Source organism: Bacillus sp. AK25 (assembly GCF_048270685.1).
GTDB classification, from domain to species: domain Bacteria; phylum Bacillota; class Bacilli; order Bacillales; family Bacillaceae; genus Bacillus; species Bacillus altitudinis.
Window position 1 is genome coordinate 3,572,678 of sequence record NZ_JBLUWC010000001.1, and the last position, 57,671, is coordinate 3,630,348.

Sequence of the window (57,671 nt, forward strand, 5' to 3'; positions counted from 1 at the left end):
TTGCAGATCCCGAGTTTTGAGGAAAAGCTTCCATTAAAGCCGGATACGTCCCTGCATCCATCGCCGAATTCGCCACCCCTGCCAAAATCGCAAACGCAAATGCGATTTGATAATTCGGAGACAATGGGATTCCAATGAGGAACACCGCCATCAGCACCCCCGAAACCAAAATGACCGGCTTTCGTCCAAAACGATCTGACAGTACGCCCGATAAACCATACGTGAGCACCCTGCCAATACCGAGTGCAGATATCATATAACTAATCCCTGCACTATTTGTATCTAATTGTTTGATCAAAAATGGCATATTTGAAGCCAAAATAATATTGACCATACCTAATAAAAAATAATTGATATAAAGACTAGAAGCCGTTCTCAAATACGGATTCCTCATGCTGACACACCCCTCAACACATTGCAATGAAGTGACAAATAATGGTTACGCTTACAAGATTCATGCGTGAGGAGAAACAGCTTTGCAACCTTCACGTACTTGAAACATCTCATCATTTCATACAGCTTACATGCCCTTCATTTATCAAGCATCTCTTCAAATTTTCACTAGCTCTTATTTTATATGAATGTGAAAGGTAATGATAGTGAATTGCTTAAATTTGAGGGAAATGGTGATAGAAAAAAATTCCTCTAAACTCATATTCCCCAAAGACTAAACTCATAAAAATATGCTGTACGCTCTATGCATCATCCAAAATGAAAAATCTCTGCTATTAAAATGAAATCACCATATCCACTTGAGAATTTGATATGCTCAAGAAGTTTTTAAATAATGAAACACTTCATCTACATTCATCAAGAGCGATTCAATTTCATGATCTCAGAAAAACAGCAAGCGGGTTTTGTTTAGGAGTCGCAATCACCCTTAAGGCCATTTCCGTTAACAGTTGTGTAGGCTTTTCTATATGCTCTAGTTAGTTGTCTCCATGTATTTGACTTTTATGTTCTCTTGATTGCAGGAAAGTAAATCCCTTCTGACAAAACAAATGATTTTCTTTGATCTCTAAAAAAGGGGAAATGAAACAAACAGGCACCGAAAGAGTTTCGACAACTGGCTGTTTCATACGGTGTTTTGCTCCCAGTCTCACAAAAACGAGAGAGCAAGTCCCAAATGTGGGGGTTGTTCTCTTTTAGAGATACTATGAATGGCTTTGTATTCGCTCCTGTATTTTCTGGGTATGATCTTGATTTAAAATCATTGCCAATTCGGCCTCATTTAGAACAGATCCCCATCTAAAGATAATTTCACCATTCAAACCATACTTCAAAAAAAGCGCTTGATAATCTACTTCATGACTATTCTGATCCAATCCTGTGTAAAACAAACCTTTTATAGATTCCTCTGAGAGCATAGAATCCCTTCTACTGGCAATCATGAAACTAGATTGATACTGATCCATTATTCGCATTGCCTTATCTAAATCAGGTTGAGGTACTTTGGCCATACTGACATAAAATTGATTTTCTTGTTCATCTAAAAGTAATTCTGGCCCCTTTTCAAAACCTGAAGTATTTATTTTTGAATCAATTGCTTTCCATACTTCGGAATCTCTCTATTCGCGAATGTACATCATTTACTTTATTACTCAGAAAGATATAAAAATGGTAATTAGTTAATTGACCGCTAAAAATTTCGATTAGTTCATTTTGACAATAACTTTGAAAAGCCTCTATTCCACCATCATTTAAAAAGTGATATCCGTTTATACTATATACACTTAACTGTTTAAATTCATTTATTTTCTGATCTAACCACTTATAGTAGTTTGTCACACCTTGTTCGAATTCAAGTTTTATTTTCATTAGTCACCTTTAATCAGTAATTAAAATTGCTCGAATTGGACAACTGCTTTTTCTTTTTGTAAAAACTCATCAAAAAAAGATACTAATCTATTTATATTCTCTTCTTTTGAATATAGTAACGGATTATAACCATCTGAAGGAGGCATATAATGAATAAATGGTTCCATATCCTCAGGGTAACCAAAATCAGCGTATACTTCACACAATTCATCCAATAACTCTTCAGGTGACTTCTTATTTTTTTCTTTTAAGTGAGACGTTATACTATATCTCCATTTCCTTTTTTCAATGTCCCATGGGCTAGATTCTTCTTCTACCAAATCATTGTATAATTCTACTAATATCATTTGGAGTTTTCTATAATCCTCATCTGGATCACCAGCACCCCAAGCTAATTCTAGGATTAAAGAATTTTCACATTCAGTATGATTAGATAAGTATTCCAATGCATACTTGCTTATTTCTTTGTATGAGATCAAATCTAGCCTAATTCCTACATATATAGTTTTCCAATCAACTTTTATTTTGTGATGTTTTAAATGCTCTAATGAAAAATACATAATTTAATACATTCCTTTTGTGATTAGACAAACTAATAAATTAGATATTTTAAAAGATTTTTATCTCTGCCCTACACTTCGAAATAGTAAACATCAAATACCCTTTCTGCTAGTGAATGTTAAACCCCCTAACTTCCTGTGTTTCTGGTAAATGTCAAAGGTTTCATATACTTTATCTTATATACTGATCTACTTCTTCTACTGTTGAAATATCTTGTATAAAGAATAATTATTTATTCTGGTAGTATTATTGCTCCTTAAATACATTTGAATACCTCATATAAGTTAATCAACCTTCGTATTAAAGGTTTACTCAGTTAGGTTTAATTTTCACAAATTTAAAGTAGTCTTTACCTTGTCCAAAAGTAAATAAACTTGTGCCTTCTGTTCTGGAGTTTCAGCAACATACTCCATACAAATTTCTTCCAAGCAACTATAGAAATCTAGATTATCCATCACAATTTCATGATAAGATGCTGTGTCCATAAATATCATTACTCCATTATTAAATTCAACGTCCTCTGAATGCTCAGGAAGTTCGTATCCCATCATATGATCTTGCCAAGGTTCTCTATGGGACAAACACTCTAACACCTCAACTAAATCATTCTTCAAAAAAGAAAAAAAGTCTTGAACTATTGGCTGCATATTATTTAACATCAAGATCCTCCTAATTACTATATTTTTTCCATTCTAATACTGGATACAAACTTTCAATTTCCCCTGTTTTTGGATTTTTCCATCCTTCAAATTTTAAACCATTTGATTTACCTTGTATTACATGTTGACCGCCTCTAGTTACATACTCAGTACCATTTTCCATTGCCTCTTGGCCATATTTGTAAATTTGTTCATCAGTAAATACATTATCATCATATACAGTCTTCTTATGAGTAGAGGCTTTAAATTCTTTTGTATACATACCACGCTCTTGTTTTGCTATTTTATAGTACACATCATTTATTCCATGTACCGAAGGATGGCGTTCCTTTCTCTCCAATTTATAGGGAATTTCTTTTTCATTTAAATAATTGAAAAATTCCTTTTCATTATGACCACCACTTACACCTGTTTTACTAACACCTTCTGGTCGTATTAGATGATTTTTGCTATTGTCAGAATACTTATGTTTAAATCCATCTTTACCAGTACTATCCTTCATCCCCAGAGCCGCATTCATACTCGCTTCCTGCTGTTCTTTCGAGACTTTATTTCCAAACATATCTCGACCCGTAATCGCTTCGCTGAAGCCGTTTGTTGCGGTGAGGCCATATAAGCCTTTTTGTGATGTTTTCAACGCATCGAAAGACTTCTGTGATGTCTTGTAAATGTCGACCGCTCTTACTGCGGCTGAGGTGGCTTGAGTCGTTTTATAGACGGCTTTTCCGCCTTTGAAAATACGGCCCGCCCATCCGACGATCGGGATGTAGCCTGCTGCTGCCATGCCGCCTGCGGCGACTCGCTGGCCTGCGGTGAGTTCTTCACCTGTGATCGGATCGACGCCTGTTGCGGCACGTTTTGCATCGTTCACGCCTGTCAGTTCATTGACGATATTTCCTCCGTAATCAAGAGCTTTTTCATACCACGGACGGTTGGCTAGCGCTTCTTGTTCCTTTGCGATCTTGCGGGCTTCTTCTTGATCTTTTTTGATTTTTAGATATTCAGAAGTGTGCTTCTCAATAGTGCTCAATGCGTTCGTTTTGCTTGTCTCTATCATACGATGATCCACTCAGGAAAAAAATCCCCATTTTATCGTTTTTTCTAGGTATGAAGGCCAATAAACACAAAAACCTTGAAAGGCATATAGCCAGTCAAGGTATGATAACAATAACATTATATTTAGAAGTAACAACTACTTCACCTACTGATTTATCTGAGAGAATATCATAATTGTTTTATATTTCTTTCTAATACAATAAGGCTATTTTAAAGTAACTCCACTCCAACTTGTTTATAAAATTTAACTTTTAACCTCTCTTCTTCGTCCACGTTCATTACCATAGCTTTTTCATCTTTTTTTATACTTGTTACATTATTAAAATCACCTGTAAATACTATAGAATCATTAAATGTAATACTTAGACTACTCGTTTGCTTATATACATCTAAAGTTAAAATCACCTTGAAATTTTGGTCATCTTTGTAAGTATAAATTAATTCTCCATCATCTATATTGCCTGTTATACTCACCGGCTCACTTTGGAAAAGTTCTAATAGATCATATTCATCATACTTAATAAACATTCGTATTCATCCTTTTATTAATTATTTCGGTATAACTGTGATAACATCGCCTGCTTCATTTATAATAACTTTAACATCCAGTGTTTCATGAACAAACGTTCCACTTCTATTACCAGGTATCTTTTTCGTATTCATTATAGCGTCTTCAATAACTGAAGGTGGAATATTTCTTGGATCAACATATTTTTTGATGAAATCACTAAATTCTTTTGTTTGTGGTTTAAACCCTAATTCTTCAGCTTTTTTAATTGCTCTACTTGTTAAAGTAGCTTTTACTTCAGGACTATCAGGTGCCATTCTTTCCAAAGCATGCTGAGAATAACTTCTTCCATTTATTTCTCCTCCGCCTTTTGACATATTCCAACCAATTTCACCCGTACCCTTAATCCCCATTTTAGCCCAGATTAAGCCACTCCCTCCATTATTGATCATAAAGTCTATTTTACCTTGACCTCCAAAACGGAAAAATAGGCTAAATGACATAAAAAATGGAATGGACTCTCTATTCAATTTACCCTCTAAATTGGATAAACGAGTTTATTAATTGTAGGGATATAGAAAAGGCCAGACAGTTCATTATACTCTGTCTGGCCACATGTTCACGTTACTTATAGTCATTGATTGGTCCTTTATCCATCAAAACATCAATTTCATTTGAAGACTTCATTTTTAATTTAGGTCTGCGCTCGGAATTCGGCTTGCTGTAAAGCTCTAAAGGACGGATGATCACACCATCATTCGTGTTTTGAAGAATACCTGGAACACAAGAATAAATTCGATCATTGTCATTTGCATGTTTCGCGTGAATCGTGACAGACGTTCCTTGATGATTATCGATACTCATAGACACTCTATATCTATAGAAAGAACCTGTTCCATTTGATTGAGCAGAGTAAACAACGGGTACCACCGCAAGGATATCATCATTTAACCTTAGTTTAATGACTTCTGTTTTCATTGATTCACGATCTCTACCGACATCTCCCATATGCTCAACAGCCCCGTTACCGTAACTTTTGAGAGCGGGAACACCTTTTGCGCCAAACATGGCCACATCTATTTGTTTTCCTGACTTCGTATAGACCAATGCGTAGATATCATAATCGGTTCCAGACTCCCAAGATACTGTAGCCGTAATCTCTGGTGTTTTTTCAATGATGATCGGTTTATGACCTTTGTCTAGACTAATTTTACCTTGAACTTTCTCTAAGCTAATAGGTGCAGCGACTTTCTGTTTAGCGGCTGTTTTCATTGGAGCAGGCTCATTAATTTGTTTTTCAGAAACCATTGGAGGAGGTGTAGAAACATCCTGTTCATCAGGTTCAACCTCAACCCCATAAAGCTTGCATAGCCCTTCCAATCCAGAATCGAAGCCACGCCAGATGGATCGTGCTTTCGTTTCACTATTTCTTATGTATAGCTCTACTACGACAATACCCTTTTCATTTGTAAAGCTTACTGGTGTTAGGTATAGCACCTCATCACCTGTTCGAATTTCTGCTTGCAGATTCTTCACATGAGAAAAGCCGATTCCTCGATCCTCTGTTAGTGTAATAGCCATCTTTGTGATTCCGACAGGCACTTTGCTCATATCAAAATTCAATTGATGTCTTTTCAACTGATCTGATATCTCTGCTGGTAAAAGTGTCGCGACACCCGTAGCACTCTCCGGCTGATTGTAAAAAATAATGCCATTATCTCCTTGAACTAGATCTGAATCTGTTAAGAGAAACGCCGTTAAAGAAATATCAATTGCAGATGACACTTCATAACTGATGGATAATTGCCCCTTTGGAGAGTTTAGTACGGTATTGGCACCCATTTGCAGAGTTTGATTCATTTCAACAACTCCTATTCTTTATCTACCATTTATCGTTTTTATAGACCAATTATACCAAATAGTGCAATAGAACCTATTAATATCTTTCTCTCTTTTCATCTCTGCAATGATATGAGACAATGCTACCTAAAAACAAACTACTCTCGAAAGGAAAATCAATGTGTATAAAAAAATCATCCCAGCTGTTACAGTGATATTCGGTTTTTGGATTCTTCTTCAATTAACATTTAGTATTAATGTCTTTCACAATCCAATGAATTATTTTATTGTGATCACTCTCTTTTTTCTTTGTATTCAGGCTACATTGAAGCATAGGAAATAAAAAAACCCGAACAAGCGAATCCCACGCTCATCCGGGCCAGTCATTTCTTTATTACACTTCTTCACCATTTGTTGTGATGACGTTTTGATACCAAGTAAACGAATCTTTTTTAAGACGCTTCATTGAACCATTACCTTCGTTATCGCGGTCAACATAAATCATGCCGTAGCGTTTTTTCATTTCACCGGTTGTGAATGACACGATATCAATGATGCCCCAAGGTGTGTAGCCGATGAGGTCCACACCGTCATATTCAATCGCTTTTTTCAGTGCCTGAATATGAGAAGCGAGATATTGAATTCGCTCTGGGTCATGAATAGAACCGTCTTCTTCCACTTGATCAATGGCACCAAAGCCATTTTCCACAATGAATAGCGGGATTTGATAGCGATCGTAAAAACGATTCAATGTATACCTTAAACCTGTCGGATCAATGGACCAGCCCCAGTCACTTGATTTGATATACGGATTTTCTACACCATGTGGCAGTGCTCCATTAACAATGTCTCCGTTGTGATCAGATACTGCATCGCTTTTGACCGTTGTTGACATGTAGTAGCTAAAGCCAAGGTAATCTACTTTTCCTTTTCTTAAACTTTCTTCATCGCCTTCTTCAAATGGAATGTGATAGCCTTCGCGCTCAAATTCTTTTAACGCGTAGCTTGGATAGTAGCCACGCACTTGGACATCTGGGAAGAAATAGCGCTGTCTCATATATTCTTCTGCCAGCATGACATCCTCTGGGTTTGAGGAATATGGATAAATTGGCACGTGGGACACCATCGCTCCAATTTGAAAGGACGGATTGATCTCTTTTCCTTTTGCCACTGCCCATGCACTTGCAAGCAATTCATGATGGCCCGCTTGATACATGACTTCTTTGGCATTTTCGCCTTCTTTGATAGATACCCCTGAATTTGTCCAAAGGAACAACGGGTTGTTCACGTCCATTTTGTTATTGATTTCATTAAATGTCATCCAGTACGTGACCTTGTCCTTGTAACGATTGAAGCAAACTTCCGCGAATTTCGCGAAATATTCAGCGACTTTTCTGCTTCGGAATCCGCCGTATTCTCTTGCCAAATGAAGGGGCATTTCAAAGTGAGACAACGTAATGACAGGCTCGATTCCATGTTTAATCAGTTCATCAAACACATCATCATAAAACTGTAAGCCTGCTTCATTCGGCTCTTCTTCATCCCCTTTAGGGAAAATTCGGCTCCAGCCGATCGATGTTCGCAAGCATTTTAATCCCATTTCAGCAAACATGGCGATATCTTCTTTGTAACGATGGTAGAAATCAATGGCTTCATGGTTTGGATAAAAAGTTCCTTCTTCTATCGTTTCCGTGATCTGTCTTGGTACACCATGAGCACCTGCTGTCATCACATCTACAACACTCGGCCCTTTGCCAGCTGCATTCCATCCACCTTCGAATTGATGAGCGGCTAATGCCCCGCCCCATAAGAAATCTTTTGGTAAAGTCATTATCTATTCCTCCTATTTCACAATTGTCATCATGACGTCAGTTGGCTGACATGTCGAACGTTTCTCTACAATCACATCTTCGTATGCTTGGGTATTGGTAATGATAACAGGTGTAATTGTTTGTAATCCTTTGCTCTCAATTGCTTCCTGATCAAATGTCATCAACAAGTCACCTTTTTTCACCTTGTCGCCTTCTTTGATATTGAGTGTAAATGCCGATCCATCTAGAGAAACCGTATCAATTCCTACATGAACAAGTAACTCTACACCAAATTCAGAACGCAGACCAATCGCATGTTTTGTTGGTGCAAGCATGACGATACTGCCGTCAAACGGTGCAAACAGTTTGTTATCGGTCGGATGAATGGCAAAACCTTTCCCCATCGCCCCAGAGCTAAATACGGCATCTGGCACTTCAGATAACGAAAGCACCTTTCCTGTAAGTGGAGCCGTGATCATTTCTTCATTGTTCATAGAAGCTTGTGTCGTTTCTTCGTCTTGATCTTTAACAGGTGTTTCACCAGCTGACTGTTCTACTGTATCTTCTCCATATCCGAACATTTGAATAAGCACAACTGGTAAAATCAGCGCAATGGCCACACCAATCAAAATACCAATGATAGACGTTGGATAATCTGCACTGATTCCGTTCACAATGGTCAGCGGGCCAGGCAGCCCTGCATATGCAAAGTAATAAGGCGTAAAGAAGCTGGCCACAACCGCACCGACCGCTCCAGAAATACACCCAAAAATAAATGGCTTTTTAAAACGTAAGGTGACACCGTAAATCGCAGGCTCCGTAATACCGAAGAGTCCTGTGATTCCAGCTGAAACCCCAACTTTCCGTGTTTCCCGATTTCTTGCTTTTAAAATAACTCCCAGCACCGCACCGACTTGAGCGATAACAGCGATGGTTTGATATGCCTGAAAAGAGTCACGTCCATATTGTTCAAAGTTCGCAAGTACCATTGGCGTGATGCCCCAGTGAACACCGAAAATCACGAGTACTTGCCAGAAACCGCCGATAATGGCCCCTGCCAGAGCTGGTACATTTTCAGCTAAGACATTGTATCCGTTTGCAATTCCATTTGCACCTGCTGTCGAAAGAGGACCGATTAATAGAATAGTTAACGGAACCATGACGACCATACATAAAAATGGGACAAATAGCGGTTTGACGACTTCATGAATTCGTTTGTTTAAGAATTTTTCTACATAGGAAAGAATCCATACTAAGAAAAGCGGTGGCAAGACGGATGATGTATAAACCGTTTCAGATAAAGCAATCCCTAAAAAGGTCACACCTTCCCCTGATGCTACACGTCCAGCAATCTCTGTCCAAGAAGGACTGACAAGCGCAGCTGTACAAGCAACCGCGATATACATATTCGTTTTGAAATGCTTGGCTGCAGTGATCGCAATAAAAATAGGCAGGAACGTAAACGGTGCCCAAGAAATAAAGCTAAACACTTCATAAGTGCCTGTTTTCGAGAAGCTTGGAAATATCAAATTTATTAAGATAAGTGCACCTTGCAAAATACCAGCTGCGGCTAAAATATACACAAATGGCGCAAACACAGCGGACATGGTCGCAATGACCCGATTCAGTATCGTTCCTTTGTTTTCATTCGGCTGATCATCATCCGACGTTTGGAGCTGAACAAGGTTGGAAAAATGCTCATATACCTCACCTACATGCTGACCGATCACAACCTGAAACTGACCACCGTTTTCCACCACTGTAATGACACCAGGCATGGCGTTGACTGCTTCTTTTGCCTTTGGATTAGAACGCTTCAGCACCAAACGCAGCCTCGTGGCGCATCTTGCAGCACTCACCACATTTTCTTCTCCGCCAACTGCTTCTAAGATGTCTTCTGCAAGCTTTTGATAATCCCTCACTTTTGACATATAAAACCCCCCTTTATCACTACTAGTATATGTACATTATAATTATACCGGTACAATTTATCAATACATATATAATTTGAGTTTGCATATCAAAGAGAAATCGGGATGTGCTATAATACAAAGACAATAAATCGTGAAAACAAAGAGGAATGGCTATGTTAAAGTATCAACAAATTGCGAGCGATATTGAAAAATATATTGTCACACATGAGCTACAGCAAGGAGACAAACTTCCTGTGCTTGAGACGCTCATGAATCAATTTGCTGTGAGCAAAAGTACAATTATCAAATCATTAGATTTACTCGAAAGAAAAGGGATTGTCTATCAGGTGAGGGGCAGCGGCATCTTTGTGAGAAGGCATAGGCGCAAAGGCTATATTAGCCTATTATCCAACCAAGGGTTTAAAAAAGATTTAGAGGAATTTCAACTGACATCAGAAGTTCTCACGTTAGATACCGTCAAACCGTCAGAAGAAGCTGCGCTGAATTTAAACATTGAACCAGATGAGGATGTTTTCTATCTTAAACGCATTCGTTACATCAATGGACAAACTTTATGTTTAGAAGAGTCCTATTACCGGAAAACCATTATTCCTTACCTCAACACAGAAATTGCAGCCGATTCTGTATTTAAATTCATTAGTGAAGGCCTTGGTCTTAAAGTGGGCTTTTCTGACATGTACCTGCAAGTTGGCAAACTAAACGAAACTGAAGCGAAGCACCTCGGACTTAAACAAGACGATCCTGCCCTCCGCGTCGAGACCGTTTTCCATCTCACAAACGGACAGCCCTTCGACTTCTCGAAAATCACATATAACTACATGCAATCCCAATTTTTTATTCAGGCGAATAATTATTATGGGTGATGAAAGGAAAAAGCCCCTCACTTTTGAGGAGCTTTTTTTAATGCTGGCATCATTTGTAGTAGTTATAGTCATTGAATGTTGCGATCATATCTTCTTGTGTCCCTTTTTTCCCACGATTCGTATTAAAATATAACGTTCCGTCATCGAAATCAACAGCTTCTATCTCAAAAAGAGTAAATGCACTGCTCGTTATTCGGAAAGATAGGTCATTTCTAGTAAACAAATCTTTTGAAAAATCTTTTGTTGTTGTTCCCTTTTGCTCTTTGATCATTTGGTTGATATTTAACGGATACGTGAGAATAACACTCACGTTAGAAGCCCCTCCGTTGGTATCTGGCTTAGATAAAGGGACATATAATGTTCCTTGGTAAAAAGAAATTCCTTGAAGAATGTACTTCGACACATCTACCACTGATTGATTGATCACTGCTTTTGTATAATTTAATGTAAATGTGGCCTCATACTCAAATTTCCCTGTTTGATCATTAAAATCTCCAATGAAAAAGCGATTGCCAGACCTCACAATAAATTTGTCTGCTCCAACAGAATACGTGATGCCGCTAACTGATAAATTCGTTCCCTGGTACTGAAGGACATAGGCTTTAGCCACTTTGTATGTACTTTTTTTCGTGTTCACTTGTAGCTTTACGATCTTTTTTACATACTTGACACCATCGGTCATAGGGGCTACATAAATACTAACTTGCTCATCTCCTTTTTGGGCTTTGACAGCTAAGTCATTGGCATGTCCTAAATCATAGCTAGTACTATTCGTGTCAGAGTTTTTAAGAAGCTTCACTGTTCTATTGCTTGACGAGCTGTTCATTTTAATAGAGTACAATTGTGTCAGCTGGGTTGAAGTATTTATTTTTGCAGCATAAATCATATTATTGTTACGGTCGACACACATTCCTTGCATAGAGGTGTAGAATCCAGAGCCTGACATTCCAGTATACGTTGTATATGTGTTGAAATAACCGGATTGAGCTTGAACACTAGAAGACCACATACTGCAACAAAAGATAATAGCCGTTAGGACGACATATTTTATTTTTTTCAAGATTGGCACCATCCTATGATTGGAGTTATTTCAAAAATACGATCTGAACGTAAAATCGTCACCCATAAAACGAATGACGATTGTTATAGAAATGAAGTGTTACAAATTATTAGGGAAATCTACTTCTCAGCCTTAAACGACTTTACCGTCTTACTACTCTCTGACATGCCTTTTCCTGTAACGGTGACGTAGATCTTTCCGCCCTTAGCGCCTATTTGTTTGATGGTCACCTTCACAACCTTACCTTTAGAGACCGTTGACTGACCAATTAATTTTCCTGATTGGTTATAGATTTTGACAAGGTCCTGTTTCGCTAATTGACTAACGGTGATCACGTCATTTTTCTTCTTGTTGTTGACGATGTTGATTTGGCTGCCTTTTAATGCAGAGGATGGCTCACCTTTAAAAGAAACAGTCTGTTTTCCACTTTCCAACATCTTGTCACTGCTTCGTGTAACAAATACTTTGCCGCTCTTAGCCCCAACTTGTTTGACGTACAATTTGATGGATGAACTGTTCGCCGGTTTTGATGTGGCAAGTAATTTACCGTTTGTTGAGTAAACTTTGATGACGTCTTTTTTCTTAATCTTACTCACTGTAATGACGTCTTTTTTATTTTTAAGATTATTGATTTTGACCTGGTTGACTTTTAGAGCGTCTGATTTTTCACCCTGATAGCGAATTGGTACTCGATTTCCCTCTTTTAGACCAGGCTCTTTCATGCTGATATAAAGCGTTCCACTTGTTTGACCCAATTGTTTCATGGAAATCGTCATGTTCGAGCTCGATGCAGTTTGCTGAGCAATCGCTGTTCCACCAGAAGCTTGTTTAAAGATTTTGATGACGGATTGTTTTTTGATTCCTTTTATCGTTACCGTATCGTTTTTCCCTTTATTGTTCGTCACCTTCACTTGAGATGCTGCAAGAGGAGATGTGAAGATTTTTTTGACGGTTACGACTGGGAGGGAAACCTTCCTCTTCCCGCTTTGCAACGTGATCGTTACTTTAGAACCTTTTGTTAATTTTCCCGTTTTTAATTTAAAATTTTTCCCTGGGGTGATTGGAAATGGGCCATATTTCTTTTTTGTGGAACTTATGCTGAGCTTGGACATGGCTTTTATTGTACTATTTGTAGAATCTGATTGTACTTCTACAACAGCATTAGACCCAAAGGTGCTGAAACCATTAATTGTATCACTCGAATCATCTATATCTTCTACATAAACTTTCTGTACATCTTCTTGAGATTGATCTGTTTCACTTGGGTTATCTGCCATGAACGTCTTTACTGTAATTAAGTCACCACCGATTAATTTTGAAACAGTAACGTCATAGACGCCATTAGAGTCTGTCTGACCTTCTCCAATGACTTGCCCCTCTCCATTTAATACCTTTATGATACTATCTGGAGTGGCGGTTCCACTCACTGATGTTGATAACTGAGTAAACGGGTTCAATGTTGGAGCTGTCGACTTAACATAAAAGAAATCCCTTATCAAAACGTTGTCATAAGCTGGTTCAATAATTTTTACCTTGTTTCGGTCTAAGGCCTTTAGGGTTGCTTTGTCTACATTAAACTCAAAATTACCCTCTTCATCTGCTATCATGGACTTAATAATGTCGTTTGTTTCATTGTTAGCAAAGATGATCTTTGCGTAAGGAATACCTGTCTGACCTTTTAATGATTTAGACCATTTTGTCGTAGGGCCCAGTGAGAATTTCTTAGGATTAATGATTTTTTTATATACGTCGATATTACTGCCAGTTGTCATTTTGACTGTCAGGAATGTTCCAGCGGTTAGTACAGGTGGCAACTTTAAATGGATAGCATCATTGAATGTCCCTGACGCAATCACTTTACCATCTTGCATGACCTCAACTTTTGTGTTCTTCACTGTTTTCCCAGTTAACTCTTGAGAAGTATCATATATATCATCTAAAGAGCTAAAAGAGCCTTTGAATACATATACGTTATTTGATGCAAGTAAGGTACCGCTTTGATCATACGTATCTAAATTCAAGGTTTGACCAGCAGTCGCTTTACCAGAAAACAATTTAAAATTTCCTTTACTATCTGCTTTTGCGTAATCGTGATATCTAGATTTCCAGTCTCTAGGAAGACCCCAATCTCCGAATGCAACGATTGCGTTAGGAATTGTCTTACCTGTCAGATAATCATCACCATATTGATAACGATCAACTGTTGTTATTGTTCCACCCTCTGCGGCACTCACATTTTCTTGTATATGAAAACTCAACATCATCATACAAAGAATAGAAGCTACTACTTTCAGGACTATTTTCATAAATATATCCTCTCATTTCCTATTAATGTTTTTATATACAAATATTATACATTTTAACCAATATAGGTACAAGGTTTAATGTTGAGCCTAAAGACTTATATAAAATCCATATTCATAGATATAGAGAGTGATGTCGATCGATTTTTCATTTTGCATGAATCATACAAATTCATCACATCAAAAAGATTCATTTTACGAATGCATCTTACACACTTATGATGAACATAACAACATGGTTAGGAGGATTCGTCAGATGAAAGATATTAGAGTGTATCATGTTGATGCGTTTACAACTGAGAAATTTGGAGGTAATGCCGCTGGGGTGGTGTTGGATGGGGAATGGTTAACGGAGGATGAGATGCAGAATATCGCCAAGGAGTTGAACTTACCCGAGTCCGTTTTCTTACTGCCGGCACATGATGAGAAAGCCGATTATCGAGTGAAATATTTCACTCCAACGGAAGAGGTCAATTTCTGCGGGCATGCGACGGTTGGGTTGACTTGGCTTTTAGCGACGGAGCTAGGGATGGCTAAAGAAAAATCAGGGGTTGTGTTAGAAACAAAGATCGGCCATGTTCCCGTTGTATGGCACGAAGAGAATGGCAAAGTTGTGGATGTGGAGATGACACAGGTCACGCCAAAGACGCGAGATTTTATCATCGATGTAGAAGAGCTTAGTGATATTCTCGGTATAAGCAGTGACAGGATTGATCCATCCTATCCTATAAAATTAGCAAACACCGGAAACTGGCATCTCCTTGTTCCGCTGAAACACCAGAATGACATTGATCAAGCAGCACCAAACTTAGCAGCTTTAGGGAAAATGAATAAAGCGCAGGGTATCACAACGACTCATCTTTATACGTTTCAATCCACAAAAGACTGTGATCTTTATACAAGGGATTTTGCACCTGGCATTGGCATACCCGAAGATCCTGTAACGGGAGCAGCAAACGGGGCATTGTTTGGAAGGGATCATTTCTCAGCAAGAAACCACTCATCTGCGTATTGCTCAAGGTGATGCAATCGGCAGACCAGGATTGCTTCGTATCACGGTCATTCCGAATGAAGCAAAGCCGGTCATTAAAGTAGCAGGAGCAGCGGTTATTACCATTCGTGGGGTGGTCACGCTATAAATTGATCAGCTTGAATAGAGACTCTCGTTCAAGCTGAATCTATTTAAAATGATCTTTGACCGCTTCAATCCATCTTTTAGTAGAGGGAGAGGCTGTGTTAAAAGATTTAAACGCCATATTGATTTCGCGATAAACACGGGTCTCAAGTGGAATCACGTTCAAATGAGGCACCTGAGGCGGCAACATCAACTTCGGAATGATCGTAAGCCCAAGGCCTTCCTGAACCATAGAGATGAGCGTATTGTTGTCCCCAATCTCAAATAAAACATGGGGTTTTACGCCTCTTTCTTTTAATAATTTCTTAATGAGTTGATCACAGCCCGCTTTTGGCATAATAAATGGTTCATCTTGGAACGAAGCCACTTCCATCACCTTCTTTGTATGGAAACGATGACTCTCTTGCATGATCACCACCAATTCATCTTGAAACAGTGGAACAGTTTCCAAATCTCTAGATGGCTGTGTTAAAAACCCAAGATCAACTGTGCCAGATGCGATCCACTCTTCAATCTCTTCATAGCCGCCTTCGTATAACTCCAATTGGATATTGGGATAACTTTTTGTAAAACGATGAATGAGCTGCGGAAGCATTTTTGAAGAAAAACTAGAAAACGTGCCGATTTTAATACTCCCCAATTCCATCCCTTGAATCAACGCCGCCTCCTGCTCAAGCAATGACGCATGATGAATGATTTGGCGAATATGGGGCAGCACTCGCTCACCTGCATCTGTCAGCGACAGCCCGTTTCGATTCCGATGAAGCAGCACAATCCCAAGCTCTGACTCAAGCTTCGCCATATTATGACTCACCCCAGACTGCGTCAGCCCAAGCTTCTCACCAGCTTTTGTGAAACTGCCGCATTCGACGACTGTTTGAAATACTTTGTATGGGAATGTCATTCGTTTGCTCACCTCACTTTAGATCTTGGCAAAACCTACTGTTAGACATGTCTGTTATTTTTCGATTTAATTGTTGTTCGACCAATTGAAAACATGCCTGCTGAATCCATAAACGTTTAAATGTATAGAGTTGTTCTTTTTCATCGCCATGCATCTCTTCATCTTCTTCTAACTGAAAATCTGTTAAATCGATTTTGTCATGAACATGCATATGAATAAAAACATGCGCATTGTGAAAATCATGCATATGCTCTACTAAAGCTGAGATATTGGTGATAAAGTCATCAAATATATCTTCTTCTAGCGTTTTCTTGAGATCTAGATGGCTGTGCACATCCATTGATATGTAATTATCTCTTTCATCCAGTTCTTCTTGAGTGGCCAGAGGGTTATCATGAATCGTTGCTTTTCTATTTAAATCTGTAATCGAGAAATAAACGATGATGTCTTTATTATCGAGAAATTCATACGCCCATATCTCTGCATCTCTTAATCTTAAAATGCGGGTGAGATTGTCCAACTTTAAACCCTCCAATTAATTATTCATTGTCGTCGACGAAGACCTAGACGCCGCTTCATCCGCTTTCACACAATCAATCGCAACAACCAATGCAATCATCACAGGCTCCATCTCTTCTTTCAAAATATCCACCTTGTAGCTATCCCCCCAAGTAAACCATTCCTTCTTTACCTGGCCGATCACTTCGCCGCTTTGCAGCACTTGGAAATTCATATCCCACCAGTTCCCTTGTACTTCGATACCAGCAGCATCAATTGAATATTTTGCTTTGAAGAACGTAAACTCTTTTTTGATCGTCAATACCTCTTGCCCACCGACTTCTACTAAAAACTTTGGTAAAAAGCTAAACATTTTCTTCGTAATTACAGCGATGACGTCTCGTTCTGTATTCAAAATGGTGAACGTCTTTGGCACCTTCATAAAGCTGCCTTCGACCACATATACATCATTTTCCTGTTGGTCCTTTACCGTAAACCGGCCGCTCAGACTAAATACTTTTTGCTTCATATACAGCTGCTTCATAAGTACCTCCGATTCAGTTCAAAAATTTATCCGTTCTTCCCTTACCCCTGATTATACCAAAAAATAGAATGTGCAAAAAACCACCTGATAGCAGGTGGTTTTCGATTACTGATCCATTTTCAGAGATTCTTTTTCATATGTTTGAAAAGCATCTTCCATTCCCATGATGACCTCTTTAATTTTGACATAACCACTTGTGTAAGGAATAGAATCTCTAATCTCTTCCCACATAAAATGATAGAACTTCAGGTCATCTGTTTCACACATCACAAAATCTGTGTAATCCTTACCTGGAAGAGCTTCAGCATCAAAAAAGCGCACCGTCACATGTTCCTCATATTTTTGCATCAACTCTTGCAGCGAAGCCGCATGGGTTCTCCGCTCCTCTCGTGGTAAAGCAAGCCAAGATGGATAGAACTCTAATAAAACAACCATCATATATTTCATCATCATGCCCCTCGATTCTTCTATGATGTGATGATTGTACGCCAGATCTAGAGAATGTGCATTAACATAGGTTAATGTTCAGCAGGATGTAGCAGCCTGCTCAGCGAAACCGGAGAAATACCGATATATGAGGCAATATGATATTGAGCGATACGTTGATGTAACCCGGGATATTTCAATAAAAACGCCTGATATCGCTCAATTGCTGGCAAATATAGCAGTTCCCTCTCACGCTCTTCCTTTCTCGTATACAGCCTTTCAACACTCACCCGAACAAACCGCTCCCACATATGACTTCTGTCCATCAACATTTGAAGCAGATCATACGGAATTTCAATCACGATAGAATCCTCCATCGCTTCAATCGAATAAGGAGAAGGCTGCCCGTTGATCATACTTGCATAAGAAGTAGCAAAATCATCTTCCAACGTAAAAGCCACATTATACTCCCTTCCATCCGGTAACAAATAGAACAGACGGAAGAGCCCCGTTATGCAGAAATAAGCATGCTTCACTGGATCGCCAGCCTTGATCAGGCATGTACCCGCTTTTAATTGTTTAATCGCTGTTCCATCTTTGAAGGCTTGCCAATGATTTTGTTCAATTGGATATTTCGATATTTTGGTTTTGAAGGTGTCGTATGGGTCAGTTATTTTGTCCATCTGTAAGTAACCTCTCGATTAATAGAAGAATTGATAAAAAATGGTGTCAGAAAACACTCAGGTTATAATGGAAATATAAGCGATGATGAAAGGAGAAACAATGAAAAAGATCACTTTTTTTGACTGGACCATCCATTTACAAGCAGACTTAACAGCGATTACAGATCATTATGAAAAGAAAATGGTCATTTTAGAGCCATCCATTGAACTAAATAGCATCATCTGGATGGATGACAACAACGAGCTACAAATCAAACCTACTTGGGATTGTGTCATTTCAATTGATCCAACCAATAAATCACTGACAATCCGGCAAACAAAAGAAGTATTCGGAGATGTGTACGAATGAAAATAGGAGGAACTATGAAGAAAACCGCTTTTTATGATTGGACGATTCACTATCCTGACCATTTAACAGCAGTCAAAGATGATACAGAAAAGAAAATGGTCTTTCTAGAACAGACTGTTGAATTTAAAGGAATTATTCGTATTGATGAGAATGATGAACTGCAAATAAAACCCACTTGGGATTGTGTCATTATTATGAATGCAAAACAGATGTCTGTCACAGTTCGTGATGCAGAAGATGTTGTCGGTTTACCATAGAAATAAAAAAGTCTCGTTTGAGGGAAATCACTCAAATGAGACTTTTTCTGTTAATCACCATAATTATTTAATAACCATTTACAAAGTAAGCAATGGTTTCTAGTTCATCTTCTTTCAGTTCTCTGTTCACATGTGTTTGATATTCACTCTTGATTCTCTCCTGATCTCCACCATAAAGACCAGTGTATTTCGCAATCGTTCGAAGCTTATCTCTTTCCTGACGAAACTCTTCTTTTGTCCACGGTCTTTGGTGCGATGGAATATACGTCTCCGCATCAAAAGCATCTAACTCATCTAAAAGACGCAAAATTTCTTTTACCGTATAATGTACTTTTTCGGCATACATTTTCGGATAAATACAATCAGCAAGAAACAGGATTTTTTCCTCTTTCACATACACGATCACTGAATCTTCGGCATGATCGCCTCCAACATGCTGCACAACACAAGTGACCCCGCCAAGATCAATCTCCATCCGACGATCAAACGTCACATCCGGTAAAACGACCTGAATCTCTCGATGATTCTGATATTCTTCCTTAATGGCCTTCGCACAAAACTCAATCTCCGTTCCTTCCCTCACCCGCTCATCAATCGCCTCATCTGACCAAGAAAACGGAAGAAGCTTCTCCATTTCTTTTCTGGTTTTTGCAGAAGCAATTGAAACCGCATGAGGCAACGCCGGCAGACCAAAAATATGATCCCAATGCCAATGCGTGAGGACAACCATATCCGGCATGGCATTCTCGTGTTCTAAAGTTTTTTGGATGAAATAGTTCGCATGATCTTCTGAATTACCGGCATCGATCATTAATGTTTTGTTATTGCCTACGACCATGCCTAGGATGGGGCGGTCGGTGAGTGATACTGGTGTGATATAGGAGAAGGTTTGGCCTATTTTTTTGATCGTGTGCATGGTGTGCCTTCTTTCTAATATTCAGATTTTATTTTCGTAGTGCGAAGGTAAACCGAATCCTATTTCTTTAATAAGTATTTGGCTAACTTTCGATCTTCCTTATCCTTTGTCTTCACAGCAATATGTTCAATCAATTCTCTTGTGGCCGCTTGCTGAGAATACGAAGGAGACCATTCTTTTAATACACTTAAAGCATGATACTGTAAATTTCCATCATTTGATCTAAGTGCAGCTTGAATCAATGGTAATCCTACACCGTCGTGTTCATATAAATCTTGCACAATATATTGTAGACAAGCCACTTCATCATCTGAGAGGTTTGATAACGATAAATGTGTTTCTGCAAATGTGCAAAGCTCTCTAATATGCTGGTGATGATTTGTGTCCATCACAGCAAAGTATATTTCACTATTTGCCGGATCTTTCTCAAGTAAAGCAAATAGATGCTCCATCACATCTAAACGATAAAAGAGAGCGATTTCAAGTGCTTGGGAGCTAAAACCCTGTTGTAACGAATCGGTTGCAAGCTTTGGCCATCTACTGTCATTGATAAACGGTTGAACCGCTTCCTGGATAGCGTTATAATCGTCCTGTTTCCATGAATCATTCAATCGGTCTTCCCAAATCTCTTGATCATCATTTAAAAACTCATTTATTTTCAATATTGGATAAAAGTCCTCAATTGCTTGGCAGTGCTTATGAGCATGGTGAATAAATCGGCAGAGAACTGAGCTTGCATTTGAATACTCATCGATTCCGTAGATAGAAACCTCATCTTCTAATAATGCTTGAATGATGAGACTCGCTCCATCGTATAATTCTTTGGAAATTTCAGCTTCTGATAAAGCTGTTTCCAGATCACCATTAAGAGCACAAGTATAAGCTAAGTATTCATTCATGATTGTATTTGCGCAGCCCTTTGTTAGGAGCCATCGTTTTATTTCTGGCGTCGATGCTTCCAATTGCTCAACAGCCGAAATCTTCCCCCATCCATTAACGGACTTTGCAAGACGCCAAACATGTTCGTTTCCTTGAATTGCGCCATTCTTCAATGCAAACACGACATAAGAAGTAAATTCTTCATGCATACCTATTGTGAATAAAAGCTCTTTGTATTTTTCGCAGTTCGTACATCCAAGTATCATGACTGCAAATTTGACAACCTCCCGATGCGCTGCATGTTCAAGAAGCCATAACGCTTCTTGCTGTACACGGGATTCATCCCATTGTGTTTGCTGAAATCGTTCAATTAGCTCACTGTTGCGACTCGCCATATTGTTAGAAATGATTTTTTCATATGTTTTTTTTCTAGTTTCGTTTGTAGGATGATTCAGTTGTTTTTCAAAAAGCTTTAATAGTTTCTTCACATAAAAAGGGGCAGGTCGTTCATCTACATAATAATCAGATAAACCGGGAGCCAATCGTGGTTCATTTTCGTCAAATAAATAATCTTCATCGGGTAAACGGTCGTCTACTATTTTATGATGTGATTGAATTTGTTGTTGAATAAAGGGAACGATTTTCTCTTTATGATCCCATGGGAGAAAGTCTATCTTCATTGATTCATCTAAAACCGTTTCATGATCTACCTTCACCATACAACGAAATCGTACATACCCACCAAGTTTAACGGACACTTTGTGTTTTGTACCATCTTGAAGCTCCAATATCCCTGACAATTTTGAATAAGGGATCATATGAGTCAATAAACTTTTTCGTTGTTTTTTATCAACTGTCACACCATCAATGATTAGTTGCTCTTCTTTTATTTGGTTTATAATTTCTATAAAATGCCCTTTATATTCAATTTTCCATGTTTTATTTATTTCTTTTTCTATATCTTTTATTACGTTACGTATTTCATGTTTAAAATCAGCTTTGAAACCCATGAAAGTCTCCTTTAAGAACGCAATATGTCCTTATATATGTTCGTTGTCAAATACTGAAATAATAATTCAATATTAATTACTTAAATAAAGCTTCACTTTTTTTTATAACTCCCAGAATCATTACTAATTAACTCCTTCATACATATTTTTTAACAAATTTAACAAAATCCACATTAACTATTTCGATCTTATTTAATAAATCACTATGTTTATTTTTATTCTGAAATAAATATGCAACCGCTACTAATGTATCACGAAATGTAAAGTTACTATTATTTAATAAATAGTTTAAAATCAACTTTATTTTCGATCCATTTATGACATTTTTTCTTTCTAAATGCCGACAAATTAATACATATAAGACGGTAAATTGAGATGGATTGAATTGAATATATCTCCAGTTTTCAACTAAATTCTTTAACTCTTTATCACTTAACACTTTCCATTTACCAGAGAAAATAATATTATTTAATATTTTTCTATTATCTTCGCCTTCAATTGATATGTATTCATCTAATATTTTCTTGTACCTTTTCAAATCTATACCGCTCTCTTCTTCTAATCTACATAATTTATTAACTAATTTAATTAAGTTACCATTATTAATTATTTCTTTAGTTCTTTTATCTATAATTTTTTCACTAGTGAAGGATACCATTTCTTCACCATAGTCAAGGCCAATTACTTCAACTGTATTTTTATATTCTTCTGGACTTAAGAATTTTGTTTTCGAGGAATTTAACACTAACTCTTCATTCCATAGTAAATAGCTTATTTCATTAAGCAAGTTATTATTTCTTTTATAGTCCATCTCACCATCTAAATAAATAAAATACATATCATCAACAAATCTAATTAGATTTATGTTTTCTCTTGAAGCTATTTTCTCTATTTTTGAATCAAATTCTTGCAAATATACTTGAGATAATATAGATGAACCTATTGAATAATGAAATTGTGGTAAACAATCAAAGCCACAAAAATTAAGAAAATAACTCAAATCATCAATAATTTTATTTTCTCCTAGTAAAGTTCTTAATTTATTTATCAACGATTTTAATTTAATCGAGTTAAAAAAATCCTGTAAATCTATTTTTAACACGGGAAAATCAAAGTATTTCTCTCTCTCTTTTTGAAAACTGCTATAACTTTTATTAAATCTAGCATTTTGTTTGACATCCGAATGATTAGAACTTATGTCTAAAAATCCTGAATAAAATATCTTCATTCGTTCTTTTGAGAAATCTAATTTAGTATCTTCATCTAAAAACAATTTGGCTATTCTAAAAACAATATAAGTATAATATGCATAGTATATTGGACTTATCAAATACATATTTCTAGGTGTAAAATAATCGTTCTTATAAATAAAATCTCTTGCTTTAAAAGGGTTATTATTTTCACAAAAATCTTTAACATCTCTTTCTAATTCAATTTTAATAGCCGAGAAACTATGTTTATCAAAGTAATTGGTAATAGCAATAGTTTGTGGGTTATATTTTTTAGATTTGGACATTGATAATATATACTTATATGTAAGCTCAATAAGTTCCATCATATCACTCACTTTAGAAAATAAATATAAATAGTAACTATAGGAAATAAGAGTATGACCATATTAACATGTAATAAAATGTTGTCTACTGTAAAATCTTTTATTTTCTTTTTCTTAAATTCTTTATCTTCTATTATTTTATTAAATCTATGTTTTGCATCATCAACAGAATCATGATTTTCGTTATTCTTAAGTATTGACTGATACTCAAACATAATAACATCAAATCTCTCTATTAATGACTTGTCATCACTATTACTATTATTTTTTTCTAAAAACAACTTTTTTAACTTTAAAATTAAGTCTTCTATATCTAATTGATGATAGTGTGTTTTTAAAGCCCTCTCATTATAATTCAACTCATTTACATAGTATTGTAATAGGATTACGTAAATCGAGAAAACTCCAGCAATTAAGCTAAAACCACTATTTGATAAACTAGGTTCTACTTCCTTTCCTCCAAGAGACAATAACACAAATATTACCGCTTCAATGTTTAACCAGAAAAAAATTATTTTCCATTTGTCACTATACTTCTTTAAACGTTTACTCATTTCTATTCTATTATTTCTAGTTCTATTTAAAGTATTAATTTTTGTTTCTATTTCTGATATTATAGTTATATTTTTGTACTCCTTCTTCACAATTCCGCTCCTTTCTTAATATAAAATACTATATATATTAATACTAACAATTTGATTTTACTTATGATAAGGCTCTCCGTAATGCACCTAAGTGAGGTTTTATCTAAAGGCAGCTCCTAACACGAATGATAGTCACTGCTCAATACTTTATATTATAAAACTCTCGCCCTTTAATACATTTTTAAAAGGCTCTTGAGCATTTTTTTAAAGTCAAAAAAACATTTTACTTTTTTAGGTCTAAACTACCTATCTATTTTTTTTACAAATTTAGCGCTCTTAATAGAATAGTTCCAGAGATGTCATCTTTTAAGATTTCTCTTGAAGAACTTATTGCTCTATCGGGGCTAAACAAATGAAGCTCTATACGATTATATCTATTCTTATTTTTCTTCATTATAAAATCCACTAAGCAGGGAGTAATATCTAAAGGAAATTGTATAATCTGATGCCATTCTTCATTAATCAAAGCCTTAATTTCGAGTATCAATTTATTATGATTTTCTAGTAATACAGGTCCAACGGTTACTAGATTTGTACCTTTATAAAGAGTTAATAATTCTTTTGGAGCCTCTGCAAATAAAGATAATGTACTTAATCCTGTAGGATACTTTTTTAAATATACACCCTTACTTATCTCTATTTCTCCAGCTTTTTTTTGTAAATAATCTTGTAATATATCTTCAATCATTGTAAAGACTGATGAAAATGCCGCTACATTAACTCCCTTAAATTCTTCATTTTCAATATGTTTAATAAAATTGCTTTTACTTAATGCAATATTTTGTCCATCTTTAGCTACTTTGGATAAGTCCTCTTCTTGTTCTTCATACTTCATAATTTTAAAATCTAAAATACCTATATCACTAGACTCTTTATTTATTTTAAGTGCATATAAATTAGGAATTAGTAGATGTTTTTTTGTAATTTTATCGAATTCTTTTACCATATATAGTCTTCTTCCATTAATATCTTCTCTAAATAAATCCTTATCGAAATAATAATGTTCGATACTAATATATGGTGTGTCTTTACGGTGCTCTGGTACTGGTAACAACATAGAATACACATTGTTCCCATGATATAATACTTCAGCATCTCCAAATTCACTATTAATATCATCAGCATCTCTATCAAAAATAAATATTTTACAATATTCATTCTCCAATAAAGCATGATAATCACGAATTTTTTTTAATATATCGTTACCCATCTGAGTTTTTTTATCAGGTTCAAAAAATTCAATATCTAAGCTTTCAAACATGTCATCTCCATTTAACTTTTTTAAAGCATATTTTAAATGTCTCCAGTCTGTTTGTCCTTCTGTAATAATTATATTTTTACTAGGATTAGTTAATTCATCTAATCTAACGTTTAAGATAGGAAGATATTTTTTTATAAATACCTCTATAATTCCATCGGAGGAGGCTATTTTAAAAAGAATTTCATCTTCTTCAGGGGAACATTCAGTTTGAACAATTCCGCTTTTGTTTAAATACAGCCTATCCTCATCCTCATTCCCATATAGAAATATATCATCATCTAAGAGCATAAGATCCTTCAGCTTAAATTTAAAATAGGCACAATTACTCGAGTTTTTAGAAGTATGTGATACCATCTTTATATAAATCCAATTATCTTCAAGTTTCTTTAGTATTTTAAAACCCAAATTCAAATCTATAATTTTCAAACGAATATCATGTTCCATATTCATCTCCCTTATAATAAGAACTCTATTACATCAGATTATATATATTTCTTCAAAAACCTCATTCACTTATGATAAGGCTCCCCCCGCACAATCCGAAACGCTCGATAAATCTGCTCCATCAACACCAACCTCATCAACTGATGCGGAAACGTCATCTTCGAAAACGACAACTTCTCATTCGCCCGCTGCATGACAGCGTCGCTTAATCCAAGCGATCCACCTATGACAAAACACACCTTACTTTTTCCGTATGTTGCCAGCTTATCTATTGTATCGGCTAATTCTTCGGAAGTTTTCATTTTTCCTTCGATGGCGAGGGCGATGACGTGGGCGTCTGGGTTGATTTTGCTTAGGATGCGTTCGCCTTCTTTGTCTTTGATGATTTTCATGTCTTGCTCGCTGAGATTCTCGGGTGCTTTTTCGTCTGCGAGCTCAATGATCTCGATTTTTGCGTATGCTTGTAATCGTTTTGTGTATTCGGCTATGCCTTGCTTTAAATATTTCTCTTTTAATTTTCCTACTGTGATAATTGATATATTCACAGGTCATCCCCACCTTAAGAACAAGTTATTCATATAAGTTATCAACAATTGTGGATAAAATTTGTGTATTTTGTGTCCGATCATTCGTTCCCCACTATATATATTGCAGGTTCATCGCACAATTCACAGGTTGTGGATAAGCTGTGTGTATGTTCGATTTTTCTGAATTCTGGCGGTGTTTCGTGATCATCTATGTACATGTCTAGTACGGTTTCTATATGTTCTGCACAAGCATAAAGTGATTTGTTCATAAGTTTCTAATTCCTCCAATATGTTGTTTGGTTATGCACAAGTGTTTCGCTCATTGTTCAATATAACCGATTTATTCACATGTTAATAGTCTTTTACCATTTTCCACACCTTTTATCCACAAACCAAATAAAAAAGCCTCCACTCTTGTGAAGGCTTCCTTCTATCAAAACGGATTGTAAAATCTCGTTCCTCTAACAAATGTAATCACTAGCGACACAATCAGCACCACGCCAACAAACAATAACGCCGCATAATCTGCTTTTTGAAAGTCTTTCGCCGTAAACCATGTGCGTTTTTTATGCTTTCCAAACCCGCGCAGTTCCATCGCATTGCTGATCGTTTCAATCCGCTCTAGGCTAGAAAAAATCAATGGCATCACAATCGAAAGCGCATTTTTAATCCGTTTCCCCAGTTTTTCATTCTTCGATAAATCAATGCCTCTTGCTTGCTGAGAAATGGCAATCGTGCGAAAATCACGCTGAATATCTGGAATATAGCGCAAAGCAATCGCTACCGCATACGAAATCCGGTAGCTGACCCCGATTCTGCTGAGCGATGAGGCGAATTCACTTGGATTTGTTGTGACAATAAACAATAGCGCCGCTGGCATCACGGTCACGTATTTCAGTGTAATGTTCAATTGATAGAAAAGCTGTTCAAGTGTGACGTTGTACCAGCCTGCAATGTGAAACAGCTCGTGCTTCGCTCCATAGATGGCGACACCTTGCTGGGGAGCAAAGATGTAAATGGCGATGTTATTGATGACAAGAAAAATCGCCAAGACAATCACTACGAAAGAGATATCACGAAATCGTACGTTTGATAGCTGAAAGAACACGATACTGGCAACTAGCATAAACACTAATACGCCTGTATCATATGTGAGCATCGCTGCGGATGACCAGAGGATAAAGCAAATGAGTTTGGTGGCGCCTGTCAGCCGGTGAATCGGCGACGGGCGGTCGATATAGGACAGCATGTCTACAGCCATGTCATTCGTTCCTTTCTGTCAACCTCAATGAAGCGATCCACGAGTTCATTTGGATTCGGCCAATCAGCTTTCAGCGCCAGTTCATACAGCGACGTTTCCTTTAAGCTCGCCTTTTGGACTAGCAACTGATCTGTCAGCACTTTGGCTGGTGTATCATCTGCGATTTTTTCTCCATCTGAAATGACAATGGTTCTTGTTGTGTATTCGAGCATCAAATGCATATCATGGGTGATCATCAAGATCGTGACGCCCTGCTGATTTAATTGCTCTAAAAATGTCATCATCTCTGTGTAATGTCTAAAATCCTGTCCGGCGGTTGGCTCGTCTAGGATGATGATTTCTGGCTCTAACACAAGAATGGATGCAATGGTAACGCGCTTTTTCTGTCCAAAACTGAGTGCTGAGATCGGCCAATTTCGAAATGGATACAGCCCGCATACTTTTAAAACCCGCTCTACACGATCCTTGATGTCGTCTTCCTTTACGCCTCTTAAAACGAGACCGAGGGCGACTTCATCAAAAATCATTTGTTTCGAAATCATTTGATTTGGGTTTTGCATGACGACACCGATTCGTTCGGAGCGCTGTTTGATGGTGTCTCCTGTGATGTCATCGCCATTTAAAAAGATTGTCCCTTTTGTTGGCTTTTCAAATGCGCAGAGCACCTTGGATAGTGTCGTCTTGCCAGCGCCATTGGCACCAGCGATGCTAATCATTTCTCCTTTTTTGACGGTAAAAGAGATGTTGCTCAGCGTGTTTGGTCTTGTCGGATAATCAAAGCTCAGCTCACGCACTTCTAGTAAATCCGGCGCTTCATTCTGCTCGACTGATGGCTCAGATGCTTCCATCCATTGCTCGATTTTCTCTTTTGCCTCGTCATTTAAGGTGAGATGCTGTAAATTAGCGATCTGATCTCCTGCTTCAACCGGAATACCTGCATATTTCATCGCTCTCACATATAAAGGCTCACGTAAATACGCCGCTTCTAATACATTTGAGGCGAGCAATTCATCTGGTGTCATATCCGCTGCAATCGTGCCTTCATTGACAACGATGATGCGGTCGACATGGCGGAAGAGGACGTCTTCCAATCGATGTTCCACCATCACGACCGTTTTTTTCGTTTCTTTTTGCAGACGGTCAATGAGGTCGATCACTTCTTTGCCTGTTGCGGGATCAAGGCTTGCCAGTGGTTCATCAAACAGCAAAATGTCGACATCGTTGACAAGTACGCCTGCGATGGCGACACGTTGTTTTTGACCGCCTGACAGCTCATGCACGGATGATGACAGTTTGCCGTCTACCTCTGTTAATTTTGCCGCTTTCTCGACACGTGTTTTCATTTCTACGCGTGTGACTTGATCATTTTCTAGTGTGAACGCGATATCTTCTCCAACGGTCAGCCCGATAAATTGTCCATCAGGATCTTGCAGCACCGTTCCGACGAGCTGTGAGAGGGAGAAAATGTTCTCTTTCTTTGCATTTTTCCCGCCGATGTGAAGACTTCCTTCCATAGAACCTTTATAAGACGCAGGAACTAGCCCATTGATACAATGGGCTAGTGTGCTTTTTCCCGATCCAGACGGGCCTGCGATGAGGACTTTTTCTCCTTCATAGATGGTCAGGTTGATATCTTTCAATGTTGGTTCTGCCTGACTGCGATACTTGAATCCGAAATGTTCGAATTGAATCATCGGTTTCTTCATTTATGTGTTCCACCTTGCTTCATGATGTTTCTTTCGATAGACTGCCGCTTTTGCTTCTTGTTTTCGCATAAGCCGCAATGATGATGGTGCCTAGTACACCGACTGTGATGATGTTAGATAGACCTGCAACAAAACCTTGGAAGAATGCTTTATTAACTGGTTCAGCATAAATAGCTACATCAAGAGTTGGTGCAATAACAAACCAACCAAGTGCCTGCACAATTATTTGTACTACATTGAAGAACGCAATTTTTTTCCAGCCAAAGTCGCCCTCTTCTACTTTTAAACGGTTTGAAATAAAACCAATCATCAAACCTACCAAACCAGAAACGATAATCCAGCTCCACCAAGGTCCAAATGTGGTGGCATCTTTAATGAGATGACCAATAAATCCAATTAATGCGCCTGCAATAGGACCAAATAGCACGGCCATTAACGCAAGGAACGCGTACGATGTTTCAATTTGTGTATTCGGAATTCCAGTTGGAATGGAGACGAAGCGTCCTAAAATGACAAAGACGGCTGCGCCAATTCCGATGGCAACGACAGTTTTCGTTGAAAGTTGTTTACCTGCCATGATGTTTCCTCCTCTTATTCATATATAATGCGCGGAGCTTTGCGAATCGAAAGGCGCCAGCCTGTGCCTGTACCGATGTTATAAGCCTTTGCAAATGACCCTTGATTGATCGCCACGCCTAAATGATCGAGTGAATTGACATATACGAGTGGTTCGCCTACCTTTAAATCGGCAAAAGATCGTCCATAGGTCATGATATTTTTATACACATTTTTTGGCCCGTTGGCAATGGTAACTTCTATTGCATCCCCATAATTGATTGAAAGCTGTTCAAATAACGTATGATGAATGTTTGTCCATAGGTTTCCAAACCGCACATCTAAAATATCAATCGTCCCTGTGATCACTTCTTCTTCCGCATAAGCTTGTACGACTGGAAGGTGAATAATGTCCTCTATATTCGCCTTTGGTCCGACCTCTTCAAAAGAAATCACACCTGAAGCAATTCTCGCGCCTGTATAGGCGTAAATGTCTCTACCATGGAATGTATGTGATTTTCCTGACTTCGGCAAACGGTTGATGGTTTCATCTAAATACCGAGCCTCCACGATGCCAATATCCTGTGCGACATGCGTAAGTGTCCCATTATCAGGTGTGATGATGTAGTGTGAGCTTGTTGTTTTGACGACGAGGCTCTTTCGCTCTGATCCAACGCCTGGATCAACAACGGAGACAAATACCGTTTCTTCCGGCCAATATGTGACCGTCTGAAGCAAGCGATAAGACGCTTCCCAAATGTCGTATTGGGGAATGTTGTGAGTTAAATCAAAAATGCGGATGCCGCTGCTCACTGTATTGGCTACGCCGTACATTGCGCTGACCGCTCCATCATCAATACCGAAATCTGATTGTAAAACCAATGCATGTTCACTCATGTTAATCTCCCTTTCATTTGAAAAAATGGTTGTGGTGTTTCACGTGGAACATTTGAACATTTGTATGAAAAAAAGTGGACAATAAAAAATACCCCATCCTTATCTATGAATCATAAGGACGAGGTATTTGTCTCGTGGTACCACCTTTATTTACTGTTTGCTCGCGCTAAACAGCCTCTACAAGTACAAAGCTCCAATTTGGCTCATATACTGTGGTTTTGATAACGAGTACCAACTCTCGTCGTCACCTACTAATATCATGGATATGTTCAGCACGAGGCTCAGAGACCATTTTTCGAATCATTATTTTTGCTTCTTTTCAGCTACCGAAGCTCTCTGTGGAAAAATTGATGATTGTACTTTCTCTCGTCATTGCCTGTTTAACTATCTTGAATTAAAGCTATCATACATGATGTTTTTTGATAAATCAAGATATTTTTCTGAACATTTTTAAAAATGAGTTAACTGTTCTGGAAGAGTCTTCTTTTTTATAAAATTTAAGCAAATGTTAAAGAGCGAGATATGGTGTCTTTCTTTTCTAGCGGTATAATAAAGATGAAGGGAGGTACAGTGTGTGTGGACCATCTGTATGAATGAATTTAAGCAGCTCTTCAAAAGCACAAAATCCATCTTAACAATTGTTATTATTTTCATTTTATCTACTTTTGTATCAAGTCTTCCATTTATAGCTGCTTATCAAGGGAAGTGGGAACAGGCAAAGGACCCTTATTCCATTGGGAATGAACTAGTGATTTCGTTATTTGGTTTCTTCCTTATTTTTTTATTATCTCATGATATTTTGAGCCGCGAAATTCATTTGAAAACCATTCGTTTTCTCGTCAGCAAAACGACCCGTTTAAACATTGTCATCGGGAAATATCTTGGGCTGATGCTGTTTTGGCTCAGTTGCATTATGACCACATATATATTAAATATGGTGATTTCACATCGTTTTCTGTTCTCTGATGCCTTAAAAATATTAACGTTTATCAGTGTCGGCATCTCCTGTGCTTTGTTTTTGTCCATGCTCTTTCCAACACCACAGAAATCGATGTTTGTTGGCATGTTGTTTTCCTTTCTATTTCCAATCATGAGCATGATGTCTGTTCTTTCTTCAGAACGGTTGATTCACTGGTTCCAATACGTGACGCCTTATTATTATGCGCGCTGGAGTGAACCGCTGACCTATGTGCTGATGAATGCCGCATTGACTGTTGTCTTACTCATTGGAACTGCACTACTGTTTCAGAGGAGGGATGTCTAAGTGCTTCACACAAAAGGGCTGACAAAAAAATATCGGACAAAAGTCGCAATAGATCATATTGATCTTGATATCCATCGAGGGGATATCTTCGGCCTCATTGGACCGAAGGGTGCTGGTAAGACGACCTTTTTTAATATCATTACAGGGATCTCCCGCCCCACCTCTGGCACGTTTATCATGATGAACATGACGTCGTTAAAAAAAGTACGTCATCATATCGGTGTTCTGCCTGAATATACAGATTTATATGAAGGACTGACTGCTATTGAGCATATTGCCTATTTATCGAAAATTACGGGTACTCGCCAGAAAACGAGCTATTATGAAGAATTACTCGAATTTGTTGGCTTACATCGTTATCATCAAGAGAAAGTCGGTGCCTTTACACCTGGGATGAAGAAGCGGCTCGGAATGGCTCAGGCCATCGCTCATCAGCCTGACTTTATTTTACTTGATGAGCCTTTTGCGGATATTGATGCAGATTCTATCTTACATATCCAACGGGTGATTGAATCATTAAAATTTGAAGGAAAAACTGTCTTTTTAACAGCAGACGAGCCAAGGTTCACCCAACCTATTTGTACCAAAACAGCTTTCATATCTGAAGGAAAAATCGTGTCCTCAAGTACTCATCCTCAAGAGAAAACCATCACGTCCTCAACCATTCGTGCCACCTTCAAGCATGCATGGATTGATGATGAGGTGAAGCCTGTTCTCACGCAGTACTTACAAAGTGTGGGAACAGACCTTGTGATCAGAGATGACGAGACCTCATTGTTGATTCGTTCAGAAGCTCAAGTCCCAGCCATCATCCGTGCGTTTGTGAAATGCAAAGTCGACCTATACCGAGTCACGGCGCAAGATGCCATGATGTCCACATAAAAAAGTACCGTACGCTCGCCGCACGGTACTTCTCTTTTTTTATAAAGGCTTGCTCATGTAAATCCCAGTCTCAGCAAATCCCGTTTTCTCATAAAGTGAGCGGGCGATTTGATTATGGGCAAAGACATGCAGCGATAGTTTCTTCACACCTAATGACTTTGCCTGCTCTTCTAATGCCGTCATGGCCTGTTTTGCCAAGCCTTTTCCTCGATACGCTTCAAACAAAATAAAATTATAAATAAATCCTTCATGCTGGGGATGATCTGGATCATAGCAAAGCCATACCCATCCAATGGCTTCTTCTCCATGTAAGATATTCCACAACTCATGATCTTCTGTCTGAAGGCCTTCAGGAAGCAGCCGGTCAAATTGTTCCTCTGCGTTCTTTTGCGCTTCTTCCTGATTCCACGTCCCTGCGAGTACCTTTTCTTCTGCGTACCGCTTAATAGCCTTCTCTATCAAGACGTCATAATCCGTTTGTGACATTGGCTGTAATGTGACCAATCGTATCTCCCCCTTTCCTTTATCATATGCCGGGCATGTAAAAAAAGCCAGTCCCTTATAGGAACTGGCTAGCCACCGAACCGATCGGTTTGGGAGAGTTTGATCTCGACTGATTTTTTCTTTCCGCTTCGGTAAAATTGCACCTTTACCTTGTCGCCGACTTTCTTTTGATAAAGATATTTACGCAGATCGACGATATTTTGTACTTCCTTGCCGTCAAACGACGTCACGACATCCAGCTCTTTTAACCCCGCTTTTCCTGCTGGAGACAAAGGCTCGACACTCATCACGACGACTCCGGTTGTGACCTTTGATGGCAGTTTTAACGTTTCCTGCCAATGATAGCTCGCAATATCTGCTAGTGATTTCATCCCAACACCAAGGTACGGACGCTTTACCTCTCCATAGCGCTCTAAATCCTCTATGACAGGGATCACCAGATTCGCCGGAATAGACAGCCCAATCCCTTCCACCTCTGACTCCGCAATCTTCATTGAATTGATGCCGATTACTTTGCCGTCCATATTGATCAAGGCTCCGCCGCTGTTCCCAGGATTAATGGCGGCATCCGTTTGCAAAACTTCCGCATTCCAATCCGTCTGTCCGTCCCCATTAGAATCAACAGGGATCGCACGCTCCGTTCCAGAAATCACACCTTGTGTGACGGAGCCAGCAAATTCAAGGCCTAATGGATTTCCAATGGCGATGACAGGCTCACCTGGTTTGACATGGTCTGAATTGCCGAAGGCGGCGGTTTTCTTGATCTTATCACTTTTGACCGTGAGTACCGCTAAATCCATCAGCTGATCACTGCCGACAAGATTTGCCCCGATCCTTGTCCCGTCCTGAAGGCTCACTTCAAGCTGGTTTGCGCCTTTGATGACATGATGGTTGGTCACGATATAAAAGGTGTCACCCTTTTTTTTATAAATCACACCTGACCCGCTGCCTGCTTCACCGCCTTCTTCCCAAAAGCTCGACTTTTGAATGTTAATGACGCCGACAACTGTATCCGACATACTCGATACCACTTTTGTGACCGCATCATTCACGTTCACATTGACGGTCTTTAAAGGGCCATCTGATGCCTGCTGATCTCCAGCTGTCTGCCAGCCAAAGGGGCTGCCGCTTTGTCCAGACACATAGGGGAAAAAGAATCCCATTAAAAAAGCTCCTACCAATACACCGATCAGACCAGATAGGAAATATCCTTTTCTGCTTCGTCTCGGCTTCCACTCTACATCGCGATAATCCACTATGTTTCCTTCCTTTCAGTGAATAGATGATGTATATAGTGTTGGTAAGAAGCTCTTATCTTAATCATACGATTGTAAAAATCATACGGCGCAAAGCGGGGTTGCTTTTTTCGGGTCCGTATCATATAAATCAAAGCCGTCCCCTACAACAAAGCCCTTCATTTCAAGCGTCTGCTGGACCGCCATACGGGCTAAGTCCTTCATGTTGTTGTCTTGACTCAAGTGGGCCAAATAAATGCGTGAGGTGGCGTCTCCAATCACGTCTGTCATAGCAAGAGCTGCATCTTCATTGGATACGTGTCCGACATCGCTCAAAATTCTGCGTTTAATACTCCATGGGTAACGCCCCATTTGCAGCATGCCGACATCATGGTTGCTCTCAAATACGAACGTATTGGCTGATTTAATAATCCCTTTCATCCGGTCACTCACATAGCCTGTATCCGTCATAAGGGCAAGTTTACGCCCGCCATAATGGAATACGTAAAACATGGGCTCTGCCGCATCATGTGATACGCCAAATGATTCAACATCGAGACCGCCGAATGATTGAACCGTCTCCATATCAAAGTGGAATTTCTGCTCCGTATCCACTTTCCCAATATGTGACTCCATCGCCTTCCATGTTTTCGCATTTGCATAGACAGGAAGCTTGTACTTTCTTGCCATCACACCGAGTCCTTTAATATGATCTGAGTGCTCGTGTGTGACAAAAATTCCGTCCAAGTCTTCTGGCTTTCGGTCGATTTGACCAAGCAGCTCCACCATCTGTTTGCCGCTTAAGCCCGCATCTACTAAAAAAGCATGCTCGTCTGTTTCTAAATAAAAAGCGTTCCCCGTACTTCCGCTCGCTAGTACACTGAACTGCAAGCTCATGTTCTCTCACTCCAATGAAGATTTGTCTTCTTTCTCTATATGATCAAGGGTTGAGCCATCAATGGCATTGATCAAATATTCTTCTTCTGTCTTTTTCTTTGAACCAGCTGCCACGCCTTCAATCTCTACTCGCCATACAGGAACCATGACTTGAGTGCTTGCACCTGGGTATTGCGTGTAGTAGCCAAGCTCCACTTTTTTCACTGTCGTGTTTTGGCTCAGCATATTTTGTGTATATAAGTCCTTCACCGTTTCAAGCGCTGGGACAAGGGTTTCTTTTCTCACTTCATTAATCGATGTCACCATCGACTGCCGGTACGAGACGACCTCGTTTTGATCGTTCACATCCAATGTGATCTTCCCAATAGTTTCGGTGTCATCAAGACCTTCTTGGAAGATGTATTTTCCTTTATACGTTTGGAAAAAGACGATTTCACCTGTTTCTTCATCGATGCTCCAGAGCTTATAATTCTTACCATCCAGTAAACGCTGGCTCACAAGATTGGTCGCTGCTGTTTTCATATCTTTTTTCGGCAATGCGACTGGTTTATTGAAGGTCATTTCAAGCAGGGTGACAGGATCATCTTTCTCGGTTTTCGGGAATGTGCTTTTCGTCTTTTGATCAGCTAATCCGTCGACATCCTTTTTCGTATATTGCTTTTTCTCAGCTGTAATACGGTATCCAATCTTCGCTTCATCTGATAGATTGCCATATTTGATTCCGTCTGCCTTCATTTCTTCCAGCGTATCTGTTTTTTCGATAATCGCAAAATGATCGGTCGATCGCTTTTCAAAGTATTGAAAACCTAGAAAGATATCGAGAACGAGAAAGGCTAGGATAAAGATCGTTTTGGTCTTATTCCACTCCATGATTCTCGCTCCCCTCTGTCAGCAAATCATTCGTTAAAATGACGGTTTTTCCGTTATATTTCATACACCAGACCGGCTCTAGCCAGACAAACATCGCTTGATCCTGATCTGATGCCGTGGATGTCGCTTGATAGGCAGGGAAAATCTGTTCAATTTTCTCTAAATCATCATACTTCGTCTGCTTGATGATCAAGTTTTTCAGCTCTGTCCCATTCATCAGTTTGACCTGTTCACTCTGACTCGCTTTGTTGCCGAGAATGTAATTTGGACGCTTATAACTCAAAATGTCATCATTCGCCCATTGCACTTCAAGTGATGTCATACCAAATGGATGCTTTGTGCTGTTGACGATCGGCAGTCCATCCATAAACATATTAAAGGACAGCTGCTGGTTGCTGTTAATGCCGAAGTATTGATAATTATCGGTAAAACTTCCGGTATCATTGAAATATTTCACGCTTCGCTTGATCAAATCTCCTGTTTGGAATACGGTACTAGAATTGATATTACGATGCTGATATTGGATGCGGTGGTCTTTTTGATTTGCTTCAAGACGACTCGTTCCATCTGTATACACCGTCCGGTTTAAATTAGACTCCTCCCCAACTAGACTTGGGTCTGTAAACAAAGCGTCCTTGAATTTGCTTGTCTTAATCGTTTCGATAAAGAACATTTTCGCTTCAAGCTGCTTTTGCTTCTGCGGCAGAAGGAAATCTCGTTTTGAATTCGTAGAGAAAGTATATAGATCATAGCGTGGCATCTCGTTTTGAGCGGCTGCAATACTATCCATCAGATTACGATAGTTGGCAGATTCAATTGTCAGCTCAAGCACCGTTTCCTTGCTGTATGAAACCAAATAGACTTTCTTATTGGCCTTATCCGGCTGAGCGAACGGCACAATCATCCGGTCAAACGAGTTGTATTCAATGGATTTATTCGGCCATTTAAACAGCGCTTGGAAAATATCAATCGGAATCGGATCATTGAACACAAGATCCAATGTTTTGCCTTGTCCCTCGCGTCCATAGAAGAAATTCTTAAATTTCTGCTCGGAATATTGGTCCGACACATCAGCAATCTCTTTGACATCCCACAGGCTCACATCATTCCAAAAGTTTTGGAAGAGTTCCTTTTGATCCACTTTGAAATGCTCTCCATTGGAATGAATGAACATCTCACGCGGCTTCACGACATCAATGAGACTCCGAGGCTCGTCGCTTGAAATCTTCTTCGTTTCCACGACCTGTGTGCCGGCATCCGCCTGATCCTGCATGACGGGCTGGAACATCCAAATATTCCACGTAAACACAAGACTGATCGCAATTAGGATTGTCAATATAATGGTTTTAAAGGTCTCACGCTTCATCCCAATCATCCTCTTGTTCTTCATTGTACGGAAGGCTAAAGGTTACCGTTGTTCCTTTTCCTTCAATGCTGTCAGCCCAAATATCTCCGCCATGAGCCTGAACCATTTCTTTTGCAATCGCAAGACCTAGGCCGGTTCCGCCAAGCTTTCTTGTTCTTGCCTTATCCACTCGATAAAAACGTTCAAAGATTTTATCCATATCCTTCTTCGGAATACCGATTCCTTCATCTTTGACACTGAATAACACAAGACCTTGCTCCTCATCCAAATCGACAGTGAACGTAATGTGTCCACCCTCTGGCGAGTACTTCATAGCATTGGAAATGATATTATCGAGCACCTGAGTGATTTTATCTTGATCAATTTCCACATATATTTCACGCTGCGGCAGGTTGCGGATGAAATCGACATGCTGCTCCTTCGTCATTTCAAAACGATCAATGACGAGCGAGATAAACCTGATAAAATTCGTCCACTCACGATTGAATTGATAATCCTTGCTGTCGAACTTAGACAGCTGGAGCAGGTCATTCACAAGTCTAATCATGCGCTCTGTTTCATTTTGCGTGACACTGAGGAACCTTGGCGCAAGCTCTTTATCACCAATCGCACCTTCAGCGAGAGCCTCAAGATAGCTTCGCATCGTCGTAAGCGGTGTGCGCAGCTCATGCGATACGTTCGCCACGAATTCACGACGTTCCGCATCAATTTTTTCCTGCTCGGTTACGTCATAAATGACTGCAATTAAACCATCAATCTTCCCATGCTCTTTCTGAATCACTGAGAAATTCACACGCAAAACAGACAGTTGATCTTCTCGTTCAATTTCTAGCAGCATGGAGTCTTGATTTTCGACTAGATCTTCAAATGTATGAGTTTCTTCTAAGCCAAGCAAGGATGTGATCGGCATCTCTAGAGCTGTTTCACGTGAAACATTCAAAAGCTCTAGTGCCGGGCTGTTTAATAGAATAATGGCCCCGTTTTGATTCGTGGCAATGACGCCATCGGTCATATAGGCAATAACAGAAGAAAGCTTTTTCCTCTCACCCTCTGTCATCAGCTGCGCTTCCTCCAGCTCTCTCGTCAGATGGTTAAATGTCGTCGCTAGCTGACCAATCTCATCATGTCCATACTTTCGGACCTTTCTGGAAAAGTTCCCTTTGGCGAGCTCGATCGCTTGCTTTCTCATATCCGAAATTGGGTGTGTAATGGTTCTGAATATGAATATACCAAGTAGAGCGGTCGTCCCAAGTGCGATGAGTGTACCCGTCGCTAAAATGGTGTTGATCGTTCGCATTTGGTTAAAAACACTTTCCATGGATGAGACCACATAAATGACACCAACAGTTTCTTGGTTCTCATTTTTCACGGCTGTCGCTGATATGCGGACTCGTTTATTCGATTCTGGGTCATAGAATTTTTTCTCGTAGTCTTTGCCAACCGCGAAAATACGGCTAATGATTTGATCTGTGATTTTCTTCCCGGCAATCTCTTGACTGCCGTTATTCACAGAGGCAATGACCTCTCTGCTTTCGTCAATATAGCTGACTTCAGAAATTTCATTAGACTCGTCTTTGTTGTTAAAATCGTTTAGTATCTTTTGAGCATCCTCTTTTAATTCTGCCTTGCTTTTCGATGAATCTTGTTCTAGGTAATACGATAACGAGTAGATTCGCTGATTCAAGGAATTATCATATGAATTAATTAAGGACTGCTCTAGCTGCTTCACAAAGTACACGCCAATGATCTGCATGGCGACAATGATCAGCAGCACATAAATCAAGGTCAATTTAAAGTGAATCGAGCGAAAAAAACCTACTTTACTCATAAGAATCTTAGTCCTGCTCTGGGTTTCTTAAATAGTAGCCGACGCCTCGTCTTGTTACGATCCAGCTCGGGTGGCTAGGGTTGTCTTCAATTTTTTCACGAAGACGGCGGACTGTCACGTCTACTGTACGGACATCTCCGAAGTAATCGTAGCCCCATACAGTTTGCAGTAAGTGCTCACGAGTCATGACTTGTCCAATATGCTTCGCTAAGTAATGAAGCAATTCGAACTCACGATGCGTTAACTCAATCGTTTCGTCACGCTTGGACACAACATACGCATCTGGGTAGATCACAAGTGAACCAATCTCGATATCATTTGATTCAGATTCTTCCTCTGATTGCGGAGCAGCCGTCTGTCTTCTTAAATTTGCTTTTACACGTGCAAGCAGCTCGCGTGTACTGAATGGCTTTGTGACATAATCGTCCGCGCCAAGCTCAAGACCAATGACTTTATCGATTTCAGAGTCTTTTGCTGTCAGCATGATAATCGGCATGTCATATTTCTTTCTCACTTCACGGCATACTTCAACGCCATCTTTGTTCGGCAGCATAATGTCGAGCAAAATAATGTCTGGCTTAATTTCTTCTACCATTTCAAGGGCTTCATTTCCGTCATACGCACAATGAACCTCGTAGCCCTCTTTTCTTAAGTTAAATTCCAATATATCCGCAATCGGCTTTTCATCATCTACGACAAGAATCTTTTTTTCCATTGTGATTTCCTCCTGCATTTTTAGCATCTATGTCATTCCATTTTGCATGTCTCATTACGCCTTCTTCATTTACGCAAAAAAGGCTCACTGTCTATTATAACGTTTTACGAGGCAAAGATAAAAATAATAACGGCTTTCTTAGCTAGTAAACGTTGGATAGAAGAACTTCACCCAAAAAATTTGATGACTTTTTCCTTTTTTATTGAAACTTTTCCAGTCACCAAACGTCTATATACATGTAACGTCTTCTTCTTATGGAGCCGGGCCCTACCTAGGTCCGGCTTCTCCCTTTTTATGCCTTCTTTTCATAATAAAAACGCACCTGCGATTGCAGATGCGTTTGGAAGTGGCTCGGGACGGAATCGAACCGCCGACACACGGATTTTCAGTCCGTTGCTCTACCAACTGAGCTACCGAGCCATCATCAAAAGATGAATATGTATAAATGGCGGTCCGGACGGGACTCGAACCCGCGACCTCCTGCGTGACAGGCAGGCATTCTAACCAACTGAACTACCGGACCTCAGTAACTTGCCCGAAAAAGCAATCGTGGTGCTCCTTCAAGCAAGTGAGGAAAAATTAGCTTAACGCTAAAGTAAATCAATGACCCGTACGGGATTCGAACCCGTGTTACCGCCGTGAAAGGGCGGTGTCTTAACCGCTTGACCAACGGGCCAAAACATGGTGAGCCATGAAGGACTCGAACCTTCGACCCTCTGATTAAAAGTCAGATGCTCTACCAACTGAGCTAATGGCTCTCGGTTTGTGAAAAGTAATTCTGAAGAAGTTGTACTGCGTCAAACCAATCGCTTTAAAAAAGCTGGAACATCGCATCCTAACAAGTTTCAGAGACCTTTGCAACAACGAGATTTATAATATCATAGAGTAATTACATATGGCAATACGTTTTTCGACATTTTTTTAAAAAAAGTGTCGGATTTGATATCTTCTGTTAAACCGCCTAATCCTGCAAGCGCCTTCATTCAATCAATGGCTACTGCCCAATCCAGCACACAGAAACGTTTGATTCCGACCAATATTGGTTATACAAGAAACAAACAGCATGGTGATTGAAAAAGGAGGAAGCATAGGATGAGTTCATTTAAATTAGGAGATAAAATGCCCGATTTTTCACTGCCAACAGTGCAGGGCGATCACATTGAGTTTTACAAACATTTAGAGGAGCATCAAAGCTGGCACCTCATCGTTTTCTTTAGAGGATCATGGTGTCCAGTATGTGTCGAGGAATTAAAAGAGCTGGAAAAACAGCAATCCTATTTTCAAGAAAAGGATATTCACTTAATGACGATTTCAACGGATAACCCTAAAGACTTGAAAGAATTTGCAGACAAAGAGGGACTTTCTTTCCCCATCATGTCTGACCAAGACCTCACATCATTGAAAGCCTATGAAGTCTTCTATCACGGGGAAGATGCCCCATATGAAGATCACGGGGTGCACGGAGAACCTGCCTATTTCTTATTAAATGAAAAAGGCCAAGTCCTCTATCAGCAAAGACAAACAAGTCCATTTGGCAGACCGCACGCCAACGAACTGCGCAAAATCATTCAATACATTCGTAAAAATTTAAAAGGCCAATATAAAAGCCTGAAGTAAGGAAAAAGCCCTCGTGATGAGGGCTTTTTTTATGAACGTCTTTTATTATATAGCCAATCTGCGGTGAAAAAAACAAAGAGACCCGCCATGAGAATGATAAAAGTGACAGGTGGTTTATTACCCTGGAAATACTTGTACAGCGCATGCCCTCCTAATGCGAGAAGATAAAAGACAAATGCAGTTACAGCTGCTTTATGTGTATTCACTTGTTCTCTTTTCGTCGTTTTTTTGAAAAACATTGTATCTATTCCCCTTTAAGATGCTTTCTTCATTGTCACACGGCGAAGTGCCCGTGATCGGATATACTCCATTGGCCCAATTCGCCAGACGTGTAAGCAAAGGGCTGAAATGGCGATTTGCAGCAGAGAGATCAACAACCATGACAAGACGATAAGGGGGGCGTTGATTTGCCCGCCAAGACCCAATCCCCAGCTGTAAAAAAGAAGCGAGCAGATGACATTTTGCAGGATATAGCAGCTAAGCGCCATTTTCCCTACATATTCAAACCAAGTCCACATGAACCATGACTCCGTGCGTGCTAGAAGCTTCGCCACGACAGCAATATAGAAAATAGAGAGGAATGGCGAAAACACATAGCGCACCACGAATTCCACTATGTCATTTGGTACAAAGACGAGCGCATTCAGCGGCAGTCCAATCCACAAACCCATTCGGAACAATGTTTTCCGTAGAGTTTGCCCACGCTCATTTGCATAAAATACACCGGCTCTCATCATCCGCACACCTAATAAAAACAAAAAGGTATTCATTGGGATAATAAAGATTGCTTCTTCTCGGTACATCAAAAAGTACTGTAATCGGTCTTGAACTTGAGATATCCATGTCTCCGGCAGTTGTTCTTCGTACGCTGGTTCACTGCTCTCGTCATAGGATTCATTTTCCAATTCAGAGAAAGAAAATACAACGAGAAAAGCCGTCACCAACAAATGAATGACACCCGAGACAATCATGCCTTTTTTGATGCGCCGACTTCCTCCACGGACAATAAACGCCACAAGCAAACCCGTGACGGCGTAACTCATGAGCACATCATATTCCATCACTAGCGCAAAATGGACAAAGCCTTCAATAAATAAAAATAAAAGAATCCATAAATATGTACCCGGCCAAGTCGTATTTTTTCTTTTCGCCTGCTGGTATTTCAGCTCTAGCCCTACACCAAACATGATTGTGAGCAGCGATAGCATTTTGCCATAAACGAACATAGAGACAAGACTTTCAAGAAAACTACCATTTTCATATTCATCCGCAATCTGATCTGTCGCAAAGGTATCCCCTGCGTATGCAAAAAACCAGACGTTTGTACCCAATGTACCTAATATCGCAAAACCTCGTAAAATATCTAATAATCGTATTCTTTCTTTCACTAGAACGCTCCTTCCTTTTTATACAGTTATCACATTTTGGTAATGACAGGAAGAGCGTTCCGTAGAAATTAAGGAATATTTAAACAAAAAAAGACACCAGTAAAATGTGTAATTTTACTGGTGTCTGATCAGTCTATAATGATGGACGGTACACGCTGCGGACAACGTTCGTTTGGGAACGGTCTGGTCCGACTGAGAAAATAGAAAGTGGAATACCTGTTAATTGTGAAATGCGCTCTAAGTAATGACGGGCATTTGCAGGCAGTTCACTTAAATTCTTCACGCCTGTAATATCCTCTGTCCAACCTGGCATTTCTTCGTAGACAGGTTCACATTTCGCTAATTCATTTAGACTTGCTGGGAATTCTTCAGTGATTTCTCCGTTCAATTTATAAGCAACACAGATTTTCAATTTCTCAATCCCTGTCAGTACATCGATAGAGTTAAGAGATAAATCTGTAATTCCGCTCACACGGCGCGCATGACGGACAACAACACTGTCAAACCAGCCAACACGGCGCGGGCGGCCAGTTGTCGTACCGTATTCACGGCCAACTTCACGGATTTGATCGCCAATTTCATCATGGAGTTCTGTCGGGAATGGGCCATCACCTACACGAGTTGTGTAAGCTTTTGATACGCCGACCACATGTTGAATTTTCGTAGGACCTACACCAGAACCAATCGTCACGCCTCCAGCCACTGGGTTAGATGACGTCACGAACGGATATGTTCCTTGATCGATATCAAGCATAACGCCTTGTGCCCCTTCAAAAAGAACACGGCGGCCTTCATCTAGAGCATCGTTCAATACAACAGATGTGTCCACAACATATTTTTTCACTTGCTGACCATATTCATAATACTCATCTAAAATATCTTCAATTTTGAAGCCTTCTGTGTCGTACATTTTCTCTAAAAGACGATTTTTCTCTTCTAGATTACGGGCAAGCTTCTCTTCAAATACTTCACGATCTAATAAATCTGCGATACGGATTCCGACGCGGGCAGCTTTGTCCATATAAGCTGGTCCGATTCCTTTTTTCGTCGTACCGATCTTGTTAGCCCCTTTCCGCTCTTCTTCTACCTCGTCCAATTTTAAGTGATAAGGCAGAATGACATGGGCTCTATTGCTGATTCTGAGGTTATCTGTACTCACATTCCGTTCGTGAAGATACGCAAGCTCAGTGACCAACGCTTTAGGATCAACCACCATTCCATTACCGATGACACAAGTTTTCTCTTTGTAAAAAATACCGGACGGAATGAGGTGTAGCTTGTAAGTCACTCCATCAAATTTGATTGTGTGACCTGCATTGTTTCCCCCTTGATAACGGGCAATCACCTCTGCATTTTCTGAAAGGAAATCGGTAATTTTCCCTTTCCCTTCGTCACCCCACTGCGTACCTACTACGACTACTGAAGACATATCGTGCACCTCCGTTAACCTTTCAAAACGTTATCTCTTTCAAACACATTTATTTTATCAATGGACAATGAAAAAGTCAACGTGAAATCCGAACATTAATATCTTGAAATCAAATTTTGTTCGTTTTACATGTGAGGAAAAGCGCTTTAATTGCTCATTCTACGCTTAAACAAGAAGATTTCGATCAAAATTACTGTTTTTCTCATTTCCGTTTGTTCAGTGATTTTCAATCAATTGAATCATCGAACTTGCCATAAAGTCGGGTGAATATGGTCTACCTTTTCTCAGCCACCACTCAGCTGTTCCAACATAAGCAGAAATGACAAATTGCTTCTGCATTTCGAGAGGAACGTGTTGTCGATCAGGTGGTGAACCTGTAACTTCTTCTAGCCCTAAAGTAAAGCTTTCTTCAAAAAAAGCACCGGCTGTCTGATGAATATTAAGCTCTCTTCCCCTTTTCAAGAGAATCTGATACTCCTCTTCATGTTCCTGCAAATGCTGATAAAAGCGATAAATATACACATATGCTGCATGATCGCTCTTCCACTCATTTTCATGTACAGGAGCAAAAATAGCGGTTTTCATGACATCAAACATCTCATCCATGACCTGCTGAGCTAAGTCAAACTTATCCTCATAATGCTGATAGAAGGTTGTGCGATGGATCCCTGCCTTGTTCGTCAAATCTTGTACAGAAATCTTCCCCCATTCCTTCTCCTTTAATAACTGAAATAACGCTTTTCTTAATTGTTGCTTTGATTCAGTTGCGCGCTTATCCCCTCTGTAGCAGTCCGCCACAAGCCGCTCTCCCCTTCCCATTTTCTTCAACAGATTTCGCTTTTCTGTTGGTTGAATCCTTTCTCCTGATGAATTACCTTTAAATCTAACACAGTAAAAAAAAGGAATCATCTGACAACCCATAAGGAGTGATGATCATGGAAACAACAACACCTAGTGCCGTTCAAAAAGCGTTATTAAGAGGGAAAAATAAGCAGGACCCGTATCACCCATTTGATTGGTACGCCAAAATGCGTCGAGAATCCCCTGTTCATTTCGATGAACACAGCCAAACATGGAGTGTCTTCACCTATGAAGAAGCAAAGCGCGTCACCATCGATAAAGATACCTTTTCTAGTCAACCTCCTCAAGACCACCGGAAACATTCACTGATGAAAACAATGGTCATGATGGACCCGCCAAAACATACACGAATCCGTTCCATTGTGAGCAAAGCTTTTACACCCCGGGTGATGAAATTGTGGGAACCACGCATTCAAGAGTTAATGGATGATCTCATTGCACAAATAGAAGGTAAGGAAGAGATTGATCTTGTTCAAGACATCTCCTATCCGCTTCCTGTCATAGTCATTGCAGAGCTTTTAGGTGTGCCAACAGAACATAAACAATCCTTTAAAGAATGGTCCGATATTCTCGTCAGCATGCCTAAAAGTGAACATGAAAAAGATGTCGTTGAATGGCAGAAAACACGGGATCAAAGCGAAGCGGACATGATGGCGTTTTTTGCTGACATCATTGAAGAGAAGCGGCAGAACCTTAGTGATGATTTGATTTCGCTTTTAATTCAAGCGGAGGAAGATGGAGACAAGCTGTCCGCAGACGAATTAATTCCTTTCTGCAATCTTCTCCTGTTAGCAGGCAACGAAACGACCACCAACCTGATCTCCAATATGATCTTTAGTTTGTTAGAAAATCCGAGGTCGTATGAAGCGCTCGCTCAATCACCTGACCTCATTCCTCGTGCTGTTGAGGAGGCTGTGCGTTTCCGTGCCCCTGCGCCTACCATTGTCCGGTATGTCACAGAAGACACCGAACTTGGAGGGAAAGTCTTGAAAAAGGGAGACAGTGTGATTGTCTTTCTTGCTTCTGCGAACCGGGATGAGCGTCAATTTCCAAACGCACATGAGTACGATATACACCGGCACCCTAATCCTCATATTGGCTTCGGCCACGGTATTCATTTCTGCCTAGGCGCACCACTTGCTCGCCTGGAAGCCTGCACTGCCATCAAAGCCATACAGTCACGATATGAATCACTAGAGCTTCTCTCTTACGTCCCAATGACAAGCAGCGGTATGTATGGACTAAAAGCACTGAAGCTCCGTGTCACGCCTCGTTCCTAACAATCTGAGGCTCCCACGAGATGGGAGTCTTTCTTAATCAGGTGTAATTCCTTCTGTATTCATGAGCACCACTCGATATCCATCTGGATCTTCAATCGTCACGCCTCCTCGATCCCAGTACGGGTTCGTAGAGGTGACATGCCGTCCGCCAAATGCGATCAGTCTCTTTTTCATCTGCTGAAATTCTTCTTCATCCGGAATATAGAATACAAGCAGCTGCTCTGGGTGGGGAACAGGCAAGCTTTCGTCTTCTTCATGTTTGGTGATTTCCAGATGAACATGCTGGTGAGGAAGCCCAAGCATGACCCCATCATACCCTTCATGCTGATCAAATGAGCCTATTCGTTTCAGCCCTAAACCTTCTTCATAAAAAGAAACAACCTCTTTCATGTTGACGGTCGGACGTGCGATGCGTAATTGAGCGGCTTCGAATTGTTGAAACTTCATCAGTCATCACTCCTTTTCTCTCCCTTTAGTATACGCTCTCTTTTTCTTCCACTCCTCCTCATTTCGACTGTTTTTCAGTCATTCTTTCGATGTAGATGGATCAAAAAAGCCCAGCTTCTTGAGCTGGGCTTTAAGCACCGGGCGGAACACCCGCATCGTCAAATCTTCTTTCTAAGTTGACGAATTTGTTATATTCTTTCACGAACGCCAGTGATACCGTTCCAACTGGACCGTTACGCTGTTTCGCAATAATAATTTCAATAATGTTCTTATTCTCTGATTCTTTGTCATAGTAATCATCACGATAAAGGAACGCCACAATATCGGCATCCTGCTCAATACTTCCTGATTCACGAATATCAGACATCATCGGACGTTTGTCCTGACGCTGCTCTACCCCACGAGAAAGCTGTGATAAGGCAATAACCGGCACTTCAAGTTCTCTTGCTAGTGACTTTAAAGCCCTAGAAATTTCAGATACCTCTTGCTGACGGTTATCGCTTGATCGTCCACTCCCTTGGATGAGCTGTAAGTAGTCAATCAGGATCATGCCAAGTCCGTTTTCTTGCTTCAAACGGCGGCATTTCGAGCGAATTTCACTGACTCTAATGCCAGGTGTATCATCAATGAAAATCCCACTGTTTGATAGCGAACCCATCGCCATTGTCAGCTTACCCCAGTCCTCTTCTGTGAGATTACCAGTTCTTAGGTTTTGTGCATTGATATTTCCCTCGGCACAAAGCATACGCATGACCAGCTGCTCAGCGCCCATCTCTAAACTAAAGATGGCGACACTTTCATCTGTCTTGGTCGCGACGTTTTGTGCAATATTTAACGCGAAGGCTGTTTTCCCTACGGACGGACGAGCCGCTACAATAATCAAGTCATTTCGCTGGAAGCCAGCTGTCATCCGGTCAAGCTCTGAGAAACCCGTTGGAATCCCAGTAATATCACCTTTTCGATTATGAAGCTGTTCAATATTATCATAAGTCTGAACAAGAACGTCTTTAATGTTTTGGAAAGCTCCTGAGTTTTTACGCTGAGCCACTTCCATAATGGTTTTTTCAGCATCACTCAATAGATCTTCTACTTCATCCTCACGCGTATATCCATCCTGTGCAATGGTTGTCGCTGTACGGATCAGACGTCTTAAAATGGATTTTTCTTCTACAATTTTTGCATAATATTCAATGTTTGCGGCAGTTGGGACAGAGTTCGCAATATCGGTTAAATACGAAATCCCGCCTACCTCTTCTAGTAAGTCTGTATTGGCAAGTTCTGATGTCACCGTGACAAGGTCAACCGGTTCCCCTCTATCACCAAGTACAAGCATCGCATTGTAAATCTTTTGATGCGACATTCTATAGAAATCCTCTGGAATTAATACTTCAGAAGCGAGCGTTAGCGCAGATGGTTCTAAAAAAACAGCACCTAATACGGCCTGCTCGGCTTCTATATTTTGCGGCGGCAGCCGGTCATCGAGAAGTTCCGTCATGCCAAGCACCGTCCTTTCATAAAAAAATACGCTACTCATCATTTTAACATTTTCATCAATAAAAAAGTGAAAAACATCAACTATAGTCAAAATTACCATGTGGATGTTTCGTTGAACAGCGAAACAACACCCTTCAAATAGAAAAGACTCTGTAACATAAATTGTTATAGAGTCCTTTGTATCGCTAATGGAATTTGTAGCTGTTGTTCACACATGTAATCGATACTCCAACATGGCATGAACACGCACATGATCAAATATTGAAAATATCAGGTGCGTTTTTTAATCTATCGTTTTCTTAACTCCGTAATTCACCTTTTGGCCAATGTCATATAAAGACCCGTTTTCATACCCAATAGATAGCACCAAATCAGGAATAGAATCATATCCGTTTTTGGCTAAGTCAAAGAGTTGTGCACCATAATGTGATGCAGCAATGCGGGCATTTTCTGCTGTGTATGGGTTTTTCAGAAGTTCTTCTTTGTAGATATCAAAAATATTCGCTCCGGTATCCGTTACAAATTGACCGTTTACAATGCTTAAATCTTTTAAATTGTAGCCTGTCACCGTTTTGATTTGATTGACAAGGTGAAACTTTGCAAGTGAATCCGGCGTGAATTGAGTCGAATCATCATTTCTACTTTTCATAATATGGAAAAATAGTTCTCTTGTATTGTTGCTTGTATTTAATATGTCTTCTATTTGTTTGATCAGTGATTCATCAGTTGATCCACTCACCACTAATTTGAAATGATTTGGGTCAATGGTAAAAGTTAAATTGGCGTTTTTAGGAATATTCAAACCATTGGTAGAAAACAAAGCTTGCAGTTGTTCGTTCACCTTTTGACGATTTAATAGTTTCTTTTCGACACTTTCTTGGGTAGGGTCGTACCGTTTTTCATTACGGAAGATAGCATCATTGAAGTCATATTGTCCACCTGTTCCAGAATTAGCCCATCCAATTTCCATCGTATAAGCAGCTTCTCTCTCCACTTTAGTTAGATCACTTCTGAAATAAGGAGAGTGTTGATTTCGATACTTATCAAATATGTGACCATGAGGATCTTTGAATCGTTTATTTTGTTCATTTATTTTTTCGTATTTTTCATCTAATATTTTCATTCGTCTATCAGATTCGGTCATCACTTCGTTTGTACTTTTAATAGCTGATTGACCTTTAGAGTCTATTTGGTTCAAATTGTTCGAAGCACGGGCTGTGTATGACGTATTAATATTCATTTTGATTCTCCTTTTTTAAGAAAATAGTGATTATTAAATATATCGGCATTTCAGTTAAAATTTGTTAGTTTAATGTCGATATAGTAATTATTACAAGGGGGGTTAATATATGACAAATACTATCTTTAAACATTTGTTATTACCATCATTATTATTGGCGCTTGTTACTAGTTTTTTTGTACCTACGTCAGCGGAAGCAGCTATTACAGGGAATAACAGTCCTAACACTGCAAGTTCAATGGGATATTGGAAAAATAATCGTTCAGACACGACAATCTTACCTGAAGGTGAAAATGAAGCGTATTATCAGTTCACAATTAATAAAGGTGAAAGGGTTTATGTACGAAGTTCTTATAATAAGCAATATACGGGTATGAAAATCGAGGTGTATAATTCGAAGGGTTCTAAGCCAGGTTCCAGGGTGATTAATCCTGATTCAGTCACACCCTTTATTTTTGCAAATACTGGTGACGTGACTTCAACTTCAGAAACTTATTTTGTGAAAGTAACCCGTGGTACATATACAGGGAATATGTATTTTACTGTTTCCATTGAAGATCGTATTAAATCTGGAAATGGGACATTCAATTTTTCGGGGACGGCTACCAACTTGGGGAATTCATCTTTAAATTTTTTAGGGGTTGATTCTTCTGTCATTACAATGGATTTAACGAACAATTCTTCAATTCCTAAAAATGCAATCGTTAAATCAATTACGACAACTAGCACTCAAACACCCAACCAAGGGAATGTCACACACAAACTGATGGCTAGTGATAATAACATTTGGTATCAATCACTTTTCTCCTCTGCAACAAGTGGTTCTTATCGTATATCTCTGGATGATCAATTAAGAGTCGCTCAAAAATGGAGCTTTAAGTACAACGCAAAAGCTACAGCGAGATCTACTATGAGCAATGTCAAAGCCGATATCCGTTACGAATATGATGTCACAGATGGATTTTAAGTGAATGATGTTAACAGATATGTACACCAATTGATCAAAAAGTAAGGGCACATCCCTTACTTTTTTTATTGCCTCATTTTTGATGTTATATGTTATTTCTTCACTCTACAGTGCTTGTCATGATTGCTTCACTGCATGATATTCTTCCACTGTAAACGTATTTTTCAGCTTGGGCTGATTTTCAAGCAGATTTAGCCTCAGTTTTCCTAATGGGAGTTTCATTCTACCTACATTCCCTGCGATCTTGTCTTCCATAGAAAAATTGTCTATGAATTTACGCATGATATTGAATAAGTTGTGAATTAAAAACACTAACTTCCCCCAAAATCCACCTCTTTTTTTCTAAAAATACAAGAAGGTCTATAGACTTATTTTACTCAAAATTATTTCAAGAAGAAAAACCTATATTTAATCCTGATTCAAACAGAAGAAAATGGTAAATATTTTGAGACTGTCAAGGTTTTTTGACATTTCTACTCTGTTTTAATGACACAATCCGGCATTCTCTATTTCCAATCATTTGGTAGTTAGTTAGTCCTTTATTTTCTGAATATTTAGATCAAATTATGGATTATACAACTTTATGAACATTTGACTTCCTAATTGATAAACATTATCATTTGATTTGCTTGCGTGATAATTGAGAATCATTTTCATTTAAATTTTTATTACTACACTCATCCAATATCCGCAAGCCTGCTTTTATCATCATATGAGGTCAATTTGAGAAAGGGGATTTTTCACATATGGCCAAACGCACTGAAGGAATGGGTACTGATGATTCACTTTTTGGAGAAAGCAGTCCTTTTTTTATACATGGGACGGAGCAACTAGATATCACAACACACCCATACAGACTTTTTATATTTAAACCGAACACCACTCCTCCTGCAACTGGTTTTCCAGTCATGTACGTGCTTGATGGGAATTCACTTTTTGGCACAATGGTCGAAGCCATCCGTTTACAGTCAAGAAGACCTGAAAAAACAGGTGTCGTACCTGCTATTATTGTTGGAATTGGCTATCAGACAGAAGCGCCCTATCATCCGCTTAGGCATTATGATCTCACTCTTACCGGCCCTGACGTTTCCATTGGAGGTAAAAGAAAGGACTTCTCCATCCATACATATGGAGGCGCCTCTGCTTTTTTTTCTTTTTTAGAAAAGACGGTTAAGCCATACATTGAGCAGCGCTTTCCGATCAATCAGAGTCGTCAAACACTATTTGGCCATTCTCTTGGCGGACTTTTTGTATTACACACACTATTTGAGCACCCTGACGCTTATCAGACATATATTGCGGGCAGTCCTTCTATCCACTGGAACAAAGAATTATTTCTAGAAAAAGAACACCAATTTACCAACCGCATCCGTCAAGTGCCTATGAATGTAAGGCTACTTGTAGGTGTAGGTGAGTTAGAAAAACATCATCCATGTCAAATGAATGCTCATGCAAAGTCTCTAGCCAATCGTATGCTGCCTTTATCCTCGTATGGCTTGCATACGACCTATCACGAATTTCCTGAAGAAGGACATACGTCTGTTTTACCGGTGCTGATGAATGACGCTTTTCGTTTTGCATTTTATCATCAAGATCCTTTAACAACTACAGACTTGAAAGAAAGGTAGTGAACACATGAAACAGAGTGGTCTGTCTCATAAAATTGCCCTTATTACAGGCGCAGGACAAGGTATCGGACAAGCAGTCGCAAAGAGACTAGCCGATGAAGGTGCGATCATTGCAGCAGTTGACACAAATGAAGATCAGCTGCAAAGCACCGTGCAGAAGTTGAATGATAAAGGCATACGTGCCTTTGCCTATCTAGGTGACATTACCGATCAAGCATCTGTTCAGCACATTGTCGATCAAATTGAAAAGCAGCTTGGCCCTATTTATTTACTGGTCAATGTAGCAGGCATTCTTCGTATCAGTTCGATTGATCAGATTAGTACAGATGACTGGCACCAAACCTTCGCAGTCAATACACATGGTCTCTTTTACGTATCCCAAGCTGTCTCCACATACATGATGAAAAGATCAGAGGGGGTCATTGTGACTGTCAGTTCTAACGCAGGTGCCATTCCTAGAATGAATATGGCTGCCTATGCCGCTTCAAAAGCAGCAGCTACTTCCTTTACAAAAACGCTTGGATTAGAGCTGGCTACCTATGGCATCAGATGCAACGTCGTCTCTCCCGGCTCTACCGCAACACCTATGCAATGGGCTTTATGGTCTGATGAGCAAGGAGCAGATCAGGTGATTAAAGGTTCATTAGAGACGTATAAAACCGGTATTCCTTTACAAAAAATCGCTGACCCTCAACAGATTGCTGATGCAGTCATCTTCTTTGCATCTGAGCAATCCAGTCATATTACGATGCAGAATCTCACAATTGATGGTGGTGCAACACTCGGAATTTAGCATTTTATCAAAAAGGAGGCCTTTTCATGAAACATTCATTATTGTCGACAGAAGAAAAAGTACAGTTGATCCAAGACTATCAGCCAGGCGCATTTTTCCTTGCTTCTCCTAAACGAGCGTTACTTGCAGAGGGGATATTCCAGCATATTAAAACCAATCAACTCGATGAACTATCCACAAAGGTAGCCCATGTTTTTGAGACTGCCAAACAAGCTGGTATTCAAGCACCGATTGTTGCTGGTGCTGTTCCGTTTGATCCGGCACAACCCGTTCGTTTAAATGTGCCAGTCCATGTACAGTTTAGTGATCCACTCGAATTTCATCAAGGTGAGGAATCAGAAGTGACATCACCATCCTATGAGGTGACACCTGTCCCTTCTCCTGAAGTCTACATGAATGGTGTGAACGAAGGGTTAGCTAAAATTGAAAAAGGAGAGCTTAGCAAAATCGTCATTTCTCGATCTCTCCATCTCAAATCAAATCAAGACATTCATACGAAAACAATACTCGAACGACTGGCTCGTCATAATACAAATGGCTATACATTTGCTGCAAATGTAGCTGATCCGAAATCTTCCCAAAAGCGCACACTTCTTGGGGCAAGCCCTGAGCTGCTTCTTTCAAAAACTGGTTCAGCTGTGATTTCCAATCCACTCGCTGGTTCTCGGCCACGCAGTTCAGACCCCTTAGAAGACCAGCGTCGTCACGATGAACTTCTTACTTCTGCAAAGGATTTACACGAGCATGCAGTAGTTGTCGATGCTGTCACTAAAGCGCTTGCTCCTTACTGTCATACGTTAGATGTACCTGCATCACCATCCGTCATACAGACAGAAACGATGTGGCATTTATCTACTGTGGTCAAAGGTGAATTAACAGATTCCAATGTGTCCTCCATTGATTTAGCACTTAGCCTCCATCCAACACCCGCAGTATGCGGAACACCTACAGCAGATGCACGTGAAGCCATTCAAGCGATTGAACCCTTCGATCGAGGATTTTTCACAGGAATGGTCGGCTGGGCAGATGCAAATGGTGATGGAGATTGGATTGTCACCATTCGCTGTGCAGAAGTTGAAGGTCACTCCCTTCGCCTCTTTGCTGGTGCAGGAGTGGTCAAAGGATCAAAGGCAGAAGAAGAGCTAGCCGAAACATCTGCAAAATTCAACACGATGCTTCATGCGATGGGCATCCATCAGCTATAAAAACACATAGGAGATGACAAAAGACATGTTTGTTCAACCACCTACATGGCCAGAAGAATTTGCAAAACGCTACCGTGAAAACGGCTGTTGGCGTGGAGAAACCTTTAGCGGGATGCTTCGTGAACGCGCCGTATCGTTAGGGAATAAAACAGCGATTACATACGCCGATACACACATGAGCTATCAAGAACTTGATGAGCGCGTCAGCAGTCTTGCCGCCGGTTTTCATCAGCTTGGAATCCAAAAGGGAAGTCGAGTTGTCTTGCAGCTTCCTAACATTCCTGCTTTTTTTGAAGTCGTTTTCGCTTTATTTCGTATCGGTGCTTTACCCGTCTTCTCACTGCCATCTCATAGAAGCAGTGAAATCACTTATTTTATTGAATTTGCCGAAGCAGACGCATATGTCATACCAGATATCGATGGCGGCTTTGATTATCGATCACTCGCACGTCAAGTGAAAGAAAAACTTCCCTCATTACCTCATGTCATTGTTGCAGGAGATGCTGAGGAATTCCTAGACTTGGATGAATTGCGCAAGGACCCAGCGCTCGATCCACAAATACATGTAGAGGCAAGCGACATTGCGTTTCTTCAGTTATCTGGAGGCAGCACAGGCCTTTCTAAGCTCATACCTCGTACACATGATGACTATATTTATAGCCTTTGGAAAAGCAATGAGGTGTGCGAGCTCACACAACATAGTGTGTATCTAGCCACACTTCCAGTTGCACACAACTATCCATTAAGCTCGCCTGGCGTTCTTGGGACATTATACGCTGGTGGAAGAGTCGTTCTTGCACCTGGATCAAGCCCTGATGTCGTCTTTCCACTCATTGAAAAAGAACGGGCGACCATTACCGCTGTCGTTCCACCAATTGCATTGATTTGGCTCGAAGCCGCTCCTCATCGATCAGATGACTTATCGAGTCTTGAGGTCTTACAAGTCGGTGGTGCTAAATTAAGTGCTGAGGCAGCAAAACGAGTGATGCCTGCCCTTGGGTGTAAGTTACAGCAAGTTTTTGGCATGGCAGAAGGTCTGGTCAACTATACCAGATTGGATGATCCTGAACATGTCATTATCCATACACAAGGACGCCCGATGTCTGAATATGATGAGGTACTAGTGGTAGACGATGAGGACAAGCCCGTCCCGAATGAAGTGGCTGGACACCTTTTAACAAGAGGACCTTATACGATTCGCGGCTACTATAAAGCCGATGAACAAAACAAAAAAGCATTTACACCCGATGGCTTCTACAGAACAGGTGACATCGTGCGATTAACCAAAGAAGGAAATGTTGTTGTAGAAGGCAGAGACAAGGATCAAATCAATCGTGGTGGCGAAAAGGTTGCCGCTGAAGAAGTTGAAAACCATTTACTTGCGCATCCTGACATTCATGATGCCGCCATGGTGTCCATGCCAGATCCATTTCTTGGCGAACGCTCATGTGCCTTTGTTATTGCGAAAGGAAACAACAAACCAGCACCGCATGTCTTAAAGTTATTTCTAAGAGAACGCGGGCTCGCTGCCTATAAAATTCCTGACCGCATTGAATGGATTGATGCGTTCCCACAAACAGGTGTAGGCAAAATCAGTAAAAAAGCATTAAGAGAATTAGCTGCAATCCATACTGCCAACGTATAAAAAAGAGGAGTGAAAACCATGGCAATCCCTACTATTCCTGCGTATCCAATGCCAAGCATACAAGATTTACCTGAAAATAAAGTGAATTGGATCCCTGATCCGAAACGTGCTGTCCTGCTGATACATGACATGCAGCAATATTTTTTAAATGCTTTTCAACAAGATACTTCACCGATTACAGAGTTAGTGCAGCATATTGAACAATTACGTGATACATGCAAAGAACTCGGCATTCCAGTCGTCTATACAGCTCAACCTGGTGATCAAGACCCGAAGGATCGTGCCTTATTAACAGATTTTTGGGGACCTGGTCTTGGTGATGATGAAGCATTGACAAAAATCATTGATCAGCTTGCTCCATCTGAATCAGATACAATGCTGACAAAATGGCGTTATAGCGCATTCAAAAAATCCAACTTTTTAGATCTTCTTCACGAAGGCGGACGTGATCAACTGATCATTACTGGCGTATATGCACATATTGGATGTATGCTGACAGCCGCAGAAGCATTCATGCTCGATATTGAAACCTTTTTTGTCGCCGATGCCGTCGCTGACTTTTCACTTAAGCATCACAAAATGGCGATGACCTATGCAGCTGAACGCTGTGCGGTCACCACAACGACAAACCAAATCATTCGTCGTTTAACAGGACAGGAAGCAGATGGTGATGATTTATCCTTCGATGCTATCGTTCACCAAGTAGCTGAATATCTGCAAATCGAGCCGAATGAAATACCGCTTGACGAAAATCTTGTCTACCTTGGGCTTGATTCTATCAGAATGATGAGTCTAGCGGAAAAGTGGAGACAGCAAGGAGCGGCCATCGATTTCGTTGATCTTGCAGCAAATCCAACGCTCGTGTCTTGGCGAGCTCTTCTTTTCCCAGAAAAACAGCCATCTATCCCAAATATCGATTACTTGTAAAGGAGGTATAGACCCTTGTCGATCCAGCCAATCGATTCATTCCAACTAACCGGTGCCCAATCAGGCATTTGGTATGCGCAGCAGCTTGACCCATCTAACCCTATTTTCAATACAGCTGAGTATATAGAAATTAAAGGTTATATTGACCCCATACACTTTGAAGCAGCCATTAGAAAGACTGTCTTAGAAGCAGATTCCTTGTATATGCAATTCGTTGAGGATACTGACGGTCCAAAGCAATGGATGACATCTAAGAAAGAGATCCCATTTCAATATGTCAATTTACAAAATGAAAAACAGCCGTTTGATGCGGCTAAAGCATGGAT

Annotated in this window: 56 protein-coding genes, 4 tRNA genes, 2 pseudogenes and 1 other annotated feature (2 of these 63 running past the window's edge); of the genes and pseudogenes, 15 read left to right on the forward strand and 47 right to left on the reverse strand. The window is 39.8% G+C overall.

Going from position 1 to position 57,671, the window contains the following annotated elements; genetic code table 11:
• The 10 genes and pseudogenes from ACNO7B_RS18455 to ACNO7B_RS18500 form a co-directional block, all read right to left on the reverse strand.
• Nucleotides 1-394, reverse strand: partial view of an MFS transporter gene (locus ACNO7B_RS18455; RefSeq protein ID WP_181891601.1) — the beginning only. It extends 800 nt beyond the left edge of the window; the window shows 394 of its 1,194 coding nt (coding positions 1-394); the start codon lies at nucleotides 392-394; the stop codon falls past the left edge of the window.
• A 760-nt stretch (nucleotides 395-1,154) separates the two neighbouring features.
• Nucleotides 1,155-1,415, reverse strand: coding sequence for a hypothetical protein (locus tag ACNO7B_RS18460; protein ID WP_417901813.1), 261 nt, complete (start codon nucleotides 1,413-1,415; stop codon nucleotides 1,155-1,157).
• 423 nt (nucleotides 1,416-1,838) lie between these two features.
• The gene (locus tag ACNO7B_RS18465; RefSeq protein WP_417901814.1) at nucleotides 1,839-2,378 is read right to left on the reverse strand and encodes a DUF2247 family protein; all 540 of its coding nucleotides are present in this window, start codon (nucleotides 2,376-2,378) and stop codon (nucleotides 1,839-1,841) included.
• 330 nt (nucleotides 2,379-2,708) lie between these two features.
• On the reverse strand, nucleotides 2,709-3,038 hold the full coding sequence (locus ACNO7B_RS18470) for a hypothetical protein (RefSeq protein WP_045033619.1): 330 nt from the start codon (nucleotides 3,036-3,038) through the stop codon (nucleotides 2,709-2,711).
• A gap of 10 nt (nucleotides 3,039-3,048) precedes the next feature.
• Nucleotides 3,049-4,071, reverse strand: a pseudogene (locus ACNO7B_RS18475) (pre-toxin TG domain-containing protein); the annotation flags it as partial.
• Between the two features lie 233 nt (nucleotides 4,072-4,304).
• Nucleotides 4,305-4,622, reverse strand: coding sequence for a hypothetical protein (locus ACNO7B_RS18480; protein WP_017359949.1), 318 nt, complete (start codon nucleotides 4,620-4,622; stop codon nucleotides 4,305-4,307).
• Between the two features lie 21 nt (nucleotides 4,623-4,643).
• Entirely contained in the window at nucleotides 4,644-5,132 is a 489-nt protein-coding gene (locus ACNO7B_RS18485) for a hypothetical protein (protein WP_417901815.1), read from the reverse strand.
• Between the two features lie 94 nt (nucleotides 5,133-5,226).
• On the reverse strand, nucleotides 5,227-6,462 hold the full coding sequence (locus ACNO7B_RS18490) for a TerD family protein (protein ID WP_417901816.1): 1,236 nt from the start codon (nucleotides 6,460-6,462) through the stop codon (nucleotides 5,227-5,229).
• A gap of 373 nt (nucleotides 6,463-6,835) precedes the next feature.
• On the reverse strand, nucleotides 6,836-8,275 hold the full coding sequence (gene bglA, locus ACNO7B_RS18495) for a 6-phospho-beta-glucosidase BglA (RefSeq protein ID WP_283933449.1): 1,440 nt from the start codon (nucleotides 8,273-8,275) through the stop codon (nucleotides 6,836-6,838).
• 9 nt (nucleotides 8,276-8,284) lie between these two features.
• Entirely contained in the window at nucleotides 8,285-10,183 is a 1,899-nt protein-coding gene (locus ACNO7B_RS18500) for a beta-glucoside-specific PTS transporter subunit IIABC (RefSeq protein ID WP_410684129.1), read from the reverse strand.
• 155 nt (nucleotides 10,184-10,338) lie between these two features.
• On the opposite strand from ACNO7B_RS18500, the gene ACNO7B_RS18505 reads away from it, so the two are divergent.
• Complete coding sequence (locus ACNO7B_RS18505) at nucleotides 10,339-11,049, forward strand: GntR family transcriptional regulator (protein WP_255234171.1); 711 nt, start codon at nucleotides 10,339-10,341, stop codon at nucleotides 11,047-11,049.
• A gap of 49 nt (nucleotides 11,050-11,098) precedes the next feature.
• Here ACNO7B_RS18505 and ACNO7B_RS18510 read toward each other — a convergent pair whose 3' ends face one another.
• Entirely contained in the window at nucleotides 11,099-12,121 is a 1,023-nt protein-coding gene (locus ACNO7B_RS18510) for a hypothetical protein (RefSeq protein WP_410684127.1), read from the reverse strand.
• A 107-nt stretch (nucleotides 12,122-12,228) separates the two neighbouring features.
• Nucleotides 12,229-14,415: an Ig-like domain-containing protein gene (locus ACNO7B_RS18515; protein ID WP_417901817.1), complete on the reverse strand. Its 2,187-nt coding sequence runs from the start codon at nucleotides 14,413-14,415 to the stop codon at nucleotides 12,229-12,231.
• A 253-nt stretch (nucleotides 14,416-14,668) separates the two neighbouring features.
• Here ACNO7B_RS18515 and ACNO7B_RS18520 point away from each other — a divergent pair.
• A pseudogene (locus ACNO7B_RS18520) lies at nucleotides 14,669-15,551 on the forward strand (PhzF family phenazine biosynthesis protein).
• Between the two features lie 39 nt (nucleotides 15,552-15,590).
• Here the strand turns inward: ACNO7B_RS18520 and ACNO7B_RS18525 are convergent.
• The 5 genes from ACNO7B_RS18525 to ACNO7B_RS18545 form a co-directional block, all read right to left on the reverse strand.
• Nucleotides 15,591-16,451, reverse strand: coding sequence for a LysR family transcriptional regulator (locus ACNO7B_RS18525; protein ID WP_410684123.1), 861 nt, complete (start codon nucleotides 16,449-16,451; stop codon nucleotides 15,591-15,593).
• A gap of 13 nt (nucleotides 16,452-16,464) precedes the next feature.
• Complete coding sequence (locus ACNO7B_RS18530; protein WP_410684122.1) at nucleotides 16,465-16,971, reverse strand: hypothetical protein; 507 nt, start codon at nucleotides 16,969-16,971, stop codon at nucleotides 16,465-16,467.
• A gap of 15 nt (nucleotides 16,972-16,986) precedes the next feature.
• On the reverse strand, nucleotides 16,987-17,493 hold the full coding sequence (locus tag ACNO7B_RS18535; protein WP_048002606.1) for an LURP-one-related/scramblase family protein: 507 nt from the start codon (nucleotides 17,491-17,493) through the stop codon (nucleotides 16,987-16,989).
• Between the two features lie 105 nt (nucleotides 17,494-17,598).
• Nucleotides 17,599-17,940 (reverse strand): darcynin family protein, encoded by a 342-nt coding sequence (locus tag ACNO7B_RS18540; RefSeq protein ID WP_008347446.1) that lies wholly within the window; start codon nucleotides 17,938-17,940, stop codon nucleotides 17,599-17,601.
• A gap of 71 nt (nucleotides 17,941-18,011) precedes the next feature.
• Entirely contained in the window at nucleotides 18,012-18,602 is a 591-nt protein-coding gene (locus tag ACNO7B_RS18545) for a Crp/Fnr family transcriptional regulator (RefSeq protein WP_236797794.1), read from the reverse strand.
• 100 nt (nucleotides 18,603-18,702) lie between these two features.
• Between ACNO7B_RS18545 and ACNO7B_RS18550 the strand changes: the two genes are divergently transcribed.
• Nucleotides 18,703-18,951, forward strand: coding sequence for a hypothetical protein (locus ACNO7B_RS18550; RefSeq protein WP_024718483.1), 249 nt, complete (start codon nucleotides 18,703-18,705; stop codon nucleotides 18,949-18,951).
• Between the two features lie 14 nt (nucleotides 18,952-18,965).
• A complete protein-coding gene (locus ACNO7B_RS18555) occupies nucleotides 18,966-19,208 on the forward strand; it encodes a hypothetical protein (RefSeq protein ID WP_417901818.1) in 243 nt (80 codons plus the stop codon).
• Between the two features lie 67 nt (nucleotides 19,209-19,275).
• Here the strand turns inward: ACNO7B_RS18555 and ACNO7B_RS18560 are convergent, their stop codons facing one another.
• From ACNO7B_RS18560 to ACNO7B_RS18610, 11 genes are all read right to left on the reverse strand, one after another.
• Complete coding sequence (locus tag ACNO7B_RS18560) at nucleotides 19,276-20,124, reverse strand: MBL fold metallo-hydrolase (RefSeq protein ID WP_410684112.1); 849 nt, start codon at nucleotides 20,122-20,124, stop codon at nucleotides 19,276-19,278.
• A gap of 59 nt (nucleotides 20,125-20,183) precedes the next feature.
• On the reverse strand, nucleotides 20,184-22,013 hold the full coding sequence (locus ACNO7B_RS18565) for a hypothetical protein (protein ID WP_417901819.1): 1,830 nt from the start codon (nucleotides 22,011-22,013) through the stop codon (nucleotides 20,184-20,186).
• A 136-nt stretch (nucleotides 22,014-22,149) separates the two neighbouring features.
• Complete coding sequence (locus ACNO7B_RS18570) at nucleotides 22,150-23,568, reverse strand: RNA-directed DNA polymerase (protein ID WP_417901820.1); 1,419 nt, start codon at nucleotides 23,566-23,568, stop codon at nucleotides 22,150-22,152.
• An 8-nt stretch (nucleotides 23,569-23,576) separates the two neighbouring features.
• Nucleotides 23,577-24,212 (reverse strand): SLATT domain-containing protein, encoded by a 636-nt coding sequence (locus ACNO7B_RS18575; RefSeq protein ID WP_144626519.1) that lies wholly within the window; start codon nucleotides 24,210-24,212, stop codon nucleotides 23,577-23,579.
• A 259-nt stretch (nucleotides 24,213-24,471) separates the two neighbouring features.
• The gene (locus ACNO7B_RS18580; protein WP_417901821.1) at nucleotides 24,472-25,917 is read right to left on the reverse strand and encodes a hypothetical protein; all 1,446 of its coding nucleotides are present in this window, start codon (nucleotides 25,915-25,917) and stop codon (nucleotides 24,472-24,474) included.
• A 65-nt stretch (nucleotides 25,918-25,982) separates the two neighbouring features.
• Complete coding sequence (gene rlmH / locus ACNO7B_RS18585) at nucleotides 25,983-26,462, reverse strand: 23S rRNA (pseudouridine(1915)-N(3))-methyltransferase RlmH (protein ID WP_417901822.1); 480 nt, start codon at nucleotides 26,460-26,462, stop codon at nucleotides 25,983-25,985.
• Nucleotides 26,463-26,542: 80 nt separating this feature from the next.
• Entirely contained in the window at nucleotides 26,543-26,713 is a 171-nt protein-coding gene (locus ACNO7B_RS18590; protein WP_008360116.1) for a CxxH/CxxC protein, read from the reverse strand.
• 164 nt (nucleotides 26,714-26,877) lie between these two features.
• Nucleotides 26,878-27,705 (reverse strand): energy-coupling factor transporter transmembrane component T family protein, encoded by an 828-nt coding sequence (locus ACNO7B_RS18595; RefSeq protein WP_007497370.1) that lies wholly within the window; start codon nucleotides 27,703-27,705, stop codon nucleotides 26,878-26,880.
• Nucleotides 27,696-29,411: an ABC transporter ATP-binding protein gene (locus ACNO7B_RS18600; protein ID WP_417901823.1), complete on the reverse strand. Its 1,716-nt coding sequence runs from the start codon at nucleotides 29,409-29,411 to the stop codon at nucleotides 27,696-27,698. Before ACNO7B_RS18600 ends, ACNO7B_RS18595 begins: the two co-directional genes overlap by 10 nt.
• Nucleotides 29,412-29,430: 19 nt before the next feature.
• Nucleotides 29,431-29,988, reverse strand: a complete 558-nt coding sequence (locus ACNO7B_RS18605) for an ECF-type riboflavin transporter substrate-binding protein (RefSeq protein ID WP_417901824.1) — start codon at nucleotides 29,986-29,988, stop codon at nucleotides 29,431-29,433.
• A gap of 14 nt (nucleotides 29,989-30,002) precedes the next feature.
• Complete coding sequence (locus ACNO7B_RS18610; RefSeq protein WP_007497378.1) at nucleotides 30,003-30,863, reverse strand: SAM hydrolase/SAM-dependent halogenase family protein; 861 nt, start codon at nucleotides 30,861-30,863, stop codon at nucleotides 30,003-30,005.
• Nucleotides 30,864-30,974: 111 nt separating this feature from the next.
• Nucleotides 30,975-31,245, reverse strand: a binding site (T-box leader).
• A gap of 192 nt (nucleotides 31,246-31,437) precedes the next feature.
• Here ACNO7B_RS18610 and ACNO7B_RS18615 point away from each other — a divergent pair.
• Both ACNO7B_RS18615 and ACNO7B_RS18620 read left to right on the forward strand, forming a co-directional pair.
• Nucleotides 31,438-32,127, forward strand: coding sequence for an ABC transporter permease (locus ACNO7B_RS18615; RefSeq protein ID WP_025208317.1), 690 nt, complete (start codon nucleotides 31,438-31,440; stop codon nucleotides 32,125-32,127).
• Complete coding sequence (locus tag ACNO7B_RS18620; RefSeq protein WP_417901825.1) at nucleotides 32,128-33,009, forward strand: ABC transporter ATP-binding protein; 882 nt, start codon at nucleotides 32,128-32,130, stop codon at nucleotides 33,007-33,009.
• A gap of 39 nt (nucleotides 33,010-33,048) precedes the next feature.
• On the opposite strand, the gene ACNO7B_RS18625 is transcribed toward ACNO7B_RS18620, so the two are convergent.
• The 11 genes from ACNO7B_RS18625 to ACNO7B_RS18675 all read right to left on the reverse strand — a co-directional run bounded on the left by ACNO7B_RS18625 (nucleotide 33,049) and on the right by ACNO7B_RS18675 (nucleotide 41,182).
• Nucleotides 33,049-33,513, reverse strand: coding sequence for a GNAT family N-acetyltransferase (locus ACNO7B_RS18625; RefSeq protein WP_025208319.1), 465 nt, complete (start codon nucleotides 33,511-33,513; stop codon nucleotides 33,049-33,051).
• Between the two features lie 68 nt (nucleotides 33,514-33,581).
• Entirely contained in the window at nucleotides 33,582-34,769 is a 1,188-nt protein-coding gene (locus tag ACNO7B_RS18630; protein ID WP_417901826.1) for a S1C family serine protease, read from the reverse strand.
• An 81-nt stretch (nucleotides 34,770-34,850) separates the two neighbouring features.
• The gene (locus tag ACNO7B_RS18635) at nucleotides 34,851-35,645 is read right to left on the reverse strand and encodes an MBL fold metallo-hydrolase (protein WP_007497388.1); all 795 of its coding nucleotides are present in this window, start codon (nucleotides 35,643-35,645) and stop codon (nucleotides 34,851-34,853) included.
• Between the two features lie 6 nt (nucleotides 35,646-35,651).
• On the reverse strand, nucleotides 35,652-36,515 hold the full coding sequence (locus ACNO7B_RS18640) for a two-component system regulatory protein YycI (RefSeq protein WP_017368442.1): 864 nt from the start codon (nucleotides 36,513-36,515) through the stop codon (nucleotides 35,652-35,654).
• Nucleotides 36,502-37,881 carry a two-component system activity regulator YycH gene (yycH, locus tag ACNO7B_RS18645; RefSeq protein ID WP_017368443.1) on the reverse strand — a complete coding sequence of 460 codons (1,380 nt, stop codon included), beginning with the start codon at nucleotides 37,879-37,881 and terminating at the stop codon, nucleotides 36,502-36,504. Before yycH ends, ACNO7B_RS18640 begins: the two co-directional genes overlap by 14 nt.
• The gene (walK, locus tag ACNO7B_RS18650; protein ID WP_017368444.1) at nucleotides 37,871-39,709 is read right to left on the reverse strand and encodes a cell wall metabolism sensor histidine kinase WalK; all 1,839 of its coding nucleotides are present in this window, start codon (nucleotides 39,707-39,709) and stop codon (nucleotides 37,871-37,873) included. The genes yycH and walK overlap by 11 nt, the downstream gene beginning before the upstream one ends.
• 7 nt (nucleotides 39,710-39,716) lie before the next feature.
• Nucleotides 39,717-40,424 (reverse strand): response regulator YycF, encoded by a 708-nt coding sequence (yycF, locus tag ACNO7B_RS18655; RefSeq protein ID WP_017359978.1) that lies wholly within the window; start codon nucleotides 40,422-40,424, stop codon nucleotides 39,717-39,719.
• Between the two features lie 347 nt (nucleotides 40,425-40,771).
• Nucleotides 40,772-40,844, reverse strand: a tRNA-Phe gene (locus ACNO7B_RS18660).
• A gap of 26 nt (nucleotides 40,845-40,870) precedes the next feature.
• A tRNA-Asp gene (locus tag ACNO7B_RS18665) sits at nucleotides 40,871-40,947 on the reverse strand.
• Between the two features lie 81 nt (nucleotides 40,948-41,028).
• Nucleotides 41,029-41,100: transfer RNA gene (locus ACNO7B_RS18670), tRNA-Glu, on the reverse strand.
• Between the two features lie 6 nt (nucleotides 41,101-41,106).
• Nucleotides 41,107-41,182, reverse strand: a tRNA-Lys gene (locus tag ACNO7B_RS18675).
• 334 nt (nucleotides 41,183-41,516) lie between these two features.
• On the opposite strand from ACNO7B_RS18675, the gene ACNO7B_RS18680 reads away from it, so the two are divergent.
• On the forward strand, nucleotides 41,517-42,041 hold the full coding sequence (locus ACNO7B_RS18680) for a peroxiredoxin family protein (protein ID WP_148779905.1): 525 nt from the start codon (nucleotides 41,517-41,519) through the stop codon (nucleotides 42,039-42,041).
• 29 nt (nucleotides 42,042-42,070) lie between these two features.
• Here the strand turns inward: ACNO7B_RS18680 and ACNO7B_RS18685 are convergent, their stop codons facing one another.
• From ACNO7B_RS18685 to ACNO7B_RS18700, 4 genes are all read right to left on the reverse strand, one after another.
• Entirely contained in the window at nucleotides 42,071-42,280 is a 210-nt protein-coding gene (locus tag ACNO7B_RS18685; protein ID WP_417901827.1) for a hypothetical protein, read from the reverse strand.
• A 15-nt stretch (nucleotides 42,281-42,295) separates the two neighbouring features.
• Nucleotides 42,296-43,429, reverse strand: coding sequence for a DUF418 domain-containing protein (locus ACNO7B_RS18690; RefSeq protein WP_410684096.1), 1,134 nt, complete (start codon nucleotides 43,427-43,429; stop codon nucleotides 42,296-42,298).
• Nucleotides 43,430-43,562: 133 nt separating this feature from the next.
• A complete protein-coding gene (locus ACNO7B_RS18695; protein WP_007497400.1) occupies nucleotides 43,563-44,858 on the reverse strand; it encodes an adenylosuccinate synthase in 1,296 nt (431 codons plus the stop codon).
• Nucleotides 44,859-45,074: 216 nt separating this feature from the next.
• Nucleotides 45,075-45,656: a TetR/AcrR family transcriptional regulator gene (locus ACNO7B_RS18700; RefSeq protein WP_417901828.1), complete on the reverse strand. Its 582-nt coding sequence runs from the start codon at nucleotides 45,654-45,656 to the stop codon at nucleotides 45,075-45,077.
• Between the two features lie 137 nt (nucleotides 45,657-45,793).
• Between ACNO7B_RS18700 and ACNO7B_RS18705 the strand changes: the two genes are divergently transcribed.
• The gene (locus ACNO7B_RS18705) at nucleotides 45,794-46,999 is read left to right on the forward strand and encodes a cytochrome P450 (RefSeq protein ID WP_410684092.1); all 1,206 of its coding nucleotides are present in this window, start codon (nucleotides 45,794-45,796) and stop codon (nucleotides 46,997-46,999) included.
• Between the two features lie 33 nt (nucleotides 47,000-47,032).
• Here ACNO7B_RS18705 and ACNO7B_RS18710 read toward each other — a convergent pair whose 3' ends face one another.
• From ACNO7B_RS18710 to ACNO7B_RS18720, 3 genes are all read right to left on the reverse strand, one after another.
• Nucleotides 47,033-47,446 carry a VOC family protein gene (locus tag ACNO7B_RS18710; protein WP_017359894.1) on the reverse strand — a complete coding sequence of 138 codons (414 nt, stop codon included), beginning with the start codon at nucleotides 47,444-47,446 and terminating at the stop codon, nucleotides 47,033-47,035.
• Between the two features lie 130 nt (nucleotides 47,447-47,576).
• On the reverse strand, nucleotides 47,577-48,941 hold the full coding sequence (dnaB, locus tag ACNO7B_RS18715; protein ID WP_003214779.1) for a replicative DNA helicase: 1,365 nt from the start codon (nucleotides 48,939-48,941) through the stop codon (nucleotides 47,577-47,579).
• Nucleotides 48,942-49,223: 282 nt separating this feature from the next.
• Entirely contained in the window at nucleotides 49,224-50,180 is a 957-nt protein-coding gene (locus tag ACNO7B_RS18720) for a DUF4885 family protein (RefSeq protein WP_410684089.1), read from the reverse strand.
• 109 nt (nucleotides 50,181-50,289) lie between these two features.
• Here ACNO7B_RS18720 and ACNO7B_RS18725 point away from each other — a divergent pair, with 109 nt between their 5' ends.
• Nucleotides 50,290-51,147, forward strand: coding sequence for a hypothetical protein (locus ACNO7B_RS18725; RefSeq protein WP_181891337.1), 858 nt, complete (start codon nucleotides 50,290-50,292; stop codon nucleotides 51,145-51,147).
• A gap of 117 nt (nucleotides 51,148-51,264) precedes the next feature.
• On the opposite strand, the gene ACNO7B_RS18730 is transcribed toward ACNO7B_RS18725, so the two are convergent.
• Entirely contained in the window at nucleotides 51,265-51,459 is a 195-nt protein-coding gene (locus ACNO7B_RS18730) for a hypothetical protein (protein WP_138826795.1), read from the reverse strand.
• Between the two features lie 434 nt (nucleotides 51,460-51,893).
• Between ACNO7B_RS18730 and ACNO7B_RS18735 the strand changes: the two genes are divergently transcribed.
• The 6 genes in view from ACNO7B_RS18735 to ACNO7B_RS18760 are tightly spaced (at most 26 nt apart) and all read left to right on the forward strand, a layout consistent with a single transcriptional unit that may run on beyond the window.
• Nucleotides 51,894-52,775, forward strand: a complete 882-nt coding sequence (locus tag ACNO7B_RS18735) for an alpha/beta hydrolase (protein ID WP_410684087.1) — start codon at nucleotides 51,894-51,896, stop codon at nucleotides 52,773-52,775.
• A gap of 7 nt (nucleotides 52,776-52,782) precedes the next feature.
• Nucleotides 52,783-53,568: a 2,3-dihydro-2,3-dihydroxybenzoate dehydrogenase gene (locus tag ACNO7B_RS18740; protein ID WP_079919794.1), complete on the forward strand. Its 786-nt coding sequence runs from the start codon at nucleotides 52,783-52,785 to the stop codon at nucleotides 53,566-53,568.
• Nucleotides 53,569-53,594: 26 nt separating this feature from the next.
• Nucleotides 53,595-54,773 (forward strand): isochorismate synthase DhbC, encoded by a 1,179-nt coding sequence (gene dhbC / locus ACNO7B_RS18745; RefSeq protein ID WP_417901829.1) that lies wholly within the window; start codon nucleotides 53,595-53,597, stop codon nucleotides 54,771-54,773.
• Nucleotides 54,774-54,798: 25 nt separating this feature from the next.
• Nucleotides 54,799-56,418, forward strand: coding sequence for a (2,3-dihydroxybenzoyl)adenylate synthase (locus ACNO7B_RS18750; RefSeq protein WP_417901830.1), 1,620 nt, complete (start codon nucleotides 54,799-54,801; stop codon nucleotides 56,416-56,418).
• 18 nt (nucleotides 56,419-56,436) lie between these two features.
• On the forward strand, nucleotides 56,437-57,345 hold the full coding sequence (locus ACNO7B_RS18755) for an isochorismatase family protein (protein ID WP_410684085.1): 909 nt from the start codon (nucleotides 56,437-56,439) through the stop codon (nucleotides 57,343-57,345).
• Between the two features lie 15 nt (nucleotides 57,346-57,360).
• A protein-coding gene (locus ACNO7B_RS18760; RefSeq protein WP_417901831.1) for an amino acid adenylation domain-containing protein crosses the window boundary here: on the forward strand, nucleotides 57,361-57,671 show its 5' portion. Its footprint extends 6,838 nt past the window's final position; the window shows 311 of its 7,149 coding nt (coding positions 1-311); it begins with the start codon at nucleotides 57,361-57,363; its stop codon lies beyond the right edge, outside the window.

Coding starts and splice junctions, on each gene's coding strand:
- ACNO7B_RS18460 (WP_417901813.1), bottom strand. CDS start 1,415: ATGGATCAGTATCAATCTAGTTTCATGATTGCCAGTAGAAGGGATTCT.
- ACNO7B_RS18465 (WP_417901814.1), bottom strand. CDS start 2,378: ATGTATTTTTCATTAGAGCATTTAAAACATCACAAAATAAAAGTTGAT.
- ACNO7B_RS18470 (WP_045033619.1), bottom strand. CDS start 3,038: ATGTTAAATAATATGCAGCCAATAGTTCAAGACTTTTTTTCTTTTTTG.
- ACNO7B_RS18480 (WP_017359949.1), bottom strand. CDS start 4,622: ATGTTTATTAAGTATGATGAATATGATCTATTAGAACTTTTCCAAAGT.
- ACNO7B_RS18490 (WP_417901816.1), bottom strand. CDS start 6,462: ATGAATCAAACTCTGCAAATGGGTGCCAATACCGTACTAAACTCTCCA.
- ACNO7B_RS18500 (WP_410684129.1), bottom strand. CDS start 10,183: ATGTCAAAAGTGAGGGATTATCAAAAGCTTGCAGAAGACATCTTAGAA.
- ACNO7B_RS18505 (WP_255234171.1), top strand. CDS start 10,339: ATGTTAAAGTATCAACAAATTGCGAGCGATATTGAAAAATATATTGTC.
- ACNO7B_RS18510 (WP_410684127.1), bottom strand. CDS start 12,121: ATGGTGCCAATCTTGAAAAAAATAAAATATGTCGTCCTAACGGCTATT.
- ACNO7B_RS18515 (WP_417901817.1), bottom strand. CDS start 14,415: ATGAAAATAGTCCTGAAAGTAGTAGCTTCTATTCTTTGTATGATGATG.
- ACNO7B_RS18525 (WP_410684123.1), bottom strand. CDS start 16,451: ATGACATTCCCATACAAAGTATTTCAAACAGTCGTCGAATGCGGCAGT.
- ACNO7B_RS18535 (WP_048002606.1), bottom strand. CDS start 17,493: ATGAAGCAGCTGTATATGAAGCAAAAAGTATTTAGTCTGAGCGGCCGG.
- ACNO7B_RS18540 (WP_008347446.1), bottom strand. CDS start 17,940: ATGAAATATATGATGGTTGTTTTATTAGAGTTCTATCCATCTTGGCTT.
- ACNO7B_RS18545 (WP_236797794.1), bottom strand. CDS start 18,602: ATGGACAAAATAACTGACCCATACGACACCTTCAAAACCAAAATATCG.
- ACNO7B_RS18550 (WP_024718483.1), top strand. CDS start 18,703: ATGAAAAAGATCACTTTTTTTGACTGGACCATCCATTTACAAGCAGAC.
- ACNO7B_RS18555 (WP_417901818.1), top strand. CDS start 18,966: ATGAAGAAAACCGCTTTTTATGATTGGACGATTCACTATCCTGACCAT.
- ACNO7B_RS18560 (WP_410684112.1), bottom strand. CDS start 20,124: ATGCACACGATCAAAAAAATAGGCCAAACCTTCTCCTATATCACACCA.
- ACNO7B_RS18565 (WP_417901819.1), bottom strand. CDS start 22,013: ATGGGTTTCAAAGCTGATTTTAAACATGAAATACGTAACGTAATAAAA.
- ACNO7B_RS18570 (WP_417901820.1), bottom strand. CDS start 23,568: ATGGAACTTATTGAGCTTACATATAAGTATATATTATCAATGTCCAAA.
- ACNO7B_RS18580 (WP_417901821.1), bottom strand. CDS start 25,917: ATGGAACATGATATTCGTTTGAAAATTATAGATTTGAATTTGGGTTTT.
- ACNO7B_RS18590 (WP_008360116.1), bottom strand. CDS start 26,713: ATGAACAAATCACTTTATGCTTGTGCAGAACATATAGAAACCGTACTA.
- ACNO7B_RS18595 (WP_007497370.1), bottom strand. CDS start 27,705: ATGGCTGTAGACATGCTGTCCTATATCGACCGCCCGTCGCCGATTCAC.
- ACNO7B_RS18600 (WP_417901823.1), bottom strand. CDS start 29,411: ATGAAGAAACCGATGATTCAATTCGAACATTTCGGATTCAAGTATCGC.
- ACNO7B_RS18605 (WP_417901824.1), bottom strand. CDS start 29,988: ATGGCAGGTAAACAACTTTCAACGAAAACTGTCGTTGCCATCGGAATT.
- ACNO7B_RS18610 (WP_007497378.1), bottom strand. CDS start 30,863: ATGAGTGAACATGCATTGGTTTTACAATCAGATTTCGGTATTGATGAT.
- ACNO7B_RS18635 (WP_007497388.1), bottom strand. CDS start 35,645: ATGAGCTTGCAGTTCAGTGTACTAGCGAGCGGAAGTACGGGGAACGCT.
- ACNO7B_RS18640 (WP_017368442.1), bottom strand. CDS start 36,515: ATGGAGTGGAATAAGACCAAAACGATCTTTATCCTAGCCTTTCTCGTT.
- yycH (WP_017368443.1), bottom strand. CDS start 37,881: ATGAAGCGTGAGACCTTTAAAACCATTATATTGACAATCCTAATTGCG.
- walK (WP_017368444.1), bottom strand. CDS start 39,709: ATGAGTAAAGTAGGTTTTTTTCGCTCGATTCACTTTAAATTGACCTTG.
- yycF (WP_017359978.1), bottom strand. CDS start 40,424: ATGGAAAAAAAGATTCTTGTCGTAGATGATGAAAAGCCGATTGCGGAT.
- ACNO7B_RS18680 (WP_148779905.1), top strand. CDS start 41,517: ATGAGTTCATTTAAATTAGGAGATAAAATGCCCGATTTTTCACTGCCA.
- ACNO7B_RS18685 (WP_417901827.1), bottom strand. CDS start 42,280: ATGTTTTTCAAAAAAACGACGAAAAGAGAACAAGTGAATACACATAAA.
- ACNO7B_RS18695 (WP_007497400.1), bottom strand. CDS start 44,858: ATGTCTTCAGTAGTCGTAGTAGGTACGCAGTGGGGTGACGAAGGGAAA.
- ACNO7B_RS18705 (WP_410684092.1), top strand. CDS start 45,794: ATGGAAACAACAACACCTAGTGCCGTTCAAAAAGCGTTATTAAGAGGG.
- ACNO7B_RS18710 (WP_017359894.1), bottom strand. CDS start 47,446: ATGAAGTTTCAACAATTCGAAGCCGCTCAATTACGCATCGCACGTCCG.
- dnaB (WP_003214779.1), bottom strand. CDS start 48,941: ATGACGGAACTTCTCGATGACCGGCTGCCGCCGCAAAATATAGAAGCC.
- ACNO7B_RS18720 (WP_410684089.1), bottom strand. CDS start 50,180: ATGAATATTAATACGTCATACACAGCCCGTGCTTCGAACAATTTGAAC.
- ACNO7B_RS18725 (WP_181891337.1), top strand. CDS start 50,290: ATGACAAATACTATCTTTAAACATTTGTTATTACCATCATTATTATTG.
- ACNO7B_RS18735 (WP_410684087.1), top strand. CDS start 51,894: ATGGCCAAACGCACTGAAGGAATGGGTACTGATGATTCACTTTTTGGA.
- ACNO7B_RS18740 (WP_079919794.1), top strand. CDS start 52,783: ATGAAACAGAGTGGTCTGTCTCATAAAATTGCCCTTATTACAGGCGCA.
- dhbC (WP_417901829.1), top strand. CDS start 53,595: ATGAAACATTCATTATTGTCGACAGAAGAAAAAGTACAGTTGATCCAA.
- ACNO7B_RS18750 (WP_417901830.1), top strand. CDS start 54,799: ATGTTTGTTCAACCACCTACATGGCCAGAAGAATTTGCAAAACGCTAC.
- ACNO7B_RS18755 (WP_410684085.1), top strand. CDS start 56,437: ATGGCAATCCCTACTATTCCTGCGTATCCAATGCCAAGCATACAAGAT.